Below are 56,247 nucleotides of genomic sequence, written 5' to 3' on the forward strand. Positions count from 1 at the left end.
CGCGGTCTGCCAGCGGTCGGTCGGGATGAACGGGTCGATGACCGTCCCGATGCCGAGCCGCGAGGCGGCGTCGAACGCGACGGCCGGGTCGGCGGCGTCGATCACGGGTGCGTGGCCGGACGGTGCCGTCACTCCGGCGGCTGCGAACGCCGTCTCGAACTCGGCGGCGCGCTCGACGAACGCGTAGGGCTCGACCTTGGTGAAGCCGATCTCGGCGATGCGGGCGACGGCGCCCTGCAGGTCCTCGGCGATGGCGTCGCGGACGGTGTACAGCTGCACGGACGGTGCGCTCATGGGTACTCCTTCGTAGCTTCGGGCGGGCACCGAGGGGCGGCCCACCGCGTCACCGACGCCGGTCGGACCGCTTCTGTCGACAGATCGACAAAAGTACCCGCGCCGAGTCTATCGACCCAGGCTGGGCGCGAGCGAGCCGATGCCGCCCCGCCGCTACTTCTCGGAGCGCTTCAGGGTCTTCTTGACCGCGCGCTCGGCGAGGACGGTCACATAGTCCTGCACCGGTCGTTCGGCGAGCGCGCTGACCTCTTCGCGCACGAGCGCGCCGATCCGGGCGGAATCGACCCCCGAGTACTTGTCGCTCAGCTTCTCGGTGAGCTGACGGATGATCTCTTCGTGGTCGATGTCGGTTGCCATGCCTCCAGTATCGGCCCACAGGTGTTGTCCGGGCTGTGAACCTCGGCTTCCGTCCGCCGCTGTTCGCACGCCGGACACCTCCCGGCAGTGCCCCGTTCACCCTCCCCGTCGGACGCCCGTCGGAGCTATCCTGACCGCGATGTCGATTTCCCCATCCGCCGTTCGACGTCGTAGTGAGGCGGGCGATCGCGCCCCGGAAACCAGGAGAAGACGATGTCGAAATACATGCTCATCATGCGCAACAGCGGATCCGTCGAGAAGCTCGAGGACATGGACTTCGAAGCGGTGATCAACGCGATGGGCGCCTACAACGAGTCGATGATCGCCGCCGGCGTCATGGTCGGCGGTGACGGCCTCACCGACGCGGCGCAGGGTGCCGTCGTCGAGTTCACGACGGAGGCCCCGATCGTGACCGACGGCCCCTACGGCGAACTGCACGAACTCTTCAACGGGTTCTGGACCATCGAGGTCGCGACCCGCGAGGAGGCGATCGAGTGGGCCAGCCGCGCGCCGCTCGCCCCCGGCAACAAGATCGAGGTGCGCCGCATCACCGACATGTCGGACTTCGCCGACCACGCCGACAACGAGTACCTCCAGAAGGAGGAGGAGTGGCGCGCTCAGGAGGGCACCCCGAAGCCCGCTGCCGACCCGGCCTGAGCCCGGCACGACCATGACCGACGACGCCGTCCGCCGCAGTGTCGAGGGCGTCTGGCGGATCGAGAGCGCCCAGATCGTCGCGACGCTGACCAAGCTGACCGGCGATCTCGGGCTCGCCGAGGACCTGGCCCAGGAGGCGTTGCTCGAGGCCCTCGAACACTGGCCACGCGACGGGGTGCCGCGCGTCCCGGGTGCCTGGCTGACCATGGTCGCCAAACGGCGGGCGATCGACGGCTGGCGGCGGCGCGCGGCTCTCGACGAGCGGTACCGGGCGATCGCCCGTGACCTCGAGCAGGTCGGTGACGACGACTGGGAACCGATCGGAGACGACGTGCTCCGGCTCGTCTTCACCGCCTGCCACCCCGTGCTGTCGCGGGAGTCGCAGGTGGCGCTCACCCTCCGGGTGGTCAGCGGCCTGACCACCCGCGAGATCGCCCGGATGCTCCTCGTCCCGGTGCCGACCGTGCAGGCGAGGATCACCCGGGCGAAGCAGACCCTCGCGGCAGCAGGCTCCCCGTTCGAGGCGCCGGACCCCGCCGAGTGGCGCCAACGGTTGTCGGCCGTGCTCGGCGTCGTGTACCTCCTGTTCACCGAGGGGTACGCGGCGACGAGCGGGTCGTCGTGGATCCGCTCCGAGCTCGCGAACGAGGCACTGCGACTCGGTCGTCGACTCGTCGCGCTCGTGCCCCGCGAACCGGAGGCGCACGCCCTCGTCGCCCTCATGGAGTTCCAGGCCTCGCGCTTCGCCGCCCGCGTGGCGCCCGACGGCTCGGCGATCCTCCTGGCGGACCAGCACCGCGACCGCTGGGATCGCGCACAGATCGTCCGCGGCTCGGCGGCACTCGACCGGGCCGACGCACTCGGACGAGGCCGGGGCGCCTACGGACTCCAGGCGGCGATCGCGCAGTGCCACTCGGTCGCCCCGAGCGTCGCGGCGACGGACTGGGAGCGGATCGTGATCCTCTACGAGGCGCTCGGCAGGATCGCCCCGAACCCGGTGGTCGAGCTCAACCGTGCCATCGCGGTGTCGATGGCGACCGGCCCGGCGACCGCCCTCCGCATCGTCGACGCCCTCGCCGACGACCCGATGCTCCGTGGCTCACACCTCCTCCCGAGCGTGCGCGGGGAACTGCTCGCGCAGCTCGGTCGCACCGAGGAGGCACGGTCGGAGCTCACGACCGCCGCCCACCTCGCGACGAACGAGCGCGAGCGCGACGTCCTCCTCCGGAAGGTCGCCGCCCTGCCCGCGTGAGGTTCGGTTCAGCCCTTGGCCGGCACCTGAGCAGGCGCCTGGGCCGGTACGTCGAACCGCTGGCCCTCCGGCTTCGACGGCAACAGCACCATGACGAGCACGATCACGCTGCCCACCGACGGCACGAGGGTGAAGAAGTAGTACGTGCCGGGGAAGCCTGCGTCGTGGAGGCGACGCCAGGTGAGCGCGAGGCTCGGCACGAAGAGCGCCACCCACGCGATGAGCAACAGGACCACCCCGACGATCAGGACGATCACGCTGACACCGATGCCCGTGGCACCCAGGTCGACCCCGTCGAACTCCCCGGTGTACCCGTTGTCGTACCGGGACTGCTGCTGCACGGCCGTCGTCGTGGCGGTGACCGCGACGAGGGCCGCACCGATGGTCACCAACAGCGTCGGGATGAGCATGACGAGGGTGGTGAACAAGCTGGCCCACCAGTACTCGCTGAGCGATGCACGACCCGAGAAGTCCGCGTACTGCTTGAAGAAGCGTCGCCTCGCCTGGCTGAACGTCGCGCCGTAGAGCGGCAGGGACAGGTCGTCCGGCGAGGTGGCCCCGCGAGGCGCGGGTGCCTGGTACTGCGGCTGGCCGTAGGGGGCCTGGCCGTACTGGGGCTGGCCGTAGGGCTGCTGGCCGGAGGGGGCTTGGCCGTACGGCTGCTGGCCGTACGGGGCCTGACCAGAAGGCGACTGAGGGTTCGGAGGATACGTCATGGCTGCTTCCGGATCGCGGGTCGAGGTGACACCAGTATGGCGTCACCCGACAGCTGAGGCCGAGTGGATGCCGCCCTTCGACAGGCTCAGGGACCGGAGGGGGAGCTCAGGGACCGGAGAGGGAGCTCGGGGACCGGAGAGGGCGACAGGCCCGGGGAGCGGAACGCTCCCCGGGCCTGTCCCACGGATCAGCCGAGCGGTCCCGCCGGTCCGCGCTCGAGCGGCGTGCGTCCAGCCCGCTGGCGGGCGATCAGCACGGCGGCGGCTCCGAGGAGCACCGCGAGGGCGGCGAGGCGGCCGAAGGTACCGGCCTCCTCGGGCACACCGGTCGACGCGATGGCGTCCGGCGTGCTGGCACCCGGCGTGATGACGGTCACCTGCGCCGTCACCTCACCACCCGGCAGGACCAGGGCGAGCGTGTGGACGCCGGCCGTGATCGTGTACGGGACGGTGAACACCGCGTTCGCCGTGCCGTCGGCACCCACCGTGAGCGTGCCGAGCGTCACCGGCGTCGACCGCAGCTCGACGCGGAACACCGCGCCCGGCTGGGCTCCCGTCAGCGACACCGGCAGTGCTCCGCCGGGGGCCACGCTCGTGACACCGAGTCGCAGCACCTCGTCACCGGTCAGCGAGCCGCTCGGCTCGCTGGGACCGGGTGTCGGCTCCGGGTCGACCGGGGTCGGCGTCGGTTCCGGCGTGACGGGCTTCGCCGGGACGTCGACGGAGACGGACTCCGAGACGTTGCCGGCGACGTCGGTGGCACGGACGGCCACCGTGGTCGCCGCATCGCCGACCGCGACCGGCGCGGTGGACGTGGTCCACGCCCCGTCGCCGACCCGGACCTCCGTGAACGCGACACCGGAGTGTGCGTCCTCGGCGGTCACCGTGACGGTGCGGGCGGTCTGGTCGACCGTCGCTGCGGCCGTCGGGACGGTCGCATCGCGCCGTACCTCGACCACCGACGGCTCCGACACGTTGCCGGCGGCGTCCGTGCCACGGAAGGACACCGAGGTGACCCCGTCCGTGCTCACGACGACCGGGCCGGTGTACGCCGCCCACTCGCCGGTCCCGACCCGGACCTCGAGGGTCGCGATGAGGTCGCGATCGTCGACGGCGGTCGCCGAGACGCTCACGTCCTCACGGAACCAGCCGGAGGCGGGTCGCTCGGGGGTGACCGTGGTGGTCACGACCGGGGCGGTGACGTCCGGGACCGGCTGGTCGGCCGCCTCGAACACCTGCCACTCCTTGATCCCCAGGCTGCCCTTGCCGCTCTCGGTGCCACTGGCCTCGAGGAGCAGACGCAGCTTCGTCGTCGTCACCGGGGTGAAGGCGACCGTGTTGAACGCGTCGACCTCGGTCCCGTAGGCGCCGAGCGCCTCGACGTCGACCCACGCGCCGGTGCCGTCTCCGGCCTCGGCGTCCCAGTACTGCGCCTTCCAGGATTCCGGCACCTCGATACCGAGGCCTGCGTCGTCGAGGTTCGAGACGAAGTACGCCCCGGTCTCGCCGACGGTGACCGCCTCGGCCCAGTCGTACTGGACCCACTGCTGACCGATCTGCGGCCACGCGCCCCAGACGCTCGCGTTGTCGTTCGGCGTGACGTCACCCGACGAGGTCGGAGCGACGTCGTCGTTCAGGCCGTCGACCGTGTTCCAGGCGGCCGTGAACGAGGCCGTGGGGACGGCTCCGATCGCGACGTTCCGGCGCAGCTGACCGTCGCTCTTCGGCACGACGACGCTCGTCTCCGCGGAGACGTTGCCGGCGGTGTCGGTGGCACGGAGGTGGACCGTGGTCTCCTCCAGGCCCACGAGGACCGCCTTGGTGTAGGGCGTCCACTCCGGCGCATCACCGATGCGGACCTCGATGGAGGCGAGGCCTGAACCGGCGTCCGTCGCGGTCGCCTTGACCGTGCGGGCCGCAGCGTCGGCGACCGGGGTCACCTGCGGTGCGGTCGCATCGATCCGGACGGCGACGTCGGCAGCGGCGGAGCGGTTGCCGGTGGCGTCGGTCGCGCGGGCGGCGACGGTGTGGACACCGTTCCCACTCACGGCGATCGGGCCGGTGTACGGGACCCAGGCGGCGGCATCGATCGACACCTCGACGACGGGCGCCGAGTCGCGGTCGTCGGTCGCGGTGACCGAGACGGTCGCCGGTCCCGTGTGCCAACCCGAAGCCGGGGCTGCCGGGTCGACGGTGAGCGCGACCACCGGAGCGGTGTCGTCCTCCTCGCCGCCGCCGGCACCGACGGTCACCGTGGCGGTGGCCGACTTCACCCCCGGGATGGCCGAGTCGACCGTTCCCGTGACCTCGAAGACGCCCTCGGCCGCGTACGCCGCCGGGTCGACGGTCGCCCACGTCACCGACAGGTCCTCGCGGGACCCGTCGTTGTAGAGGACGCCGAGTGAGGCCGGTAGGGCTGGGGCGACCCCGGCCGCGGTGGTGACCGCGACGGGATCGACGGCGTTGATCTGGCCGGGCGCGGTCGTCCGCACCCAGACGGTCGCCTTCGCGGGCACCGCTGAACCGGTCACGAGACCGACGACGGCGAAGCTGCCCTCGCCCGCGACCTGCTCGGGTGGGATGGACGCCCACGAGACCGGGAGGTCGGCGTGGCTGCCGTCCGCGAAGGTCGCGTCGACCGTCGCGGGCAGCGTCGGCACGACACCGGTGGTGGTGCGCACGTCGATGGGTTCGATCGCCGTCGGGGCGACCGCGAACACCTCCCACTCGCTGACCGCGACACCGGCGTACGGGTCGGCTCCGGTGCCGGGACCGGCCGCGCTCAGCACGAGGCGGAGCTTGGTCGTGGTCACGGCGTCGAACTCGACGGCGTTCGGAGCGTCGCGGTCGACGCCGTACGCGGACGCGCCCGTGACGTCGGCCCAGGCGTCGCCCGTCCAGTACTGCGCCTTCCAGGCCTTCGGCACGTTCACACCGGAGCCCGAGGAGGGGTTCGTCTGGTCGGCCCAGAACGACACCGTCGCGGAATCGACCCGGACCGGGTTCGCCCAGTCGTACTGCAGCCACCTCGTGGCCGGACGACTGCCCGACCAGGTGCCCCAGACATCGGCCTGTGATCCACCGCTGTGGAGCACGGTGCCGTCGTTGACGGCGTTCACGTTGTTCCATCCCGCCGTGAACTCACCGGTCGGCGTGGCCTCACGGGCGACGTTCTGGCCACCCGCGGACACCGCGCCCTGGACCACGAGGTCCTTCGTGCTGGTGAGTTCGCCGTCACTCGCGGTGAGGCGCAGCGTGTACGAACCCTCCGCGGTGAAGCTCGCGGTCGTGGACGCCGAGGTGGCGTCGCCGAAGATGACGAGACCGTCCTGCGGCGCGTCGACCACGCTCCACGCGGAGGTCACGTCGCCGAGCGGCAGGCCGTCGTCCTTGACCTCGCCGACGAGCGCGAGCGTGCCACCGGCCGAATTCGCCTGGTCGACCCAGGCGTTCACCGAGGGAGCCTGGTTGGTGGACGCCGGTGCCTCGACGCCGGTCGCGAAGAGTTGGAGCTCCTTGACCCCCGTCTTGAACCCGGCGGCGTGGTTGACCGTCAGTCGCACGGCGTCGCCGCTGACCTCGGGGAACTGGACGTGGTTGTAGTTGGCTCGCGGGTAGACGGGGCCACGGGCCTGGGCCGGGATCGCCGTCCAGGTGTCGCCGTTCCGGACCTCGAGCGAATAGGTCGCCGGCTCCGAGTATCCCTGCACGGTGGCGGTGGAGGAGGAGTTGTAGAAGTACACCCGGGCGTCGTCGAAGGTCTTGGTGCCTCCGAGCTCGACCACGAGCGAGTCCTTCGCGTTCGGCGACCCCGCGGTGCCCCAGAAAGGCTCATTGGCGGTCGTGCCGTCCACCGCCGCGGTGGCGGGGCGGCTCGGCGCGGAGAAGCTCGCGCTGACCTCGGCACCCTCGGCGGCGTTCGCGGATCCGGCGCTGGCCGGGTCCACGTCGGCGCCGGCCTTGGCGAACAGGTCGACGACCCGGTCACCGGCGGCGAAGGAGACGTCCTGCGGCGCCTGCAGCGAGGCCGTCGTCGAGGACAGGACGGTGACGTCGTCCGCCACCTCGACCGCGCCCGTCGCGGGGTCGTAGACGACCTTGCTCAGGGAGTCGATGGTGAAGGCGAGCTTGCCGTCGAGGAACACCGAGTAGCCCTCCGGGACGCTGTCGCCGTAGTGGCGCTCACCGCCCGGCGCATCCCAGGTGATCGTGAGGTCCTGGTCGCGGAAGGCGATGTTGTTCGCCGTGAAGTGGTCCCAGTCGATGTCGATCGGATCGAGCTCGATCTTCGCGTCGCTCCGCGGACGGAGGCCCATGGTGTCCTCGATCATCGTGAAGTTCGTCGCGCCGAGGATCGTGTGGTGGATCCAGGAGCGGTAGCCGATGTTCTGCGGGTCGGCGTCGCCGTCGGACCAGAACTCGTTCTGGTCGGGCAGGCGGTTGTCACCACCGTTCTGGTAGTGCGACCAGGCGTTCCAGTACAGGAGCTTCTTGTACCACTCGGCGTCGATCGCCTTCGTGGGGTAGTCGCGCAGCACCTTCGCCAGCATGCGGAACGTCACGGTGGAGTTGATCACCGAGAAGTTGTTGCTGCCCGGCCCGCCGTAGTCCGCCTGGTCGGCCTGGTTCGCCGTGTAGAAGGGGAAGATCGGGTACTGTGCGTCGTCCGCGAAGAGGTCGAGCGCCTTGACGTAGTCGTCGGCGTAGTCCGCGTCACCCGGCTTCGGCATGAGGCCGACGGTGAAGGGGTAGAAGTTGTTGATCTCCTTCCACTTCGCCAGCTTGCCGTCGGACGTGAACCGGTGCTTGAGGACCTTCGCGTCGGCGTCCCAGAGGAGTTCGACGACCTTGTCCTTGATGCCCTGGGCGAACTCGTCCATCTCGACGGCCTTCGCCTCGTTGCCGGCCGTCCGGTAGGCGGCGGCTGAGGCGAGCGCGTTGGAGTACAGGTACGCGTTCTCGGTGCGGTCCATGGAGGCGTTCGGGCGTTCGTGGAACGACACCGCGTCGGCGTCGTTACCCGTCATCGCACCCCAGTTGTAGTCGATGAGGCCGCTGTCGTCGGTGTCGTAGGCGTCGAGCAGGCCCTTCACGTCGTCCTCGGCGTACTCCGCCAGGTTCTCGGCGATCGCCGTCGGTCCGCCGTGCAGCTGGTACGAGCGCCACGCGGCCTCGGAGATGTACTGCGTGTAGCTGTTCGACCAGTTGGCCGGGTCGCCCGGGTTGTCGACGAACTTGTAGCTCTTCGAGGTCTCTCCCGCCGACACCCACGGGCCGTAGGAGTAGATCGGGTTGCGGAAGTACTTGAGGTCGTCGATGAACATGCCCGTGGTGAGCACGATGGCGTTGTTGTACCCGAGCACGCCCTCCATCGAGGTGGGGAACTGGTAGTCGTTGCCGGGGATGTCCGCGTCGAGGAAGTTGAAGCGCATGAGCCACCAGCGGTAGTACAGCGTCTTGTCGATGTTGTCCTCGGGCGTGTCCAGGAAGGGCACGTTGTCGGCCCACCACTGGTTGTACGCGGTGACCTGCGCCGTGTACGAGGCGTCGGGCGCGAGGCCGCGGACGGCGTCGTACTGCGTGCGCGACTCGGCGATCTCGTCGGTGACGAAGCCGAGCTGCACCTTGGTGGAGACGGTGCCGCCGGCCGGGACGGCGAGGCTGGTCGTGATGCCGCCGCCGTCCGGGGTGAAGCCGTCGCCGGAGAGCCGCGGGAAGATCGTCGTGAGCTTGTTGGCCGCCGTGACGACGCCCGTCAGCTCTTCGCCCTCGACGGTCGTCGTGTAGGCGGAGGTCGCGGTCAGCTGCACGGTGTGTGCGCCGTTCGTGCTGCGGACCTCGAGGCCGGTGACGGCCACGTTCGCGTCGGTGATGTACTTCGTCTGGACGACCTCGATCCCGGTGGCGGCGTGACGGTGCACACTGCGCCAGTAGCTCGGCGTCTGCACGCGGCTCGCGGTGTCCTCGGTGAGGGTGACGTCGGTGCCGTCGACCTTGGCGGTGATCGTGTACGCCGCCTTGCCGTCGATGGCCTCCCAGTAGGCGACCTGACCGCCGAAGCCGAGCTTCGAGGGGTCGTGCTCCTTCATGAAGACCGCGCGCCCACGGCTGAACAGCCACTGATTGTCGTCGCCGAAGCTGCCGGTGGTGCCGGTGCGCTGGAGCATCCGGTCCATCCAGAAGTCGGGTCCGCCGAGGGCTCCGGCTCCGGCTGCGACGTCCGCGTCGAAGATGGCCTGCAGTTGGTTGCCGGCCGTGTACCCCGTGCCGGTCGCCGGGATGGGGGTGTCGCTGCCCGAGAACGTCGGGTAGCCGATGTCGGCGTTCGCGGCTTGTGCCGGCGCCGTGAGGAAGGTCGTTCCGATGACAGCGAGGACGGCTGTCGCCGCGATCCCGCCGCGCCATCTGCGCGACCCCCGCTCGGGGGTGGTGTGCTGTGTTCTGACCACGCTGTCTGATTCCCTCTCGTCGGTGAGTAGGACACTCCCGGGGAGAGTATCGGGACACTCATAGCCGCCGCAAGGCTTTTCGGGAGTTTCGGAAAGCGCCGCGGAAAACGGACGATCAGGCACGCGGAATCGCCCGACACCGCCCCGAAATCCTTGCGATCCGGGGTGGTGTCGGGCGATCCGATTGGCCTGTCGAGCGTCGGTCAGCTCCGCGTCGTGGGGATCCAGACGCGCATGGTGGACGGACCGCGCTCGGCCCACGAGTGATACGGCGCGATGGTCGCGGTGAACGACTCGACGTCCCGTGGTGCGTCGAAGCGCTCGGCGTAGGGCCAGGCCGCGTCGACGACCGGGCGGGCACGGAGCGCGACCGTCAGGCGCCCGTCGGCCGCCTCCTCGACACCCACGTCCGAGTCGATCTCGATGCGGGCGAGCGACTCGTCGCCTCCCGGCAGATCGACCGACTCGACGCAGTAGACCTCCGGGCCGCGCTCGATCGCGACTGCGCCGCGGATGGCGTCGACGCGCGGGTCGGGGTGCGTGACCCGCGGCCGCATGCCGAAGGACAGCTCGACGACGTCGCCCGCGGCGAACACGCGGGCGACGTCGGCGTACCCGGGGGCGACGTCCTGCGTCTCCTCCGCGCCGCTTGCCGGCGTGACCGACAGGCGTGCGTCGTCGGCCCAGGACGGCACCCGGATCGAGACGGTCACCGCGTCACGCGGCGCCTCCAGGATCCGCAACGAGACGACTCCGGAGCGCGGGTAGTCGGTCACCAGCTCGGCACGGAACCGCCCGCCGTGCGCCCCACCGATGCTCGTGTCGATCGTCGCCGACGCGAACTGGTGGATCTGCACGCCGTGGTCGTCGCTCGTCGCGACGAAGGCGCCCAGGCTCGCGAGGGTCCTGGCCACGTTCGGCGGGCAGCAGGAGACGTCGAACCAGGGCGCGCGCTCGGAGGACGAGGCGCGTGGCGACACCTCGTCGTCGGGGCTCGACTCCCCCGGCGTGCGCTGGTGCAGCGTGTTGGCGTAGAAGAACGCGGTGCCGGCTGCCGACGGCGACGTGGCGACGACGTTGTAGAGGACGCGTTCGATGTGGTCGGCGTACCGGACGTCGCGGTCCTCGAGGAGGAGCCGCCAGCTGAACATGATCGACGCGATACCGGCGCAGGTCTCGGAGTAGGCCCGGTCGGACGGCAGTTCGAAGTCCTCGCCGAACGCCTCATCCTGGTGGTGCGAGCCCTGACCACCGGTCAGGTAGGTGCGGCGCGCGATCGTGCGGTCCCACTGGCCGCGGAGGGCCTCGAGCAGACCGGTGTCGCCCTGCTCGACGGCGATGTCCGTCGCCCCTGCGGCGAGGTAGTTGGCGCGGACCGCGTGACCCCGCAGCGCCTCGGCCTCGCGGATCGGGACGTCGTCCTGGAAGTACGCCCGGCCGTATTCGATGTCCGCGAGGACCCCGGTGCCGCGCCGTTCGACGAAGAGCGAGGCGAGGTCGAGGTACCGCGACTCCCCCGTCACCCGGGCGAGCTCCGCGAGACCGACCTCCACCTCGGCGTGCCCGCACACCGACTGGATGCCGTCGGTGCCGAAGACCTCGCAGATGAGGTCGGCGGCACGCGTCGCGATGCCGAGCAGGCCGTCGTCGGCGCCCGGGCTCGTCCGCTCCCGGGCGACCGCCGCCTGGAAGAGGTGACCGAGGCAGTACAGCTCGTGACCCCACTCGAGGTCGGACCAGCGCTCACCCTGCCCAGGGCGCCCGAAGCGGGTGTTGACGTAGCCGTCCGCCTCCTGGGCGCCGGCCACCCGGTCGACGACGCTGCGGAACCGCGACTCCAAGGCATCGTCGCCGCCGAGCCGTCCGAGCTCCCACGCGACGGCCTCGAGGTACTTGTAGACCTCGGAGTCGGCGAACTCCCGCCCGCGGCGACCCTCGGGAAGGGTGCCCGCGGCGGCGAGGTCGAAGTTGCGGAGCCATCCCTCGCGCTCGAGCCAGTGCTCGACGTGCGGCAGGGTCGCGGCGCCGTTCACGCGCTGGCGGTCGGCCCAGAACCCGTCCGTGATCCGGACCTCGTCCAGCCCGAGTGGGGAGAGCGCACCGGTGGTGGGGACGACCGGAGCCATGCTCAGGGCGGTGTGCGTCGACGTGTTGCTGATGGTGGTGCTCATGGTTACCCCTTGAAGGCGCCGGACATGAAGCCGCGCACGTAGTGACGTTGGAGGATGAGGAAGAGGAGGATGCACGGCAACGCGAGGACGACGACACCGGCTTCGGTCGCGCCGTAGTCGACGACGCCCTGCACCTGACCGCGCAGGTTCGAGACCGCGAGCGGCAGCGTCATCTTCGCCGAGTCGTTGATGAGGATGAGGGGCGCCATGAAGTCGTTCCACGCCGCGAGGAACGCGAACAGTCCGACCGTGATGAGGCCGGGCTTCACCGCCGGCACGAGCACCTTCCACAGCACGGTCCACGAGGTGCAGCCGTCGACCATCGCCGCCTCGTCGAGCTCCTTCGGGATCGACTCGAACGCGATGCGCATCATGAAGGTCGAGAACGGCAGCTGGAACATGGTGAGGACGAGCGCCACCCCGACGAGCGAGTTGGAGAGCCCGACCAGGTTGAGCAGCACGTACAGCGGGATGAGCAGCGTGGCGTACGGGACCATGAGGATCGCGATGGTCGCGAGGAACAGGGCGTTCTTCCCGCGGAACTGGAACCGGGCGAACGCGTACCCGCCGAAGAGTGAGATGACGAGCGTCAGGATGACGGTGAGCAAGGAGACGAACACCGAGTTGCCGACGTACTGCAGGATGCCGTCCTGGTAGCCCGCGAGCGTGATGTAGTTGCCGAACCCCCAGCCCTCGGTCTGGTTCGTGCCGGCGAGCGGGGAGACCGAACGCACGGCGGTCCAGACGAGCGGGTAGAGGAAGATCACGGCGAGCGCCGCGGTGAAGATCCAGAACGGCATCCTGATGGCGATGCCGAAGAAGTTCGTGGGCTTGGCCTCGCGTCCGCGGCCGCGAGCGCGTCCGTGTCCGCGGACGTCGGGCATCGTCGAGGTGACGGTGGCCGGTTCCTTCCGGGTGATGGTCATGCTCAGTCCTCGACCTTCTTGCTGAACGCGCGGATCTGCACGATGTTGATGACGATGAGCGCGGCGAGCACGAGGACCGAGAGGGCGCCGGCGACGCCGAGGTTGTTCGGGCCCTGGAACGCCACGTTGTAGATGAGCTGGACGACGGTGATCGTGCTGTTGTCCGGGCCGCCCTTGGTGAGGATGTAGAACTGCTCGAACGCGAGCAGGGAACCGGTGACGCACATCACCGTGGTGAGCGCGAGGGTGGGCTTCAGGAGCGGGACGGTGATGTCGCGGAAGGTCTGCCAACGGGATGCGCCGTCGATGCGGGCCGCCTCGTACACCTCCTCGGGGATCCCCTGGAGGCCGACGAGCATGAGCAGCATGTAGAAGCCGGCGAAGCGCCAGACGATGAGGAACACCGTGGACCAGAGCGCCGCGTCGGGGGTGCCGAGGAACGTGAAGCCCATGGCCTTCGTGAGGTCGGCGAACGGGCCGGCGATCGGCGAGTAGAGCACGTAGAAGAGGAGCGACGCCGAGGCGAGGCCGAGGGCGCTCGGGATGAGGAAGGCGGTGCGGAGGAACCCCTTCCACCGGCTGGACTCCTGCACGAGGAGCGCGAGGCCGAGACCGAGGCCGATGAGGAGGACGGTCGCGATGACCGTGTACTTCAGCGTGAAGACGACCGAGTCGAGGAAGAAGCGGTTGTCGATCGCCTTCGGGAAGTTCTCGGGGAAGTTCACACCCTGGTTCCCGCCGAGGAGGGGCCAGTCGGACGCTGCCATCTGGAACACGAGTCCGAGCGGGACGAGGAACAGCAGGATGACGAAGACGGCCGTCGGGAGCGCGAAGAGCCAGCCGGTGCGGGCGTGCACGGCTCGACGTCTCCTGGCTCCGACCGAGTCCGTCGGGCCTCGTCTGGCGAGGGTGGTACTCATGGGTGGACCTTTCGAAGCGGGTGGGTGCGGGTGCGCCGTCACAGCGGGGGATGCGACGACGCACCCGCGGGTCGGACTACTGCGAGAGCACGTCCGTGATCGCGTCGCTGTCGGCGTCGACCGTGTCGGTGCCTTCGAGGACCGCGTTCCGCACGAGCGTCAGCCACGGGCTGGTCGGCGAGTTGAAGGCCTCCTGGAAGTTCAGCGAGTACGGGGTGTCACCCTTGGAGGCGACCTCGTTGATCGTGACCAGTCGCGGGTCCTTGCTCGAGTACTCGTTGTTCGCGAGGTCGGAGCGGGAGACGACGTCGTTGTCCTTCGCGAGGACTCCGACCTGGGCGTCCTCGGACATCAGCCAGCTGAGGAAGTTCCACGATTGCGCGGCCTTCTTGGAGTCCTTGGAGACGCCGATGCCGTCGCCGCCGACGAAGGTCGAGTCGCCGCCCTTCGGGCCGGGGATGCCGGACACGCCGACGTCGAACGGGGTGGAGGACAGCAGGGTCGCCGGGTACGGCATGACGCCGACCTTGCCCTCGGTGAAGCCGGCGGTCCAGGTGGGCCCGGCCTCGTCCTTCGAGGAGGGGAGCACCGCGCCGGACTTCCACAGGTCCGCCCACGTGCTGTAGACCTCCTTGGCGCCGTCCTCGGCGAGGAGCGACTCGGTGCCGTCCTCGTTCATGACCTGCTCGCCGTCGGCCCAGACGCTCGGGAACCAGGTGAAGACGAGGCAGCCGCCGCAGTTGAGCCCGGTGGCGGTGCCGTAGGTGTCGGGCTTGTTGAGGGCCTGCACGGCCTTGGCGTCCTCGGCGAACTCGGCGAGGGTGGTCGGACCCTGCTCGGGGTCGAGGCCGGCCTCCTTGTACAGCTCCTTGTTCCAGAAGAGCATCGAGAGGTCGAGCACGAACGGGAGCACGTGCTCCTTGTCGTCGGAGGTACCGGCGGCCAGGTGGCCCTTGTTGATCTCGTCCTTGAAGTCGAGTCCGTCGATGTTGGCGGTGAGGTCCTGAAACAGGCCCTGCTCGACCCAGTTGGGGACGTAGACGATGTCGGCGGCGAACAGGTCGGGGAGGCTGTCGGAACCGGCTGCCGCGCCGACCTTCGCCACGTAGTCGTCGTTCGGGACGACGGTGAGCTTGACCTGGTTCTCGTGCGAGGCGTTGTAGGCCTCGACGAGGAGCTTGGCCTGCTTCTCCAGTGGGGCGCGGGTCCAGAGCGTGAGCTCGGAACCGTCGTCCACGCCCTCGGGGCCGGCACTGGCGAGCGGCGAGCTCCCACCGCCGCCGGAGGAACAGGCGGCGAGGCCGACGAGGAGGGCGCCGGCGGCGACCACTCCTCCGACCCGCTGCATCCGTCTGGTGTGCGTGCTGCGCATGGTGACTCCTCTGACTCATCGTTGAGCGGACCGGTCGGGTCCGGCGGTGCGGGGAGAAGTTTCGAAACTGTCGAAACGCCTTTCGGTAAAGCTAGCCTGGGATCACGGTAGCGTCAAGAGCGGAATCCGGTAACGTTTCCGGAACGAGAAGGGGGGCGTCATGACCGATGCAGACGCCATGGCCGCAGGCGGGGCCACGAGCGGCAGGGCGGCGACGCTCGGAGACGTCGCCCGCATCGCCGGTGTCTCGATCGCGACGGCCTCGAAGGCCATCAACGGACGCAGCGAGGTCGCACCCAAGACCCGCCAGCGCGTGCTCGACGCCGCCAAGACCGTGTCCTTCACGCCCAACGAACTCGCCCGCAGCCTCATCAACGGCCGCACCGGCACCGTCGGCCTCCTCACGAGCGACCTCGAGGGTCGCTTCGTGATCCCGATCCTCATGGGCGCCGAGGACGCGTTCGGCGCCGGACAGGTGAACGTGTTCCTCTGCGACGCGCGTGGGGACGCCATCCGCGAGCAGCACCACTTGAACGCCCTCCTCACCCGGCGCGTCGACGGCATCATCGTCGTGGGCCGCAGCACCGACCCCCGCCCGTCCCTCGGCCACAAGCTGCCCGTGCCGGTCGTGTACGCCTACGCACCGTCCGACGACCCGACCGACGTCTCGATCACGCCCGACAACCGCGACGGCGGTCGGCTCGCCGTCGAGCACCTGATCGCCTGCGGGCGGTCGCGCATCGCGATGATCACGGGCGAGCCGCAGTACGCCGCAGCCCGAGACCGCGTGACGGGCGTGCAGCACGCGCTCGCAGCGGCGGGCCTGGAGCTCGTCGGCACCCCGATGTTCTCGGAGTGGACCGAGCACTGGGGCCGCGATGCCGCGGCCATGCTCCTCGCCCAGCACCCCGAGATCGACGGCATCGTGGCCGGTTCCGACCAGATCGCGCGCGGCGTCCTCGACACCGTCCGCGACCTCGGGCGCGACGTCCCGAGCGACGTCGCGGTCGTCAGCTTCGACAACTGGGAGATCCTGGCCACCAACTCGCGCCCGGAACTGTCGTCGATCGATGCCAACCTGCAACAGCTCGGCCGGCTCGCCGCCACCCGCATCTTCGAGGCGATCGAGGGCACGGAGGTCGCACAGGGTGTCGAGTACCTGCCGGGCCGACTCGTCCTCCGCGGCTCCACGATCCCGAGGCGCTGAGCCATGGACGGTTCGATGATCGGCGCGTTCGTCGCCGTCGCGATCATCGTGGTCGCACTGATCACGATCATCACCCGATCCCGGAGCGGACGCCCGCCGGGCTCGAACCGCGACGGCGGCTCATCCGACTCCGGTATGCCCTTCACCTCGGACGGCGGCCATCACCACTCCGGTGGCGACGGCGGGGACTCCGGCGGCGGAGACTCTGGCGGCGGAGACGGCGGAGGTGGCGGGGGCGACTGATCGGTCGACTCCGCGATCAGTTTCAGCCCCTCAGGGGCGTCGCTGCTGCTTCGGGCGGCGCTTCGGCTTCTGCTTCGGGCGCGGCTTGCGCTTGGCCGGTGGGACGACCGCGTTCCCCTCGCCCGAGCGCTTCCGGCGCGAGACGTCGACGCCGCCCGCCGGCCCGCCGATCCACATCGGGACCTTGCTCAGCCAGCCGGCGACGAAGAACAGTGCTCCGCCGACGACCAGACCGGCGACGCCGATGATCTGCCAGATCGCGTTGTCGAAGACCACCGGCCCCACGGCCTCGCCGTCGGTGAACAGTCCGAACCCGTTGTCGAAGACGACGACGAGGATCGTCAGCCAACCCAAGCCGAACACGGTGCCGGCCACCCATCCCCACCGGGAGATCGCCAGGCCACCGAGGACCGCACCAACGGCCAGCGGTAGGCCGAACGCCACGTACAACACGATGGCGACCCAGGACTCGACGTCGTCACCGCCGATCGCGGCCCCGATGAGCGCGACGCCGACGAGCAGCACCAGGGATCCGATGAGCGCACCACTCAGCGTCGAGATGCGCCGACGACTCATGCGGTAGGGGTTGGTGCTGGACGACTCCCGGTTCGGCATGGATCCATCCTCGACCATGGAAGCCCCCGCCGTCCGCCGGACGACGAGCACGGCGTCACGATAGCCTCCCTGCATGGGGGAATCACGAGGCGCACTCGCGCGCCGGAACGCACTTAGGGCGATCGCGATCGGACTCGGCGCGGTCACAGCCGCCGTCCTGCTCACCGGATGCGGTTCGAGCGCCGGCGCTGACGCGGCGCGGGCGTCGATCGTCGAGGCCGTCGAGGGCCTGCCCGATGTCGAGGACGTCAGTGGAACGGTCGAGGCGTCGAACGGCGGCGGGCTCGAGACGTACTACAACGCCAGGATCACCGTCGAGATGGCCGACGGCGCTCCGCCCGAGTCCTACGCCGACGTCGCGACGGCTGCTGCTCAGGCGACCGACGGCAAGGAATCCGGCGAGGTGATCATCGAGGACGCCGCAGGGGGTTCGGTCCGGTTCGGCACCGGTGCACCGGCGAAGACGATCGATGCGACCGTGACGGCCTGGCGCGAGTGGGCGGCCGACACGGATCCGGTCGCGGTCGATTCGATCCGGGTCGAGCTCGTCGCGACATCCGCCGACGGGGATCGACCCGCATCCTCCGACCTCCAGGTCATGTTCGTCTTCGCCGAACCGCTCGCGCCAGCCACCATCGCCGGCTTCGTCGGGGAGTTCCAGGCCGAGCTCCCGGACCCGCTGGCAGCTGCGGAGACCACGCTCGTCCTGAACAACCCCGAGTCGTCCTCCGGAGCCCCTCGGTTCAGTGCGACCGGCCTCCCCGTCCCGCCCGCCGTACTGGAGACCATCGCGGCGATCGAGGGGACGACCGCCGTCCTCGGGCCGCTCGGAGGCTCGGTGGCCGGCATCGACTGGTACGGGGAGCAGCATGGTGGGGGCCTCGACCGGCCCGACGAGCTCCTCCTCGCGGTGGCGTTCCCCGGGGACACGCGACTCGGAGGAGTGCCCCTCGCGGAGCTGCAGGCGAGTCCGCAGTGGGCGGCGTACCAGCAGGTGACGACGCTCGCGAACACCTCGGAGACGGCGATCTCGTTCTCGATGAGCGCCGACAATCCGCGGGTCGCCGGCTTCACGGCCCAGCCGTGCGGGAGCGCAGACGACGAGCTGGATCCACCACGCGACCCCAGCGAGGCCGACCAGGCGATCGCCGCCTGGTGGCTGGCCCAGGCACCCGCCTGCCCCGGCGTCGGCCGACACGAGTGAGCAGCAGCGCGATGACCAGCACCTCGGCACGCTCCGCGGTCCCTGTCCTCGTCCGAATCCTCGTCGACACGATCGGACGCCGATTGAGAGACTGATCCCGTGTACTCCGAGCATCTGTTCACCCACGGCGAGGCTCTGTGGCGCTCGATCGGGAGCGCCGGGGGCGCCACGGTTCCGGCTGACGGCTGTGTCGACGTGATCCTCCGCGACGGCCGGGTCGAGGTGGCCGGACCGTCCACACGGTGGCTCGCCACCGGTCGCGACGGGGCCACCGGGTCGTTCGGATTCAGGATGCAGCCCGGTCGGGCCAGGCTCCTGCTCGGTATCGATCTCGCAGCGATCGCGGATCAGCTCGTGCCGCTCGACGACGTCACCGATCGTCGGACCGCGGCACGGTTCCGCGAGGCGATGATCCCGCTCGAAGCCGGGCCCGCCCCGGTCGGCACACTCGAGGCGTTCGCCGTCCAGCTTGCGGCGTCGAGTCGCTGGTCGGACGCCATCCGCCGAGCGGCGTCCGAGGCGGCTAAGGCGCGAGACATCGCCAGCACGATGAGCGGATCTGAACGCTCCTTCCGGCGTCAGATGCTCGTCACGTTCGGGTACGGCTACGCCACCCTCGTGCGCCTGGAACGGTCTCGACGAGCTCGGACGCTGCTCCGCTCGGGTATGCCCATCGCCGATGTCGCCGCCGAGGCAGGATATGCGGATCAACCCCACCTCTCCCGCGAGTTCCGTCGGCTCGTCGGCTCGAGCCCCGCTCAGTTCGTGTCGAGCGCGGCGTAGAGGTCGACGGAGTTCCCGTCCGGATCGAGCAACGTCGCATACCGCTGTCCCCACACGGCATCCCAGGGCTCGACGTGCCCGGCGTATCCGGCATCGACGAGTGCGGCGAAGGTGGCGTCGACGGTCGCTGGACTCCCTTGGTCGAAGGCGAGCGCGATCCGGTGTCCACCAGTTGCCGGGGTGAAGGAGGGGTCGAAGCCGCGGATCGTCGCGACCGTGTCCCAGGCGAGCGTCACGCCGCCGTCGAGGACGGCGTCTACATGGGGAGCGTCGTCCTGGTCCGGCCCGACGGGCACACCCAGGGTGCGGTAGAAGGCGAGGGAGGCCGCCATGTCGTTGGTCACGATGCCGATGAAGCCGAGTTTCAGTGTCATGGTTCCACCGTACGAGCGGGCGACGGCGGGGTCATGAACAGAACGGCCACGCTGCGCTCGCCACTGGCCCAAATCTCCTCGGTCAGCGCCCGGCGAGATCTCCGAGGCGCCGGCGCATTCCGCGGAGGACGTCGATGAGGAGCACGTCGTCCGGGCCGGCCAACCACTGCTCGAGGGCGGCGTCGAAGAGGGCGGACCCGATGGATGCGGCGAGCGCCGCGTCGGCCGACGTCACACCACTCGACACCAGGGCGTCGCGCATGGTGTCGGAGAGCACGGCGGACTTCAACCGTTCCCGCTCGCGGAGTTGCGGTTCCGATCGGATGATCGTCCGACGGGCGGCGATGTCGTCCCGCCAGCGCTGCAGCTCGCCCGCCGCGACCGTCTCGAGGCCCGACATCACGAGCGCGAGCGGGTCGAGCCCGGGCGGCGCCATCGCGACCAGCCGACCGACGACCGACGGCAGCTCCCGTTCGCGGAGGAAGAGGACGTCGCGCTTGTCGGCGAAATGGCGGAAGAAGGTGCGCGTCGTGAGGCCGGCGGCTTCGGCGATGTCCGGGACCGTCGTCGCTGAGAAGCCGCGCTCGGCGAAGAGCTCCATCGCAGCGCTCTCGAGTCGGAGAGCCGCATCGGGTGCCCAGCGTGCCATGCGATCAGGCTAGCGGATGACACGACGTGTCGTCAGGTGTACAGTGATGGCACGACATGTCATCGACTGGATGCCTGTCGTCCCGATCCCCTTGGAGTCCGCATGTCGACGAACACCGCAGCCTGGCTGCCAGCACACCGCGCAGACCTCGTCGTGGGTCCCGCCGCGATGCACGAGCCGGGCCCGGGAGAGCTCCTCGTCCGGAACCGCGCGGTCGCCGTGAACCCGCTCGACGACGTGAAGCAGTGGACCGGGAACCTCATGTACCGCTGGCTCCCCAGCCCCGCCGTGCTCGGCGAGGACGTCGCGGGCGAAGTCGTCGCCATCGGGCAGGGTGTCCATCGCTTCGCGGTCGGCGACCGCGTCGTCGCCTACGCCGTCGGCATGGAACGAGGCCGACGCCACGAGGCCGAGGGCGGGTTCCAGCAGTACACGGTCGTCCGGGCCGACCTCGCAGCCCCCATCCCGGCGGACCTCCGCGACGAGGACGCCGTCGTCCTCCCACTCGCGATCTCCACCGCCGCGACCGCCCTCTTCCAAGCGGACCACCTGGCGCTCCCCCACCCCTCCGAGCACCCCGTCCCGACGGGGACGACCGTCGTCGTGTGGGGAGGCGCCACGAGCGTCGGGAGCAACGCCATCCAGCTCGCCGTCGCGTCCGGCCACCGCGTCGCCACGACCGCGTCGCCCCACAACCACGACCGCATGCGCGCCCTCGGGGCCGAGATCGTCCTCGATTACCGCAGCCCGTCGGTCGTGGCCGACCTCATCGGCGCACTGGTCGGCTCGGACGTCGTCGGCGTCCTGGCCGTCGGCACCGGCTCAGCGGAACCGTCGGTCGCCGTCGCCGCAGCGACCGGCGCCCGACGCGTCGCGCTCGCCAGCCCCTCGGTGTCCTTCGGCTCCCTGCCGCGTCGCGGCGGCCCGAGCCTGGCGTTCGTGCGCACCATGAGCCGGCTGGTGGCGGCGAACGTCGCCCTCCAGCTCCGCGCACGCCGGGCCGGTGTCACGGCCCGCTACGTCTGGGGAAGCTCGCTCATGACCAACGAGGTCGGCCCCATGCTGTGGGAGGACTACCTGCCCGGCGCCCTCGCCGCGGGCCGGCACGTCTGCGCACCCGCACCGGAGGTGGTCGGTGAGGGCCTCGAGGCGATCCAGCCAGCCCTCGACCGCGTCCGCGCCGGTGTCTCGGCGCGAAAGCTCGTCGTCCGCGTCTGAGACGTCCGGCTCCGAGGCGCGGGCTCACACCTCCCAGACGGAGCGGTACGTCCGCGCGGCGAGGAGGCCCGAGAGCTCCGCGTGCACGGTCATCGTCTTGGCGAGCCGCTCGGCGCGGTCCACCCGCAGCACCTCGGGTCGTTCCCAGTCCCGCTCGGACAGGTAGGCGGTGTACGGGTTGATGACGCACTTGAAGTCGAGCATGAGCGACTGCCCGAGCGTGCCGGTCGCCATGAAGCTGTGCGGCAGGCCCGCGGCGCAGACGAAGGTCACGACCTTGTCGAACCAGGCGGCGACCCTGCCGTCCTCGCCGGTCGCGCCCGTCGCCTCGATGAGCGACTTCACCGTGGCCGCCGGAGCCCAGTTGTAGATCGGGAAGGCGAGGACGACACCGTCCGCGGCGGAGATGACGTCGTGCAGCCGACGGAAGACGGGGCTGTCGAAGACCCGGTCGTTGTCGAAGGCGGGCAGCTCCAGCTCGGCCAGATCGATGACGGACGACTCATGGCCCTGTTCGCGGAGCAGCCCGCTGCTCATCGAAGCGAGCGTCCTGCTCCGACTCGCCGGATCGAGGCTGCAGGAGATCACGGGCAGGTTCAGGGCGGCCATCCGTCTACGCTAACCCGACACCCGGCGGGAATCCGCGGCGGCGTGCGAAGGTGGAGCATGCTCTCGCCGCAGTCACTCCCCGAAGCCGACCGCCGTCTCGTTGCCGCCTGGGCCGCCGATTGCGCCGAACGGGTCCTGCCGCTCTTCGAGGCGGAGGCGCCCGACGACGACCGTCCGCGTGACGCCATCGCGCGGGCACGGGCCTTCTCGGCCGGCGAGCTGGATGCGGCCGGAGAGATCCGCCGACGCTTCGTCGCGAACCGCGCCTCACAGGTGGTCACCGCACCCGCAGCGAAGGCCGCCGCCTGGTCTGCCGGGCAGGCGGCCGGTGTCGCGCACATGGGTGCGCATGCGCTGGGCGCCGCCGCCTACGCCGCGAAGGCCGCCGAGCTGGACCATCCCGGCGCCGGTGCGACCGAGATCGCCTGGCAGCTCGAGCACGCGAGCGGCCCGGTCCGGTCCGCCCTCCGTCTCCTCCCCGCGCTCGGCACCGACCCGTCGGGCCCGCTCGGTTCCGGGTTGTTGGCCTCCGGTGTCCTCGGCGCGAACATCCGCGCTCTCCAGGACGGCCTGCACCGACGCCCCCGACGCCCCGACGTCACGGCGGTCGAGCTCGTCGAAGGCGCAGAGCCGGTCCGGGTCGAGTTGCACGACGCCGACCCGCACTGGCCCGAGCGGTACCGCGAGCACCGGCAGCGCATCCTCGACGCCCTCGGGGCCGACGCGGTGGCGATCGAACACATCGGCTCGACCTCGGTGCCCGGACTCGCCGCGAAGCCGATCGTCGACCTCGTGGTCGCCGTGGAGGACATCACGGCGGAGGAGGACTACCTCGACCCGCTGCTGGCCGCAGGCTACGTGCTGCGCGTCCGCGAGCCACGTCATCGGATGGTCCGGACGCCGGAGCGCGACGTCCACGTGCACCTCTACGAACAGGGCGCGCCGGAGATCGGCGAGTACCTGCTCCTCCGCGACCATCTGCGCTCCGACGCCGCCGACCGCGCGTTGTACGAGCACACCAAGCAGGAGCTGCTCAGCCGGTCGTGGGACGACATGAACGACTACGCCGACGCGAAGACCGAGGTCATCCTCGCGATCAAGGCGCGGGCGCGGCGGACCGGGGACGCACCGGCGGGATGACGACCCCGGTCACGACCGCCGCCGTCTTGACGCCGACGCAGAGGCTGATGAAGACCGTGAGCGCCGCCGTGACCGCCGAGCCCTCGAGCGTCGCGAGGGAGACCAGCCCCACGGTTCCGGGCACGAGCATGAGCAGCGCCGGCTGGAACGTGACGTTGGACGGCACCGCCGCCGAGTAGCGCTCGACGATGCGAGCGACGACGAACACGAGCCCGGCGGTGAGCCCCGTCGCGACCGCGTTCCCCACGAGAGGCGCGAACAGGACGATGCCCGCATAGGTCAACGCCATCACGCAGATCGTCAGCAGCGTCAGGGAGCGCCCGGAACCGAACGCGATCCCGATGCCGGCCGCGAGCATCACCACTCCGATCCAGGTGAACCAGAGCGGCGGGATCGCCTCCCAACCGACGAGGTCCGTGGTGCCGCGGCCGAGTTGGCCGACGAGCGCCGTGGAATCGGGGTCGATCGACAGGCCGGTGAGCAGCGCCCCGGCCGAGATGCCGGCCGCCATGAAGGCGAGGACGATCAACCCGTACATCAGGCGTGCCGAACCTGTCACGATGTCGGTCGCGGTCAGCTCCAGCAGGGCGTTCGTGATGAGCGCCCCGGGCACGAGGATCGCGATGGGCGCGCAGACGGCGAACAGCGGCACGGGCCCGAGGTCCATCGCTGAGGCGAGCGTCCCGACGAGCGTCGTCGACACGAACGCCGTCACGAACGGGGCGATCGCGACCGCTCCCCGCCACCGCGCCAGCAGGGTGATGACGAGGCCGACGAACGCGCCGACGAGCATCGAGGCGACGATCGCCCACCACGGGCAGCGGAACAGCAGGGCGAGTCCCCCGGCGAGCAGTAGGTTCCCGACCACCCAGTGCATCGAGGCGTGGGGTCGGGGCGTCTCCCGGATCGACTGGACCCGCGCCGGCAGGTCGCCCACCGGCCAGTGCCCGAGCTCGAGTTCGCGCATGAGCCGGTTCGCCCGGGCCGCGCCGCGGAACGACAGCTCGCCGTGCGTGTTGCCGACCGCGAGCACCGCGCCGGTGTGCACGTCGTTGACGATGATGAGCTGCGGCAGCACCGAGAAGGCGAGGCCCTCGTCACCCGATGCGGCCGTCGCCCGCTCGAGGGAGTCGCGGACGTCCGTGACGGAGGTGCCCGCGTCGAGGAGCAGGCAGCCGAGCGCACTGTAGGCGTGCGCAGCGGTCCTGCGGTGTCCCTCGGTAGCGGCGTCGTCACTCATCCCGCCAACGCTACGCGAGATGGGGAGGTGTCCCCATCGCGGTGGCGCCACCGCCCCCACTACCGTTGATCAGGCGGTCCGGGGGTCGGGCCGTGATGAGACGGTGGGGGCGGCAATGCGCAGGTTCGGGACGGTGGCGATCGCAGGGGCCGCCATGATGATGGCGTTGACGGGATGCGCAGGGGGCGCCGATGACGCAGGCGACTCGGGCGACAACGCCGCGTTCGCGAAGGAGGCCTGCACGGGCTGGAGCGAGATGCTCGCCGCGGACGACGCCGACAACGACGTCCTCAGCTCGCTCATGGACGTCCGCAGCGCGGACCGCACGGCGGAGGACGGCCCGGTCCAGAAGCAGGCGATCCTCGACGCCGCGAACGCGCACGTGGCCACCATCCAGGCCGCACGGGACGCCGTCGCCGACAACCCGCCCGCGGGCGAGGACGCGAAGGCGATCGTCACGGCCTTCACCGACCACTACGACGCCCGCATCGAGATCGCCGAAGCGCGCATCGCCGAGTTCGAGGAGTTCCCCACCGTCCTGGAACGCAACTACGACCAGGTCATCACGGAATCGCAGGAGGTCCTGAAGGACATCGGCGAGTACGGCGACGGCCAGCCCGACGGCTTCCCCTTCGGCGACATCGAGGACCAGAAGGTCATCACCGCCCTCGACGAGGAGAGCAGCTGCGAGGACGTCATCAACGTCTTCTAGGACTCGCCCTCGGAGTGGACGGGGCGCAAGCCCTTGTCGGCGCGTGACCGGTCCTGGCATCGTCATCGGCACGTCGCACCTGCGGCGCCCGGCGACGAGGAGGCAGCATGGCGGACGTACGAGTGGGTGACCGGGTGTCGTGGGGCACCTCGCAGGGTCGGACGCAGGGGAAGGTCGTGGAGCGGAAGACCGCCGACTTCCAGTTCGACGGCCAGCACTTCACAGCGTCGACCGACGAGCCCGCGTTCATCGTGGAGTCGGAGAAGACGGGCGCGAAGGCCGCTCACAAGGGCTCGTCGCTGCGCGTCCTGACGTCCTAGGCGTCCCTCGCGCACACGGCGGCCCGGCTGGGCGTAGCGTTGCCCCATGACCGTCGTGATCGCCTTCCTGGCCAACGTCATCGTCGCCATCGCGAAGTCCATCGTCGCCGCACTGACCGGTTCGGCCTCGATGCTCGCGGAGGCGGCACACTCGTGGGCCGACGCGGGGAACGAGATCTTCCTGCTCATCGCCGACAAACGCGCCGACAAGCAGCGGGACGCCGCCCATCCGCTCGGGTACGGCCGAGACGCGTACATCTTCTCGCTGTTCGCGGCCTTCGGGATCTTCACCGTCGGTGCGGTCGTCTCGATCCAGCACGGCATCCAGAGCCTCACCGCTCCGGAGGCAATGGAGAACTACGCCCTCAGTTACCTCGTGCTCGGCGTCGCCTTCCTCCTGGAGGGCTTCTCGTTCACGCAGTCGATCCTGGAGGGCCGCTGCACGGCGAAGAAGTACGGCCGCGGGTTCTTCGACTACATCGTGAACGGCTCCAACACGACGCTCCGCTCGGTCTTCTTCGAGGACTCCGCGGCACTGCTCGGCCTCATCATCGCCGGTGCCGGCATCGGCCTCCACCAGGTGACCGGCGACCCGGTCTGGGACGCGATCGGCTCGATCGCGATCGGTGTGCTGCTCGGCGGGGTCGCGCTCCTGCTCATCAACCGCAACCGGCGCTACCTCCTCGGGGCCTCGCCGAGCCCCGCCTACCGGGCGCAGACGATCACCGCGCTCCTGGCGCACCCCGAGATCGAGCGGGTCACCGCCCTGTACCTCGAGTTCAGTGGCCCGGAACGGCTCTTCCTCGTCGCGTCCGTCGACCTCGTCGGCGACGACCGGGAGAACGACGTCGCGCGGCAGCTCCGCCGACTCGAGGGCGACCTCGAGCAGGACGACCTCATCGGCAAGGCCGTGCTCACGCTCTCCGTGAGCGACGAGGCGTCGATCACCGCCTGAGCGCCCGGCCCGCACGGGCCGGGTCGGCGACGGGTCAGGCGCCGAACAACCGCTTCGAGGCGATCGCAGCGCCCTCAACCAGCGCGCCGAGCTTCGCCCAGGCCACGTCCGTCGCGACGAACTCGTAGCTCGCGAACGTCGAGAGACCGCAGTCGGTGCCGGCGATCACGCGGGTCGGATCACCGACCGCCTCCGCGACCTCGACGATGCGGTTCGCGACGACCTGCGGGTGCTCCAGGTAGTTGGTGGTGACGTCGATGACACCGGGGATGAGCAGCGCCCCCTCGGGGAGTGGGTGCTCGCGGAACGCCGGAGCCTCGTGCTGGTGCCGGGGGTTGCCGAGCGGGATGCTGAACGCGCCGACGTTCGCCCGGTACAGGTGTGGGAGGAGCACGTCGACGGGGACGTCGTCCTGGTGCGGCCCCTGCCAGTTGCCCCAACAGACGTGCAGCCGGACCTGCTCGCGAGGGATGTTCCGGATGGCGTGGTTGAGGGCGTCGATGTGGAGGTCCACCGCCGCGAGGAACTCCTCGAGCGTCGCATCGCCGAACTGGATGACCCGCTCCATGGCGAGGTCCGGGGCGTCGAGCTGCAGGACGTGGCCCCGGGCGACGATCGCCTCGTACTCGACCCGCAGTTCCTCGGCGAGCGCGAAGACGTAGGCGCGGTCGTCGCCGTAGTGCGGGTTCGCCGCGTCGAGGAGCAGGGTCGTCGCCACGATCCCCGGCGTCGCCGCGGAGAAGAAGGTGCCGGCGGGCACCCGCCCCTGGGCCGCCTGCACGGCGAGCTCCCGGTCGAAGCCGTCGAGGTCGGAGGTGATGCCCGACAGCGTCGGGTCGTACGTGAGGAGGCCCTGCGCCATCGGCGGGTCCCAGACGCGCGCGACGTCGGCGCCCTCGACGATCTGCTTGGCCTGGAAGGCGGCGTAGTCCGGGAACGCCAGGGAGTCGAGCGTCGGCTTCCGGTGCCCTGCGCCGCCGAAGCCCTCGATGCGTTCGAGCACGTAGGTCGAGAACCCGACGCGCGGGACCTCACCGTCGTTGACGAGGTCGAGGCCCGTCGCGAGCTGGGCGGCGACCGTCGCGGCGACCGCCTGGGCTGCGACCTCCTCCAGCTCCGCGACGTCGAACGCCCGCCGCTGATCGCGGGCGACGAGCAAGCGGGTCAACTCGGGCGTGCGCGGCAGGCTCCCGGCGTGGGTGGTCAGGATGCGATCGGTCATGCGTGAGCTCCTCGGTGCGTGGCACGGGTGGGCGTGGACGGAACCGTCGGGCGCCGGTCCCACGATGCCGCATCGCCCAGCGGGCCGCCAGCCTCATCGCCCCCGGTCACGCCGACCGGGGGCCGGCGCGTCCCGCAATGGCACTCAGGCCATGCAGGGAGCCCACTCCTGGTTGGAGAGTTCGCGCTGCTCGTCGTCCGTCTGGAGGAGCCACCCGGTCTTCGTCGCGCCGCGGTACTGGCCGCTCACGAGGTCGGCGCACCACGCGCGTCCGTCGAAGGCCCACCGCACGAAGCTCGCCTCGCTGCCCTTGCGCAGGAGCGGACGTTCGCGTTCTACCTGACTCATGTGTTCCATCTCGACGGTGGCTGACATATCTCCCCACCGTATCGAGGAATGCCGTCGGTGAACAGACTCGGGGAAGCTCCTTGCGTTTCGCGGCCGGGTACCCGAAAATACCCGGTCGCGCCCGGAAGCAGCGGACCGCTCGGGGCTCCCGAAGCGACCATCCGGCCACCGGGCCTGTCGCCTCAGCGCTCAGTTCAGGAACACCCGCAGCGCCTCGTCGGTGAGCGGGCGGTCCGCGAACACGAGCCGCACGGCATCGGGATCAGGGTTGCCCGCGTCGGGGCCGCGCCAGACGACCTCCAGACCGGCACGCTCTGCAGCCCGCCGGGACCCCTCGTTGTGCTCCAGGAGGAATGCGACGACCGGCAGATCCGGTGCCGACGCCGATGCCGCGGCCCGCGCTGCCGAGATGAGCTCCTGGGCGTATCCGCGCCCCCAAGCAGCGGGCGCCAGGCGGTAATACAGGTTCCAAGCGACCCCACCGCGAAGACTCGGGCCCCCGATGCCGACCAGCGAACCCGTCGCGGTGTCGCGCGCCACCCACACGTCGAGCCCGTTGGTGTCCCATCCGTTCTGATAGCGGCCGATCAGTTCTCGGGTCTCCTCGAGCGAGGTGTGGCGAGCGGAGGGCAGATGCGTCCACACCGCGGGGTCGGCGTGGAGGTCGTGGAGCTCCGGCAGGTCGTGCTCGGAGGGGCGCGCGAGCGTCAATCGTTCCGTCAGGGTCGGCGAAGTCGCGTCGGTCATGCCGTCCATTCTGCTCTGGTCGCTGTCCACCCCGACTCGATACCCTGTCCGCATGGCCGCGAAGAACGAACCGATCTCCGCACGTGCCTGTGCGATCCTCAGTGTCACCATCGCCGCCTTCTCCATCTTCCTCGTCGCCTCGACGGCGAGGGACGGCGGATCGTGGACGTTCTCGGTGCTCGCCTGCTTCGTGCCCCTGCTGTTCGCAGCCCAGGGCATCAGGATGAGCCGCCAACCCGGCGCACGGTGGCCCACCTTCAGTCTGATCGGGTCGATCGTCGGGGCCATCCTGGGGCTCGTGTCCTTCGGCGCGTTCGCCTGGCTGCTCGTGCGCTCCTGAGCGCAGCGACGCCGCGTAGAGTCGTCCCACCGTCACCACCACCATCGAAAGAGGACCATGCGTCTGCACGTCGAGGAACGCGGGCACGGACCCGTCCGCATCGCCCTCATCCACGGGTTCCTGGCCGACGGCGCCGCCTGGACCGACGTCGTCGCCGCCTCCGATCCGGAGCGGTACACGTTCCTGCTCGTCGATCTGCGCGGCCACGGCGCCAGCCCTCGCGCCGATCGGGCACGCGGCGAGCGCTACGACCTCGCCTCGCTCGCTGCCGACCTGGTCGAGACGCTGCCGACCGGCCTCGACGCGATCGTGGGTCATTCGCTCGGTGGTCGGGTCCTCGCCGACATCGTGGAACCGCTCCGCCCGGCGCGCGCGGTCTACCTCGACCCGGGATTCGGGCTGAAACTGCCCGGCCGCGGCCTCGGAGCCCGACTGTTCTGGAACATCCCCGGCCTGCCCTGGCTCCTGGCCTGGCTCTACGACCGCACAGATCCCGCGACGGGTCCCGCGAACGTCGCGCTCGCGGAGGCCGCCCACGCCGCGTGGGACCGGTCGATGGTCGCAGAGGTCTTGCGGGACGTCGCCGCGAACCCCGTGGCGCCGGCTGCGCCGGTCGTCCCCTCGACGCTGGTGCTGTCCGACGACGCCAAGCTCGTCGTCCCGAGCAGGGACGTCCCCCGCTACGCACAGCTGGGGTGGACGGTGACCCGGTTCCCGGCGATCCGCCACGACATGATGGGGCTCGACGGAGCACGGACCTTCGAAGTCATCGCCCGCGCTCTGAGGTGACGGGCCTCCCATCACCGCCCCCCGGTCGCTGAGCCTGTCGAAGTGCGCACGGAGAACGTCGCCCTTCGACAAGCTCAGGGACCGGGTGGGGAGAACTCAGAGACCGGGTGTCGAGGACTCATGGACCGGGTGGGGACAGCTCCGCGTCCGGATTGTGCAGAGTGCTGATTTCGGGAGCTCATTCCTGCACGATGCACATCGTGCTGCGCGGAGGACGTCAGTACCGTTGCGGCAACCCGCACCGCTCCTTCCCCCACCTTCTGGAGACCTCCATGGCTCGCATGGCACACGCAGACGACTTCGCCCTGTCCCGCGTCCGACCCGACGCACAGAAACCCTGGTTCGGCATCGCCGTCCAGCGGTTCGGCCAGGTGTCGGCCCTGTCCCAGTTCCTCCTCGGCGCGACCCTCGGCTACAGCATGACCTTCGGCGAGGCCTTCCTCGCGCTCCTCCTCGGCTCGATCATCCTCGAGGTGATCATGTGCATCGTCGGCATCATCGGACAGAAGGAGGGCCTCAACACGGCGCTCCTCGCCCGGTGGACCGGCTTCGGCGAGGTGGGCGCCTCGCTCGTCGGCCTCGCGATCGGCATCAGCCTCATCGGCTGGTTCGGCATCCAGAGCGCCATCTCCGCCGAGTCGCTCGACGCCCTCCTGCCGGGCTTCATGCCGGTGTGGGCCTGGAGCCTCATCTTCGGCCTCGCCGTCACGGCCATCGTCGCCTACGGGTTCAAGGGCATGCAGTGGCTCGCGAACATCACCGTGCCGCTCTTCCTCATCCTCGTCGGCTGGTCGATCATCAGCGAACTCACCAAGCACGACTTCATGGAGCTCGTCACCGGCCCGGCCCCCGGCCCGACCATGAGCGTGTGGGCGGGCACCGGGATCGTCGCCGGCGGCCTCATCGTCGGCGCGATCATCACCGCCGACATGACCCGCTTCAACCGCTCCCGCGCCGACGTCATCAAGCAGACCGTCGTGGGCGTCTCGCTCGGCGAGTTCGTCATCGGCCTCTCGGGCGTCCTGCTCGCCCACGCCGCCGCCTCGGGCAACGTCGTTGCGATCGTCACGTCGTCGGTCGGCCTCATCGGTCTCATCATCGTCATCACCGGCACCCTGAAGATCAACGACTGGAACCTGTACTCCTCGACCCTCGGCCTGGTCAACTTCATCTCCACGGCCTTCGGCAAGAACCTCAACCGGGTGACCACGACGATCGTCCTCGGCGTCGTCGGCTCGATCCTCGCCGCCGTCGGCATCCTCGGCCAGTTCTCCGGCTTCCTCATCATCCTCGGCGTCGCGTTCCCGCCCATCGCGGGCATCATGGTCGCCGAGTACTTCATCGTGAAGCGTTGGCGCGGTGAGCTCGACGAGACCCGCGCGTCCGGTCGCCTGCCCACGACGGCGCCGCGCATCGTCCCCGCGACGATCATCATCTGGGCCGTGTCCGCGATCACCGGCTACTTCGTCACCTGGGGCATCCCCGCCGTCCTCTCCCTCATCCTCTCGATGGTGCTGTACATCGCCGCCGGGAAGCTCGGCTGGGTCCGCGGGGTCGGCGTCGCCCACACCTCGCAGATCGCAGCCGACGTGCCGACGGACAGCCCGGCCACCGCCTCCAACTGATCCACCGCGCACCCGTTCCGATCCACCGCGCACGTTCCACCGCACTGACAGAAAGCGAACCCCTCATATGCACATCGGTATCGATGTCGGCGGCACCAACACCGACGCCGTGCTCATGGACGGCACCACCGCTCTGGCTGCCGTGAAGCACGCGACCACTCCGGACGTGACCGACGGGATCGTCCAGGCGATCGGCGAACTGCGGGGCGGACACCACTTCGACGGTGAGCAGATCACCGCGGTGATGATCGGGACGACGCACTTCATCAACGCCCTCGTGCAGGCCAAGCGCCTGGCACCGACCGCGGCGCTCCGGCTCGGCCTACCGGCGACGCGGGCCCTGCCGCCGCTCGTCGACTGGCCGGCGGAGCTCGTCGAGGCGATCAGCGCTCGCAGCTACCTCGCGCACGGCGGCTACGAGTTCGACGGCCGCCCCATCTCCCCGATCGACCCCGACGAGCTGCGGGCGCACGCCGAGGACATGCGGGCGAACGGCATCCGCTCCGTCGCGATCTCCTCCGTCTTCAGCCCGGTCAACCACGACCTCGAGGTCGAGGCGGCACGGATCGTCGGCGAGGTCCTCGGACCCGACGTCGCCATCTCGCTCTCGCACGAGATCGGGCGGATCGGCCTCCTGGAGCGGGAGAACGCGACCATCATCAACGCGGCGCTGCGCGAACTCGCCTCGGAGATCGTCGACGGCCTCACCGCCGCCGTCCGGAAGCAGGGCATCGAGGCGCCCATCTTCCTCAGCCAGAACGACGGCACGCTCATGGACGAGGACTACGTGCGCCTCTACCCGGTCGCGACGTTCGCCTCCGGCCCGACCAACTCGATGCGCGGTGCCGCCCTGACGAGCGGCCTCGCGACGTGCGCGGTCGTCGACATCGGCGGCACCACGGCCGACATCGGCCTCCTCATCAACGGCTTCCCCCGCGAGACGGCGAACGAGGTCAAGGTCGCGGGCATCCGCACGAACTTCCGGATGCCCGACGTGCTCTCGATCGGCATCGGCGGCGGCAGCATCGTCGACGAGGAGACGGCCGAGGTCGGGCCGGCGTCCGTGGGCTACAAGCTCATGACGGAGGCTCTCGTCTTCGGCGGTGACACCCTCACGGCGACCGACATCGCGGTGGCCGCCGGTCGCGCCTCCATCGGCGACGCCTCGAAGGTCGCGCACCTCGACCCGGCCTTCGTGGAGCGCGTGCTCGCCCGTATCGGCGAGCGCATCGCCGAGGCCGTCGACCGCATGCGGACCTCCCCCGAGCCCATCCCCGTGGTGGCGGTCGGCGGCGGGTCGATCCTGCTGTCCGACGAACTCCCCATCTTCGGCGCCGTCCACCGGCCCGACAACTACGCCGTGGCCAATGCCATCGGTGCTTCCATCGCGCAGGTCGGCGGCGAGATCGACAAGGTCTACGCCATCGAGCCCGGTCGGCGCGAGGAGGCGATCGCCGAGGTCCGTACCGAGGCGATCGACAAGGCGATCGCGGCCGGCGCCTCCCCCGCGTCGGTCGCGATCGTCGATTTCGACGAGGTCCCCATCCCGTACCTGCCGGGCAACGCGACCCGGATCCGCGTGAAGGCCGTCGGCGACCTCGACATGGGAGGCCTCCGATGAGCTGGACGATCACCGCCGAGCTCATCCCCGGCCTCGCCCGTGGGGCCGCCGTCCTCGGGACCGGCGGCGGCGGCGACCCGTACATCGGCGCCCTGCTCGCCGCGCAAGCCCTCCGCGAGCACGGCGACGTCACCGTCGTGACCCTCGACGAGGTCCCCGACGACGCACTCGTCCTCACCGTCGCAATGATGGGGGCACCGACCGTCATGGTCGAGAAGCTGCCGAGCCTCACCGAGGTGGTCGCGCCCGTCCACGCCCTGAGCGCCTCGCTCGGACGCCCCGTCACCCACGTCGCCTGCGCAGAGGTCGGCGGCGTCAACTCGACCATCCCGATCGCCGCAGCGGCCGCCCTCGGCCTCCCGCTCATCGACGCCGACGGCATGGGCCGGGCCTTCCCCGAACTGCAGATGGTCCTCCCCACCCTGTACGGGATCGACGCCTCGCCCCTGGCGTTCAGCGACGAGAAGGGCAACACCGGCGTCCTCACCACCGTCGACAACAGCTGGACGGAGCGGATCGCCCGCGTCGCCTGCGTGGAGATGGGGTGCTCGGTGATGATCTCGGGCTTCCCCATGTCCGGCGCCCAGGCCCGCGAGGCGCTCGTCGCCGACTCGTTGTCGCTGTGCCGGGAGATCGGCGACGGCATCACAGCTGCGCGCGAGGAGAAGGCCGACGCCGTCACGCGCACCGTCGAGCTGCTCGGCGGACGCGAACTGTTCGCCGGCAAGGTCGTCGACGTCGAACGCGCGACCACGACGGGGTTCGCCCGCGGTCGCGCGCGGATCGACGGCACCGGTGCCAGCCTGGAGCTCTCCTTCCAGAACGAGCACCTGATCGCCGCCCTGGACGGCGTCACGCTCGTGACGACCCCCGACCTCATCATGGTGCTCGAGCACGACTCGGGTGAGCCGATCACGACGGAGGGCCTGCGCTACGGCCAGCGCGTCCGGGTGATCGCCGCCCCGAGCGACGAACGCTGGCACAGTCCAGCGGCCCTCGCGATGGTCGGTCCGGGCTACTTCGGCTACGACGTGGCCTCGCACCGCTTCGACGGCACGACGGAGACCCCGGTCGACGAGACTCCGGAGGTCGCCGCATGAGCTGGACCCTGACCGCCGCAGACCTCCCCGACCTCGCCCGCGGCGCCACGCTCCTCGGCACGGGCGGCGGCGGCGACCCCTACATCGGCATGATGCTCGTGAAGCAGGTGCTCGGCGATCGCAGCATCACGATCCTCGACCCCGACGAGCTCGACGACGACCTGTTCGTCATCCCCACCGCGCAGATGGGCGCACCGACCGTCATGGTCGAGAAGATCCCCGCGGGGTTCGAGCCGACGCTCGCACTCCGGACGCTCGAGGAGCACCTCGGCCGCACCGCCGACGCGACCATGCCGATCGAGTGCGGTGGCATCAACTCGATGATCCCGCTGATCGTCGCCGCCGAGACCGGGCTGCCGGTCGTCGACGCCGACGGCATGGGTCGGGCGTTCCCGGAGCTCTCGATGGAGACCTTCGCGGTCTACGGGGTGCACGGATCGCCGCTGGCCATCGCAGGCGAACGCGGCGAGCGCGTGATCATCGACACCGGCGACGACGACCGCCAGATGGAGTGGTTGGCCCGGGGCATCGCCATCCGGCTCGGCGGCGTCGCCCACATCGCCGAGTACGCGATGAGCGGGGCGGATGTCCGGCGCACCGCGGTGCCGAGGACGATCTCGATGGCGCTCGCCCTCGGCCGCGCGATCCGGGTCGCGCGCGAGGAGCACCGGTCGCCGTTCACCGCCATCGCCGACACCCTGTCCACGACGCTCTACTCCCACATGCGGGAGCTGTTCGTGGGGAAGGTCGCCGATGTGGAGCGCCGCACCACGGAGGGCTTCGCGAAGGGCACGGCCGTCATCTGGTCGACGGACCCGGCGAGCTCCGAACGTCTCGAGATCTCCTTCCAGAACGAGAACCTCATCGCCCGGTGGAACGGTGAGGTCGTGGCGATCGTGCCGGACCTCATCTGCATCGTCGACCATGAGACCGCGGAGCCGATCACCACGGAGGGCCTGCGCTACGGCCAACGGGTGCGGGTGCTCGGAATCTCGACGCCGGCGCTCATGCGCACCCCCGACGCCCTCCGCGCGTTCGGCCCGAGTGCCTTCGGGCTGTCGGAGCCGTTCGTCCCCGTGGAGGGCGAGGCGGCTGCCGCAGAAGCGGCTGAGGCGTTCGGCGGCGGGCAGGCGGTCCGAGCCTAGGCTGGTGCCATGCCGACCACCCTCGAGCACGATCGACTCCGCGCGCTGGCGACGGGGTTCGCGATCCTGGGCTCCGGCGGCGGCGGCGCGACCACGATGCTCGAACTGGTGCTGTCCGACCCCGGCGTCTGGCCGTTCGAGCTGCACGCGGTCGACGACCTCGACCCGGCGACGCCGTGCCTCGCCCTCGGCTTCGTCGGATCCACGTTGCTCCTCGGTGAACGGCTGCCGGGCACCGACCCGTTCGGGCGCCTGATCGGTGCCGCCGAACGCTGGCTCGGCCACCGGATCCCGGCGATCTGCTCCCTCGAGGGTGGCGGGGTCAACGGGCTCACCCCGTTCGCGTTCGCCGCCGACCGCCTGATCGTCGACGCCGACCTCACCGGCCGCGCCGTGCCGTCGCTCGACCAGATGTCGTTGCTCGTCGACGAGGTCCCGGGCATCGTCGTGACCTGCGACACGGGCGGCGGGGGTGTCGCCCTCGTCGAGACGGAGCGCGCCCTCGACATCGAACGGGTCGTCCGCGCCGCCATCGTGCAGGCGGGTGGGAGCGGCGGGATGGTCTACGCCGGGTTCACCGTCGGCGACCTCCGGGAGCATGCGATCGTCGGGAACGCCACCCGTGCCGTGCAGCTCGGCGCGGCGTTCCTCGGTGCCGCGTCCGGCTCCCTCGACGAGCTGGCCGGCTCCATGGGTGGTCGTCTCCTCGCCGAGGGTCGCGTCAGCGCGATCGAGGCCGACCGGAACGACCCGCACGTGCTCGCGTTCGCCATCGACGGCAGTGGCGGGCAGGTGCACCGGCTCGTCGCGAGGTCGGAGACGCTCGCTCTCATGACCGACGGCCGCGTCGAGGCCGCCGCGCCGGACCTCATCGTCGTCCTCGACACCGTCTCCCGGGACATCCTCGAGGTCTCCGCGATCTCGATGGCCAGGCAGGTCGCCGTCATCCGCATCGACGGCCCCGACTGGTGGTCGCGGACGCCGGAGCGGCTCCGTCGGGTGCTCCCCTCGGCCTACGGCCTGGACGAACTCGACGAGGTCCACATCGACGGGGTCCCGGTATGAGCGATCGCCTGCAGTCGGGCGCCCTCCTCGCGCACCCCGACAACGGCGGCGTGCGGCTCGTCGCCGGCCCGGCCGACGCCAACTGGGCCGGTGTGGTCGTCGAGACGGAGGAGGCTGCTCTCCCCGAGGACGACGCCGGCCGACTCGCCGTGCTGACCGGCGTCCCACCCACGCGCCCCTGGCAGCAGGACGCGCTCATCCGGCGGATCAGGGACCGCGGGTTCCGGGCACTCGCGATGCAGCAGGCCGACGGCTTCGGTGCGGGCACACGCGCCCTCGCCGACCGCCTCGGGTTCACGCTCCTCCACGTCGACCGGCCGATGCTGCTCGCGAAGGCCTGCTGGCAGCTGGTCGAGGCACGCGACTCGTTGACGCTCGGCTACGTGCGGAAGGTGGCGCAGTCCATCGAGTACCACGCCGAAGGCCTCCCGGACCTGCTGCGGCACCTCTCGTCCAGCGTCGGCCACGGCATCGCGCTCATCGACAGCGAGGGCGTGCTGCTCGAGGCTGGCGGGCGGCTGACGCCGGAGGTCCACGCCGCGATCGACTTCTCCCCGTGGACGGACCTGACCCGCGCCGGGACGGGCACCGCGGCGTCCGTCCGGGTCGACAGCCCCAGCCGCGAGGGGCTCCGGCTCGCGTTCTTCGGCGACGGGCTCGACGAACGGCAGGTGAGCGCACTCGCGGTCGCGGCCGAGGTCGCCATGCCCGCCGTCGCCGCCAGGATCCTCATCGACGAGGTCGCGGAGGTCAGCGACGCCTCGGTGTCCTCCGGTGTCCTCCGCGACTTCGTCGACCTGCGCGGCCGGCCCGATCCGGACGTCGAGCGGCGCATGCTCGAACGCGGCTGGCGGACCACCGGGTACCACCTCGCCTTCCGCACCGTCGGTCGGAGCCGGGTCGACGCCCTCCAGCTCCTCCGGTTCGTGACGAGCGCGCTCGGTCGGATCGCCGCCGACTCCCACGCGACGACCAGCGGCCGAGGGGTGAGCGGATGGCTCACCTTCACGGAGCCGCCGCCGCCGTCCCAGGTGGAGCGCTACGTCGGCGCCCTGCGCGAGCTGCACGTCGAGGCGCGTCGATCGTTCAACGTGGCGACCGCCGTCGGTTCCCTGGCGAGCGGTTCGGCCGGACTCACCTCGTCACTCAGTGAGGCGGCGGACGCGGTCCGGATCGCGGTGAACCGGTCGACGACGGGGTGGTTCGTGCGGGTCGACGGCCTCGGTCTCGAGCAACTCCTCCTCGCCTGGACCGGCAACGACATCTTCGTGCCGGCCGCGCGGTCCTTGCTCGCGCCCCTGCAGGCCGGGCAGGGTGAACTGTTGACGACGCTGTCCGCCTACCTCGACCACGAGTCGGCGGTCGGGCCGACGGCAGCCGCGCTCGGGCTGCACCGCAACACCGTCGCGACGCGGATCACCCGGGCGCAGGAGCTCCTCGGCGTCGACATGGCCGATCCGGAGGTGCGCCTCGCGTTGCACCTCGCCTGCCGCGCGGTCCGCTGAGCGGGCCTGCTGGCCGAGGGCGCCGAAGCCCTCCTCAGACCGCCGTCGCGGTGAACTGCATCCGCGGGTTCGCGTAGAACTCCTGCGCCTCGACGAGCTGCAGCTCGCGCTGACCCGACCGGTACGTCAGCTCGACCAGGTCGAACACGCTCGAGGCCGTCCGCTCCAGCGCCAGCTTCGCGTCGCGCGTCTCGCCGTAGTGCGCGGCGAACAGCGCCGCCGTGACGTCGCCCGAACCGTTCGCCTTGAACGGCAGCAGCGGCGTCTGCACGATCCACCGGCCGGCGTCGTCGACGACGAGCATCTCGATGGTCTCCGGGTCGCGGTCGGGGCGCTCGACACTCGTCACGAGGACCACCGACGGGCCCATCGCGCGCGCCAGCTCGACCGACGCCAACGTCGACTCCAGCGAGCCGGGCTCGGTGCCCGTGAGGAAACCGAGCTCGAACTGGTTCGGCGTGATGATGTCGGCGTTCGGGACGACGCGGTCGCGCAGGAGGTCCGGGATCTCAGGGGCGACGAAGCAGCCGGACTTCGCGTTGCCCATGACGGGGTCGCACGCGTACAGGGCCGAGGGGTTCGCCGCCTTGACCCGCTGGACCGCGTCGACGATGACGTCACCGATGCCGACGCCGCCCTGGTAGCCCGAGAGCACCACGTCGATCTGCGGGAACGCGCCGCGCTCCTCGACACCCGTGATGACCTCGCCCACCTGCTCCGGCGAGATGAGCGGGCCGCGCCAGGCGCCGTAGCCGGTGTGGTTCGAGAAGTTCACGGTGTTCACCGGGATCACCTCGACGCCGATGCGCTGGAGGGGGAACACGGCTGCGGAGTTGCCGACGTGCCCGTAGGCCACGGCGGACTGGATGCTGAGGATCTTCACGGTGTCGCAATCACGATGGGGAGGCCGCCGCGGACACTGCGTTCGTGGCGGGCATGGACGGTGCCTGCAAGGTCTCAACGATACTCTTCCGCCGCCTGCAGAACCCACGTGCCGCGTCAACCCGCGAGCGGGATCTCCCTCCCTCGCGTCTCCGCTTCTATGCTGATCGGATGACGACTCCTGAGAGCACGACCACGCCGAGCGACACCACGGCGACCAAGACCGCCGCCGTCATCTACAACCCCGTGAAGGTCGACCTCGATGCGCTCCGCGAGTCGGTTGACCGCTCCGCCGCCGACGCGGGCTGGGGCGAGTCGCTCTGGTTCGAGACGAGCGTCGACGACGTCGGCCAGGGCGTCACCGCCGAGGCGATCGCCGCGAAGGTCGACCTCGTCATCGCGGCCGGCGGCGACGGCACGGTCCGCGCGGTCTCCGAGGCGTTGCGGGGCAGCGGGATCCCTCTCGCGCTCCTCCCCTCGGGCACCGGCAACCTGCTCGCCCGCAACCTCGACCTCACGCTCAACGACCTGCCCGGATCCGTCATCACCGCGTTCACGGGCGACGACAAGCCGATCGACCTCGGTGTGATCGACATCGAACGCGCCGACCACTCGCGCGACCGCCACGTGTTCGTCGTCATGGCCGGTATGGGCATCGACGCGAAGATGATCAAGAACACCGACGACGACCTCAAGGCCAAGGCCGGCTGGGCCGCCTACGTCGACGCGATCGTGAAGTCGCTGCGCGACCCGGACGAACTGCACCTGCGCTTCCGCATCGACGACGAGCCGCAGATCCGCGCCACCGTGCACACGGTCATCATCGGCAACTGCGGTTCGCTGCCGGCCAACATCCTGCTCCTGCCGGACGCGGTCGTCGACGACGGCCTGTTCGACCTCATGTTCATGCGTCCCGGCGGGGTCTTCGGCTGGATCCGCATCTGGGCGAAGGTCGCCTGGGTGAACGGGGTGCTGCGCCGGACCAAGACCGGCCGGGCCCTCGCCGGCAAGCAGAAGGACGACGGCGAGCTCCGCTACGGCACGGCGAAGCGCTTCGTCGCCCGCATGTCGAAGCCGGAGGAGATCGAGCTCGACGGCGACGGCTTCGGCAAGGCCGTCGCGATCAACACCTGGATCGAGCCGGGTGCCCTCACCGTCCGCGTGCCGGCTGCAGCCGAGTAGCGACGAGCGGACTCGCCAGCGGGCTCACCCCCGAGGGGTGACCCGCCGGGCCCAGAGCAGCACGGGGATGAGCAGGAGCGCGAGCACCCCGCCCGCGATCGACAGCGCCTCGTAGCCGACGCCCGCCATCACCACACCCGACATGACGCCCGCACCTGCGCCGGCGAGGGCGATGAGGACGTCGAGGGTGCCCTGCGTGCGTGCACGGTTGGCGGGCACGGTGTGGTCGACGACGAGGGTGGTACCGGCGATGAGGCCGAAGTTCCAGCCGAGTCCGAGGAGGGCGAGCGCCAGGATGAGCAGGCCGAGCGAGTCCGCCGGTGCGAGGGCTCCCGTCACACCGGCGAGGAGGAGCGTGACCCCCGCGGCAATCGCCATCGGCGTGCGGCCAATGCGGTCGACGAGGACGCCGGTCACGAGCGAGGGGAGGTACATCGCGGCGATGTGGATGCCGATCACGAGCCCGACCTCCCCCAGTCCGTGGTGGTGGGCTCGCATGTGCACGGGCGTCATCGTCATGACCGCGACCATCGCGATCTGCGTGACCACCATCACCGCGGCACCGACATAGGCGCCGACGCCGGGACACGGGCGCGGACCCGCGGTCGACTGGTCCTGGCCGGTCGTCGACTCCTCCGAGACCGCGTCCAGCTTGGCGAGCTCGGCGTCGAGCCGGCGGGCGAGGAGGAACGGGTCCGGACGCAGGAGCAGGAGGAACGCCGTGCCCGCGGCCAGGTAGGCGACGGCCGCGAGGAGGAAGGGGCCCGCGAGCGCCGGCAACCCCCATCCGGTCGCGAGCCGGCCCAGGGGCTCGACGAGGTTGGGCCCGGCCACGGCGCCGAGCGTCGTCGACACCATCGCGACGCTGATCGCGGTACCGCGGCGTGCCGGGGTCGCGAGGTCGGTGCCGGCGTAGCGGGCCTGCAGGTTCGTGGCGGTCCCGGCACCGTAGACGAACAGCGACAGGAACAGCAGCGGCACCTGGGCCGTCGTCGCAGCCAGGACGACACCGAGCGCGCCGACCCCGCCCGCGACGAACCCGATGCCGAGCCCGATCCGCCTGCCGAGGCGTTGCGTGACGCGGCCGACGAGGAACGCCGTGAGCGCGGACCCCAGGGTGAGGAGGGCGGCCGCGACGCCCGCGAGGCTCGTGCTCCCGAGGACGTCCTGCACGAGCAGCGCACCGACCGTCACGCCGGCGGCGAGGCCGGCTCCGCCGAGCACCTGGCTGATGACGACGACGGTGAGCGTCCGCCGCTGCACCCGCGCGCGTTCAGCGGTGATGCCCGCGCTGGTCGCGGTGCTGCTCGTGTCGGGCTCAGCGCTGTCGGTCATGCTCCGGCCGTCAGCGGCGCGTGGAGATGCGGCCGTAGGCGTCGACGGTGACGATCAGCGACTCGACCTTCCGGTTCACGACGCGGATGATCACGACGATGAGCCAGAGCCCACCGGTGATGAGCGTGAGGACGAGGTTCCAGAACCAGCCGATGCGCTTCTGCCGCTGCAGGACCGCCTGCTGCCCCTGGACCGACGACACCGACCAGCCTCGGGCCGCGTAGCGGGCGACCTCGGCGTTGAGCACGGCGGTGAGCTGCTCCATCGGGAGCGGAGTGGAGGAGGACATGCATCGAATGTACTCTCCGCGGGCCGCCGGGTCCTCGGTCCCTGAGCTTGTCGCAGGGCCCACGCCCCCGGTCCCTGAGCCTGTCGAAGGGCCCACGCCCCCGGTCCCTGAGCCTGTCGAAGGGCCGTCTACGATCGATGTATGCGCATCCGTCCCGCCGAACCAGCCGACCTGCCTGGCGTCCTCGCCATCCACACCGACGCCGTCGCGAACGGTGTCGCGATCTGGACCGAGGTCACACCCGACCTCGCCGAGCGCGAGGCCTGGCTCGCCCGCCATCAGGAGGCCGGTCGGGTCGCACTCGTCGCCATCGCCGACGGCCCCGACGACGCGCTCCCCGAGGGAACCGTCCTCGCCTACGCGAGCTACGGCCCGTACGCGACGAAGGAGGGGTACCGACACACCGTCGAGAACTCCGTCTACGTGCACCCCGAAGCGCAGGGACGCGGGCTCGGCAAGGCGCTCCTCGTCGAACTGCTCGACCGCGCGACCGCCGACGGGCACCACGTCATGCTCGCCCTCATCGAGGCCGAGAACACGGCGTCGATCGCCCTGCACACGAAGCTCGGCTTCGAGCAGGTCGGCCTCCTGCCGGAGGTCGGGACGAAGTTCGGTCGCTGGCTGGACCTCGCCATCCTCCGGCGCCCGCTCGCCTGAGCAGGAGCTACGAACCCGAACCAGCCAACACGACCCGGACCACCGCACCCGCACCGAGGTCCACCGTGTGCGGGTCGGACGCGCCGGCCAGGACGACCCGGACCGGTGTCTCGCCGAGGTTGCCGAGGATCACGACCGTCTCGCCCGCGGCATCGACGGCGGCGATCGCGGTCACACCTTCCGTCGACACGGGCGAGCCGACGTCGAGACGACGACCTCCGATCACGACCGCCGAGCGTGGACGTCCGCTGAGTTCCGCGATCCACCCGAGCGCCCGACCGGCGGCCGTGACCGTGCCGTCGGCGGCGACGAGACCTCGCGGCCCGGTCGCCTCGAAGTAGGACAGCGACTCGACGCCGGGGACGGCCAGCGCGGCGACACTCGCGACCACCCACGCACCGAGGGCCTCCGCCGACTGCCGGTCGTCGGTGGCGCCCGGCACCAGCTCCGCGCCGAACCCCGCGCGGAGGTCCGGGTCGGCCGTGGCTCCCGCGCCCGCCCTCGTGGTGGCGACCGCGTTGTAGCGTGCGCCCAGCGTCACGGGGCCGACGTGCAGCGGTCGGCCGTCGGCGATCCGGACGGCGTCAGCCACGACGACGGCCTGCATGTCGAGCGACTCGACCAACTGGTGACCCGCGCGGTCGTGCATGAACGGCGTGACGCTGAAGGCGACCGGGCCGGTCCACCGGTCGAGGCGCGCGTGGTTGCGGTTGAGCTCGGTGAAGTGCGCCCGCGTGCCGCCGACGAGCACGGGCGACGGTGCCTCGACGTCCGTCCACAGGCGCCGCAGGAGGTCGCCGAGCGCGATCAGCAGGGCGCTCTCCGAGAGATGGGTCCGGCGGTGGAACACCCCGACGCGCCCGACGGGGACGCCCGCGTCGCGGAGCCGCCGCAGGACCGGCTCGGCCTCGTCACCGGTGCCGAGCACGAGTCGCAGGTCGAGGGCTCGGGTGCCGGCTTGACGCACAGCGCGGTCGAGGATGGCCGGCCAGTCCACGACCGCCGGGTCGATCTCGACGAGGAGCTCGGTGATCGCGTCGGGGACCGTCGCGCCCGACCGTCCGCCGTCGGGGTCGCTCGACACCGAGGTCGAGATCGTGGGGACGAGGCTGTCGAGCAGCGCACCGACCCGTGCTTCGACCGGCTCGGAGGCCGGACGCTCGAGGTCCGTCTCGGACAGGACGGTCACGGCGAGCGGCGTGGCCAGCGGGGCGGCGGGTTCGACACCGTCGGCGCGCGCACAGGAGAGCTCGACGGACTGCTCCACGACGTCGCCGACCGCCAGCGCGACCGGGAACGGCAGCGAGAGCGGCGTCGAATAGGTCTTGAACGAGGCGTCGGTCCAGTTCCGCTGGTCCTCCATCTCGAAGACGTCACCGGCGAAGCGGGCGGTGGTCGTGATGCGGTCGCCGGTCCAGGTGAGGGACTCGATGCGGATCGCCGGCTGGTGCGGCGCGATGTGCTCCGGCAGGCGGGTCGTCGTCGTGGATCCCTCGGGGTGGCCGACGACGAGCTCGGTACCGGCGAGCGCCGGGGCCTGCAGCACGATGAGCCCGATGCGCGCACGTCGGAACGCCGCCGTCACCTCGGCCCGGACGGCCACCCGGAGGGTCGACGAGCCGAGGTCGACCGACAGCGACCAAGCGACCGTCTCGCCGTCGTCGCCGACCCTGCCGCGCAGCTGCAGGCCGCTGGTCGTCTGGTCGACGGCGTCCACGACGACGGGCAACGTCTTCCAGTCCTGGTCGCGGACGACGAAGCGGATGCTGCGCAGCACCGTCTCGCCGTCGAAGGCGATGTCGTCGAGGTCCGAGCCGCGGAGCGACAGCGACCAGGGCCCGCGCGACACGGCACTGGCGGCGCGTTCCTGCTCGAGGAGCAGGTCCGGTGCGACGCGGAAGGTGGTTCCGAAGCGCGAGGTCATCGTCGGCTCAGAGGCTCGTCATGCCGCCGTCGACCCGGAAGGTCGCTCCGGTGGCGAAACTCGACTCGTCGCTCGCGAGGTAGACCATGATGCCCTCGACGTCTTCGGCCCGGCCGGGTCGACCGAGCGGGATGCGTCCGACGATCGCGGCGCGCGACTCCGGGTCGTCCGAGATCGCGGTGACGAGCGGGGTCTCCGTGTAGCCGGGGACGACGGTGTTCACGCGGATGCCCTGGTCGGCGTAGGCCGCGGCGACGGTCCGCCCGAGGCCGTGGATGCCGGCCTTCGTGGAGCTGTAGGCGGTGAAGTCGGCGCCCTCGCCGTTGAGCCCGGTCGGGCTGCCGGTGAGGATGATCGAGCCGCCCTTGCCGAGCATCGCCCGGACGGCGTGCTTGGTGGTGAGGAAGGTGCCCGTGAGGTTGATGTCGACGGTGCGCCGCCACACCTCGAGGTCGAGGTCGGCGATCTTCGCGTCCTGACCGAAGAGCTGCACGCCGGCGTTGGCGACGACGACGTCCGGTGTCTTGCCCGTCGCGTCCATCACGGCGAAGGCGGCTTCGACACTCGCCTCGTCGGCGATGTCGAGCCGCACGGCCATGGCCGACGGGAAGGGTGCGGCGGCCTCCCGCGCGGCCTGGATGTCGCGGTCTGAGAAGATCACGACGGCGTCCTCGCGCGCGAAGCGTTCGGCGACCGAACGGCCGATCCCCGATCCGGCGCCCGTCACGAGCGCGGTCTTTCCTGCAAGTCGTCCAGTCATCGTCGCCTGTCTCTCGTGCGGTGCTGCGGGGGTGGAGTCTCGGGTGTCGCAGTGGGTGTCAGAGGTGGTGTGTCGGGTCGTCTGCAGCCTATCCGGCACAACCGGTTGACCGCATGTGACGTTCGCAATTCAGGAGCGCCGCGGCGCGCCGACCCGGATCGGGGGTGGAGCGGGCCGACGCGCCGGGCACGTCCTGAATTGCGAACAGCTGGAGCCGCGGCCTAGCGCTCGATCTTGTCGAGGTGCAGCATGGCGGCGAGGTTCTTGTCGAGCTCGTCGTCCTGGAAGACCTTCTTCCAGTCGTCCTTGATGATGGCGCTGCGACCGTAGTCCATCGCGATGAGGCACGCGTCGGAGAACGGGTTGTCGCCCTTGAGCGAGTTCGCGAGCGCGACCTGCGTGTGGCCGAGGAGGATCGCACGAGCGGCCGGCTCCGGCACGCCCATGGTGTTGACGGCCTCGTCGAGCGACTCCTTGAGCAGCGCGCCGATCATGCAGGCGATGGTCTCGACGAGGGTCGGCTCGAGCTGCGCGAGCTGCTTGACCGTGACCCAGTGGACCTCGCCGACGGGGGCGAAGATCGCCCGGACGACGGCCTCGACCTGCGCCTGCTTGGCGGCGTCGTCGGACTCGATCGCCGCGATGGCGTCCTGCAGGGCCGCGATGCCACCGAAGGTGTCCGCGTATTCTTCGGGCGTGTGGCGCTCGACGAAGACCGAGGGGTGGCAGGGGTGCGTGACGGCCTGGATGACGTCGTCACGACGGGTGAGCAGCCCCGCGTAGGCGGCGGCCGGGTCGAGCGTGAGGAGCACGGCGCCCGACTTCATGAGTGGGACGACGCCGGCGGACACGGCCTTGAGGGCCAGGTCGGGGACGGCGAGGATGACGACGTCGGCGTCGGTGACGGCCGCATCGGTCTCGGTGAGCTCGCGACCGGCTTCGGTCACGCGCTCCTGGCCGGCGGGCGAGACCTCGCTGTAGAAGACGGTGTGGCTGGTCTTCACGAGGTTGTTGGAGACGCGCATGCCCATCTTGCCGCCGGCGCCGATGACGGCGATGGTGAGCTGGTCCGCGACGGTGGTGGTGTCGGTCATGATCTTCCTTCTCTCAGGTACTGCAGGTTGTGTGCGGTCCACGTGCGCTCGAGCTCGATGGTCTCCGTGATGGAGTCGCCGAGCGGGAGCCAGTGTTCGATGATCTGGTTGACACCGCGTTCGTCCGGACGGACGGCGGCGGTGAGGGCGGGGTAGTCGAGCAGGCCGGTCCCGAGCGGCGCACCCTCGAGGGTGAACCCGACCCAGCCGCCCCGACGGGTGAACGCGAAGTCCTTCACGTGGATGTTGCGCACGTGCGGGGCGGTGCGGGCGATGACGTCGCTCGGGTGTTCGAGTCGTGCGACGGTGTTGGCCGGGTCGAGGCAGATCCCGAGGTTCGGGTGGTCGACGGCGGTCACGAGGTCGACGAGCTCCTGCGACGACAACTGCTCGTAGGTCTCGAGCGCGATGGTCACGCCGGCGGCATCGAACGCCGGGAGCACCTGGCGGAGGCGCTCGACGGCTTCGGCATGGGTCGGACGGTCGTCCCCCGAGGTGACCATGCTGCGCAGAAGCGTCGCACCGAGCAGCCGGGCGATCTCGAGGAACCGTTCGAGGTGCGCGACCGCGATCCCCTTGGTGCCGAGTTCGAGCACCACCCCGAGCGAGCGGGCGACCTCGGCGACCTGACGGAGTTCGTCGTCGGACATGGTCTCGATGCGGGCGTCGTCGCAGATCTGGAAGAGCCCCACGCCGGCCTCGGCCGTGCGCTCGATCATGCCGATGACGCTCAGGCGCTCGGGGGCGAGTTCCGAGCCCTCCCAGAAGAAGGTGTACGTGCCGAAGCCGATCATGCTGTCCCCGGTCCCTGAGCTTGTCGAAGGGTGCCATCCTGAGCCTGTCGAAGGGCCTCGTCGAGCACGGCTTCGAGCGCCGCGACGTCGTGGGCGAAGCGTCCGAGGAACACGCCGTCGACGTCGTCGCCGAGTGCGGTGAGCAGGCCCGGTCCGGCGCTGCCGCCGTAGATCACCGAACTGCCCGCGCGGTCACCGCGACCGGCCATCGCCGTCCGGAGGATCGCACCCACGGCTCGGACGTACGCGGGCTCCGCCGGTTCCGCCGCGCCGATCGCCCACACGGGCTCGTACGCCACGATGACCGGGCCGGCGACGGCGTCCGCGAGCGCGGAGTCGAGCTGACGCAGGCACTCCGCCGCGGCGTCCTCGGGCGCCATCCGCTCCCGCTCACCGATGCAGAGCACGGGCGAGATGCCGTTGCGGAGGGCGGCTGCGGTCTTCTCGGCGACGACCTCGTCGGTCTCGCCGAAGAGCGACCGGCGCTCCGCGTGGCCGACCTCGACCACGGTCACACCGACCTCGGCGAGCTCCGGCCCGCCGACCTCACCCGTGAAGGCGCCGCGGTCGGCGCTTGCGAGGTCCTGTGCGCCGACGAGGACACCCGTCCCCGCCAGCGCCGCCACCGAGGCCGCGATCGAGACGTAGCCGGGGATGACGAACAACCGCACCCGACCGTCGACGACGGCCTCGTGCCGACGGGCGAGAGCGCCCACCTGCTCGATCCAGTCGAGGGTCTGCGCGTGGCCGAAGTACATCTTCAGGCTCACACCGACCACGCGGGGCGCGGTCGACGTGCTCGCGGTCGACGGGGAGGCGGTCATCAGCAGGAGCCCGTCGCCTCGTACTCGCCGATGACGGCGACCTTCTCGGCGCTCGCGCTGGACTCGTCGAAGCGGTAGGTCAGCCACTCGCGCACGAGGCGGCGGGCGAGCTCGATGCCGATGACGCGCTGGCCCATGGTGAGCACCTGGGCGTTGTTGCTCAGCACGCCGCGCTCGACGGAGAAGCTGTCGTGGGCGGTGACGGCACGGATGCCGGGCACCTTGTTGGCGGCGATGGCGACGCCGAGGCCGGTGCCGCAGAAGAGCAGCGCACGGTCGGCCTGCCCGGAAGCGACGAGCTCGGCGGCGGCGATGGCCACGCGCGGGTAGGCGGTGTGGCCGTCGGCGTCGACCCCCACGTCGACGAGCGAGGCGACGCCGTCGTGCTGTTCGAGGTCGCGCTTGACGATCTCCTTGTAGTCGAACCCGGCGTCATCCGAGCCGATGACGATGCGCAACTGGTCGGTCATGCGGGTACTCCTTCTGCGGTGGTGCTGGTGGATGCGGCGGACCCCAGGACGGGGACGATCGCCTGGACGATGAGGCCGAACGAGTATGCACCCGCATCGACGGTGCCGAGGCTCTTCTCGGCGTGCGGACGGGCGCGGCCCATCTTCGGCAGGAGGTCGGCGGTCTCCGCGGCGGCCGTGGAGGCGGCTGCGGCAGCGGTCGTCCACGCGGTGAGGAGGTCGGCCCCGTCGGCGATCGAGGCGCTGAGCGTCGTCGTGAAGGGGACGAGGGCGTCGACCATCGTCTTCTGCCCGACCTCGGCCTTGCCGAACGACATGATGCCGTCGACGGCGGCCTGCACGCCGGCCGCGACGTCGCTGCGGGAGGGAGCGGTCTCGTCGCCGAGCGAGGTGCCGACCGAGCGGAGCGCGAGGCCCCAGAGGGCTCCCGAGGTGCCGCCGGCGCGGTCCGCCCAGGCGTCGCCAGCGAGGTGGAGGACGGTGCGGGCACCGGCTCCGGCGTCGGCGGCCGCGTGGGCCGCGGCGACGGCTGCGCGGGCTCCCCGCTGCATGCCGATGCCGTGGTCGCCGTCACCGGCCACCGCGTCGATCCGGCCGAGTTCCTCGACGTTCGTGTCGATCACCTCGACGAGGGCGTCGAGGGCGGCGACGACGGTCGTGGCGGCTTCGCGTGAGGCCGGGGTCGACGCCGGGATCGCTGCGGCGACCTCGGCGACGAGCTCGGAGGGGTCGAGCTGCTCGGCCGCTGCGACGACGCCCTTGCGGTAGGCGGGGGTGTCCGCGCCGGCCGCCCAGAAGCCCTCGAGCTCCTCGTCCAACCAGAACAGGGTGAGGGAGACGCCCGCCATGTCGAAGCTCGTCACGAGTTCGCCGACCTCGGGGTCGACGATCTCGATGCCCGCGGCCTCCAGCTGCGTGGCGACCGCACGGTAGACGACGAACAGCTCCTCGTACTTCACGGAACCGAGTCCGTTGAGGATGACGCCGACGCGCGCGCCTGCGGCCTCGGTCACACCCTCGGGCAGTTCCGCGAGGAGGGAGGACACGAGCAGCGTCGCAAGGCCGTCGGCCGTCGGCACATCGGTCTCGTCGATGCCGGGCTCGCCGTGGATGCCCATCCCGACCGCCATGCGGCCCTCGGGCACGGAGAAGAGCGGCTCGGTCGCGCCCGGCAAGGTGCAGCCGCTGAAGGCGACGCCGAAGGACCGGGTGCGCTCGTTCGCGTGGGTGGCGACGCGGACGACCTCGTCGAGGTCGTAGCCGGCCTCGGCCGCGGCGGCAGCCGACTTGAACACGGTGAGGTCGCCGGCGATCCCGCGACGCTTGTGCTGCTCGGTGAGCGGCGCGCTCGAGATGTCGTCGGTGACGGCGACGCTGCGGGTGGGGATCCCCGCCGCGTTCAGGGCGTCCTGCGCCTGGGTGAAGTGGAGGACGTCGCCGGCGTAGTTGCCGTAGCTGAGCAGCACGCCGCCGCCGCGTTCGGCGGCCTTCGCCACCGACTCCACCTGGTGCGCGGACGGCGAGGCGAACAGGTTGCCCATCGCCGCACCGTGCGCGAGCCCCTGGCCGACGATGCCACCGAAGGCCGGGTAGTGCCCGGAGCCGCCGCCGATGACGACCGCGACGGTGCCCTCGGGGGTGCGGGTGCTCCGCACGACCCCGCCGGTCACGCGCCGGACCTGGTGACGGTTCGCCGCGACGAAGCCGTCGATCATCTCGTCGGCGAAGTCTGCCGGGTCGTTGAAGAGGCGGGTCATCGGGTCTGACCGGTCAGGTCGTCGTGCGAGACCCGCAGCTCCTTCGAGCTGCGCTGCTTCGACAGGATCACCATGAGGGTCGCGGAGATCATCATGAAGCCGCCGACGATGAACATCGGGACGACGTACTGCGGGGTGTCGCCGACCTTCGTGAGGTCCGCGACGGCACCGGTGATGTACGGCGCGGAGAAGCCGGCGAGGTTGCCGACGGTGTTGATGAGCGCGATACCGGCGGCGGCTGCGGCACCCGTCAGGAACTGCGTGGGCAGCGTCCAGAAGTTGGGCAGCGCGGCGAAGATCGCCATGGCGGTGACCGCGATGATCGCGATCGTGAGGGCGGGCGAGTTCGCGAAGAGGGCGAGCGGGATGCTCACGGCACCGACGATCGCGGGGATCACGATGTGCCAGGTCTTCAGTCCGCGTCGCGTCGCGTCACGCGACCAGAAGTACAGGGCGATGGCGGCCGGCACGTACGGGATCGCCGTGATGAGGCCCTTCTGCATGACATTGAACTCGACGCCGAAGCTCGCCTGGAAGCCCTCGATGATCGTGGGGAGGAAGAAGCCGAGCGCGTAGAGGCCGTAGATGAAGCCGAAATAGATGAAGGCGAGCATCCAGACGCGGCCGCTCGTGAAGGCGTGCTTGAGGCTGACGTGGCCCTGCTTCTGCTCCGTGGTCGCCTTCTCGTGGGCGAGGGCCGCCGTGAGCCAGACCTGCTCCTCGGTGGTCAGCCACTTGGCGTCCGCGGGGCGGTCCTTCAGGTAGAACCAGGCGATGACACCGATCAGGATGGCGGGGAGACCGACGCCGAGGAACATGAACCGCCAGCCCTCGAGGCCGAAGAACACCCCGTGCTGGCCGATGAGCCACCCGGCGAGCGGTGCGCCGATGACGGTGGTGAGCGGCTGCGCCAGGTAGAAGAGCGCGAGGATCTTGCTGCGGTGCTTGGCCGGGACCCAGAGGCTCAGGAAGAGGATGGCACCCGGGAAGAAGCCTGCCTCGGCGACACCGAGCACGAAGCGCAGGATGGCGAGCTGCTCGAAGTTGGCGACCCAGGTGAACAGGACCGCGACGATGCCCCAGGTGACCATGATGCGCGCGAGCCAGCGGCGGGCACCGAACTTGTTGAGCGCGAGGTTGCTCGGCACCTCCAAGAGGATGTAGCCGATGAAGAACACGCCGGATGCGAAGCCGAACTGGGCGGCGGAGAGCGCGAGGTCGTCGTTCATGCCGTTGGGGGCGGCGAAGCCGATCGCGGTGCGGTCCAGGTAGTTGATGAAGAACATCAGCGCCACGAACGGCACGAGGCGGATCGAGACCTTCCGGATCGCTGATCGCTCGACAGCCGGATTGGCCGCGGGGGCGGTGGTGTCCACTATGACTCCTCGTCTGGGCGGCATCGATGCCGCGGGCAGGGCGTGGTCCGGTCCGGACCGGAATGAACGATACATCAACCGGTTGACCAATTCAACAGCTGGTCGATAACGCGGGACCCACGGAACGCCCTTCGACAGGCTCAGCGACCGAGGTGGTCCCGGCACCCTCCCGGTCCCTGAGCTTGTCGAAGGGCCGCGATACAGTGAACCCATGCCTGCGTTCCCGGATCGGCCGACCGACGACATCTCGTCCAGCCTCGGTCCCGTCGCCGTCGGATCCGCGGTCTCGGCCGTCGCGAAACGGCTCCTCGACCACTTCACGAGCGGCGACATCGCGCCGGGAACCCGCCTTCCTCCGGAGCGTCAGCTCGCCGCGTCGCTGGGCATCGGACGTTCAGCCGTGCGGGAGGCGCTCGCGGCCCTCGAGATCCTCGGCGTCGTCGACGTCCGCCCCGGGAGCGGCACCTACCTGCGCGGCAGCGTGTCCGAGCTCCTCCCCGAGACCCTCAGCTGGGGCCTCATGCTCGGTGAGCCACGCACCCGCGAACTCATCGAGGTGCGTGGGCAGCTCGAGGTGTTCGCCGCTGGGCTCGCCGCGACCCGCATGGACGACATGGCCCGCAACCGGCTGCGCAACCACCTCACCGCCATGCGCGAGGCCGGCGCGAACCGCACGAGGTTCATCGAGGCCGACCTCAAGTTCCACCTCGAACTCGCCGCCGCCACCGGGAACCGCGTGCTGTCGGACCTCCTGCAGAGCATCCGCTCGCTCCTCCGCATCTGGGTGGAGCGCGGCATCCACGAGGACGTCGACGCGCAGCTCGCCTTCGAGGAGCACGAGGCCGTCTACGAGGCGATCATGTCGGGCGACCCGGCCGCCGCGACGGCCGCGATGCAACACCACATGGACACTGCGACCGAGCGCCTGAACCGCACCCTCACGGCGTAGCGCTTCGACCGGCCTGGTGACCGGAGCCCTGCCCGAGGCCGCCCTTCGACAAGCTCAGGGACCGGACTGGGCGGTCAGGCGCGGATCGCCTCCACGACCGCGGTGACGGCGGCGTCCACCGCGGCCGCACGCCCCGCCGCGTCCTCACGCTCGGAGTCGTGCACGAAGGCAGTCACGCCGCGGCGGGCACCGCAGAAGTCGACGATGCCGTGCTCGAGCTGCGTCCGCATCGCCTGCTCGTAGCCGTGGCGGTCGTAGACGCCCGCGTCGTCGCCGGCGACGGGCAGGAGGTGGATCCGCAGCCGGTCGAGCTTGCGGACGATCCCGCCCTCGGCATCGAGCCCGAACGCCCAACCGTTGACGAACACGCGATCGAACCACCCTTTGAGGAGGGCGGGCGTCGACCACCAGTACACCGGGAAGACGAGCACGAGGTCGGTGGCGCGGTCGAGCCGCTCCTGCTCGGCGGCCACGTCGGGGGTGTAGTCCCCGCCCACCCGGTACGTGTGCCGGTCGGCGAGCGTGTACCGCGGGTCGAAGCCCTCCGCAGCCAGATCCGCGAGCTCGACGTCGGCCGGGGCGGAGGTCGATCGCAGCACGGTCGCGAGCCGCTGGGCGAGGTGGTGGGTGAGCGAGTCGGGGTCTGGGTGGGTGGTCACGATGAGGGTGGGCACCCTCCATCTTCGCGTGCACGGGGAGCGTGCACTGCCGAAGCCACCATCCTGCGGATGACGGCCGTCCATCCGACGACTGATGCCGTGGGCCGTCCGCTCGCCCTACTGTTGTCGGAATGAGCGGATGGACCTGGCAGGCGTGGATCGGACTCGTCGGCGGCACGGCGATCTTCTTCGCCGTGCTCGGACCCATCCTGCTCGTGCAGGTCCGCCGATACGGTCAGATGTCCCTCCCGCGCGTGCTCGGCGCCGCCGGTGTGAGCATCTACGCAGCATCTACGCCGTCGCCCTCGTCGCCTACACGCTGCTCCCGCTGCCCGACGAACGTGCGAACTGCGCCACCGCCCACGGGGCACTCGAGCTCGTCCCCGGGCATTCGATCGGCGACATCGCGCGGGAGACCGCCGGCTTCTCCGTCCTCAGCACGCTCACCAGCCACGCGTTCCTCCAGGTCGTCCTGAACGTCGTCCTGTTCATCCCGTTCGGCGCCATCGCCCGTCGGTACTGGAACCGCGGCCTCGGCGTCTCGATCCTCCTCGGCGCGCTCGCCTCCCTGCTCATCGAGTCCACGCAGTACACCGGCATCTGGGGGCTGTACGAGTGCGCCTACCGGGTGGCCGACGTCGACGACGTCATCACGAACACCATGGGCGCGGCGATCGGTGCCCTCATCGCCCCGATGGTGCTGGGCTGGATGCCGAGCGCCCGGGCACTGCGGGCGACCCGCGACCGTGCGCGCCCGGTGACCGTCTGGCGCCGGTGGTTCGGCATGGTCCTCGACGCGGTCGCCGTGAACCTGTCGATCACGGTGCTGTCGCTGGTGTTCGTCGTCCCGCGCGTGCTGCTCACGGGCGCGACCGGGACCGCGAACGACCCGACGCTCGCGGAGGTACTCAGCATCGGTGCGGGCACGGTCGTCCTCGTGATCGTCCTCCCGGCGCTCATCGGTGGCGGCGCCTCGATCGGCCAGCGACTCGTCTGGCTGACGCCCGAGTGGCCCGACGGCCGCGGGTCGGCCCTCCGCCGCCTCTACCGCGGGTCCATCGTCGCCCTGCCGTACATCGCCATCACGACCGCGGCGCAGACACCCGATGCCACCAGCGGCCTCGCGCAGACGATCGTCGGCGTCGTCGGCCTCCTGAGCGCGATCATCGTGACGGTCGCCGTCGTCTCGGTGCCGTTCACCCGGACCCGACGAGGGGTCTCCTACGCGTCGGTCGGCGCGGAACTGCGCGACGCGCGGGCACCCCGGCCGTAGTCCGGCGGCAGGAGATCGGCGCCGGAGCAGGACCCGCGCGCCCGAACCCTCCTGCCCCCGGGCAGATCTCCTGCTGCCTACAGCTCGGAGCCGAGGAGCCCCGAGAGGAACGCGTGCAGTTCGTCCGCCATGTCGACCGACTCCGGCGCGAGCAGCCACTGCACCTGGAGACCGTCCATGAGGGCGAGCGTCATGAAGGCGGCACTCGTCACGGGGAACCCCGCACGGACCCGACCGGCGGAGACGAGCAGGCCGAAGGTCCGCTCTAGTCGCCCGCGGGTGCTCTCATAGCGGTCGACGAAGTAGTCGTGGGCCGGGTGGTCGGGCGAGGTGGCCTCGGCCGAGAGGGTGCAGTAGAGCGCGACCACGCCGGGCACGGAGGCGTTGTACCGGGCGAGTGCGACCAACCCCCGGAGCGTCTCGATCGGGTCGTCGCCGTCCATCGGCACGAGGGTGGCCGAGAGGTCGTCGCGGTGCGAGAGCACGGCGGCGAGCAGCGCGCTCTTGTTCGGGAAGTGGTGCAGCAGCCCGGCCTCGCTCATGCCCACCTGCGCGGCCACTTCGCGCAGTGAACCCGCGCGGTAACCCCCGTTGGCGAACACCGCGAGCGCGGCGTCGAGGATCGCGACGCGCTTCATCCCCGTTTTGGCATATGCACCGCGTGGCTTCCCCTGCGGCTTGTTCCCGGTCTTGGCCGATGTCATCGGACGACCTCCCCCTTCGGACGGCTTCACGATAGCGCGTTCGTCGTCGAACACCCGCGGCCTGGTCGTGATCCAACTGTGACATGGGCGAAAACAAAAAGCTAGTGACCACTTGGGTTTCGTGCTACCGTCCTCAATCACCAGCGATCCGATGAGGGATTGCTCACAGCGATAGGACAAAGATGTTCCGATGGAAGACGACCGCAGCCGTCGCGGTCACCGCCGCTGCACTCGTGCTCACCGGATGCTCCGGTAGCCCCTCCGGCTCCGACGGCGGCTCCGGTGGCACCCTGATCATTGGTGCGATCACTCCCCCCACCACCTTCGACCCCGCCGGCTCAGAGTGGGGCAACCGCTCGCCCTTCTACCAGGCCGTCTTCGACACGCTGCTCGTCGCCACCGCCGACGGCGAGATCGCCCCCTCCCTCGCGACTTCCTACGAGTACAACGAGGACAACACCGTCCTGACGCTCAAGATCCGCGACGACGTCACCTTCACCGACGACTCGAAGCTCACCGCCGACGTCGTCAAGCAGAACCTCGAACGCTTCAAGACCGGCACCTCCCCCGACGCCGGCTACTTCGCGGGCGTCGCCTCCGTCGAGGCCCCCGACGAGACCACCGTCGTCATCACGCTGAGCGCACCCGACCCGGCCATGCTCAACTACCTCACCCGTGACCCGGGCCTCGTCGCCAGCGCCGAGTCGTTCGACAGCCCGGACCTCGCGACCAACCCGGTCGGCTCCGGCCCGTACGTCCTCGACACCGCGGCCACCGTCACCGGAACGAGCTACTCGTACACCGCGAACCCCGACTACTGGAACAAGGACTGGCAGCACTACGACAAGCTGACCATCAACGTCCTCCAGGACGCGACCGCCGGCCTCAACGCCGTCAAGTCCGGCGAGGTCAACGGCATCAAGCTCGCCAACAACGACAACCTCGCCGAGGTGGAGGGCGCCGGCTGGACCGTCAACGCCAACGAGCTCGACTTCCAGGGCATGCTCCTCCTCGACCGCGCCGGCACCATGAACCCGGCCATCGCCGACGTCCGCGTCCGCCAGGCCATCAACTACGCGTTCGACCGCCCGGCACTGCTCAAGGCGCTGCAGAACGACAACGGCACCGTCACCGGGCAGGTCTTCCCTGAGAACTCCCCCGCCTACGACAAGGCGCTCGACGACCGCTACGGCTACGACCCCGAGAAGGCCAAGGAGCTCCTCGCCGAAGCCGGCTACGCCGACGGCCTGACGCTCTCCATGCCGTCCTCCGCCGTGCTGGGTGCCACCACCTACACGCTCATCTCGCAGCAGCTCGCCGACGTCGGCATCACCGCCGAGTACACGGACCCGGGCAACAACTTCATCGCCGACCTCCTGGCGCCGAAGTTCCCCGTGTCGTTCATGGCACTCGAGCAGAACCCCGACT

At 70.5% G+C, this 56,247-nt stretch carries 53 protein-coding genes (2 of these 53 running past the window's edge); 24 read left to right on the forward strand and 29 right to left on the reverse strand.

The window, feature by feature from the left end; genetic code table 11:
• Positions 1–294 carry the 5' end (the start) of a sugar phosphate isomerase/epimerase gene (locus ASF68_RS09885; protein WP_056009774.1) on the reverse strand. The gene continues 507 nt to the left of window position 1, outside the view, so 294 of the gene's 801 nt are visible here — the first part of the coding sequence; it begins with the start codon at positions 292–294; its stop codon lies off the left edge, out of view.
• A gap of 153 nt (positions 295–447) precedes the next feature.
• The gene (locus ASF68_RS09890; protein ID WP_056009776.1) at positions 448–651 is read right to left on the reverse strand and encodes a three-helix bundle dimerization domain-containing protein; all 204 of its coding nucleotides are present in this window, start codon (positions 649–651) and stop codon (positions 448–450) included.
• A 213-nt stretch (positions 652–864) separates the two neighbouring features.
• Between ASF68_RS09890 and ASF68_RS09895 the strand changes: the two genes are divergently transcribed.
• Together ASF68_RS09895 and ASF68_RS09900 are read left to right on the forward strand one after the other, a co-directional pair.
• A complete protein-coding gene (locus ASF68_RS09895) occupies positions 865–1,308 on the forward strand; it encodes a YciI family protein (protein WP_056009778.1) in 444 nt (147 codons plus the stop codon).
• 13 nt (positions 1,309–1,321) lie between these two features.
• Positions 1,322–2,560: an RNA polymerase sigma factor gene (locus ASF68_RS09900; RefSeq protein WP_056009780.1), complete on the forward strand. Its 1,239-nt coding sequence runs from the start codon at positions 1,322–1,324 to the stop codon at positions 2,558–2,560.
• A gap of 8 nt (positions 2,561–2,568) precedes the next feature.
• Here the strand turns inward: ASF68_RS09900 and ASF68_RS09905 are convergent, their stop codons facing one another.
• The 6 genes from ASF68_RS09905 to ASF68_RS09930 form a co-directional block, all read right to left on the reverse strand.
• Complete coding sequence (locus tag ASF68_RS09905; RefSeq protein ID WP_056009782.1) at positions 2,569–3,276, reverse strand: DUF805 domain-containing protein; 708 nt, start codon at positions 3,274–3,276, stop codon at positions 2,569–2,571.
• Between the two features lie 188 nt (positions 3,277–3,464).
• The gene (locus ASF68_RS09910; protein WP_235526779.1) at positions 3,465–9,725 is read right to left on the reverse strand and encodes an OmpL47-type beta-barrel domain-containing protein; all 6,261 of its coding nucleotides are present in this window, start codon (positions 9,723–9,725) and stop codon (positions 3,465–3,467) included.
• A gap of 203 nt (positions 9,726–9,928) precedes the next feature.
• Positions 9,929–11,896, reverse strand: a complete 1,968-nt coding sequence (locus ASF68_RS09915) for a glycoside hydrolase family 127 protein (RefSeq protein ID WP_056009784.1) — start codon at positions 11,894–11,896, stop codon at positions 9,929–9,931.
• Between the two features lie 2 nt (positions 11,897–11,898).
• The gene (locus ASF68_RS09920) at positions 11,899–12,822 is read right to left on the reverse strand and encodes a carbohydrate ABC transporter permease (RefSeq protein ID WP_327078816.1); all 924 of its coding nucleotides are present in this window, start codon (positions 12,820–12,822) and stop codon (positions 11,899–11,901) included.
• Positions 12,823–12,824: 2 nt separating this feature from the next.
• Complete coding sequence (locus tag ASF68_RS09925) at positions 12,825–13,742, reverse strand: carbohydrate ABC transporter permease (protein WP_056009786.1); 918 nt, start codon at positions 13,740–13,742, stop codon at positions 12,825–12,827.
• Between the two features lie 76 nt (positions 13,743–13,818).
• Positions 13,819–15,114 (reverse strand): sugar ABC transporter substrate-binding protein, encoded by a 1,296-nt coding sequence (locus ASF68_RS09930; RefSeq protein WP_056009788.1) that lies wholly within the window; start codon positions 15,112–15,114, stop codon positions 13,819–13,821.
• A 160-nt stretch (positions 15,115–15,274) separates the two neighbouring features.
• Here ASF68_RS09930 and ASF68_RS09935 point away from each other — a divergent pair, with 160 nt between their 5' ends.
• Positions 15,275–16,321, forward strand: a complete 1,047-nt coding sequence (locus tag ASF68_RS09935; RefSeq protein WP_235526780.1) for a LacI family DNA-binding transcriptional regulator — start codon at positions 15,275–15,277, stop codon at positions 16,319–16,321.
• A gap of 3 nt (positions 16,322–16,324) precedes the next feature.
• The gene (locus ASF68_RS18960) at positions 16,325–16,564 is read left to right on the forward strand and encodes a hypothetical protein (RefSeq protein ID WP_056009790.1); all 240 of its coding nucleotides are present in this window, start codon (positions 16,325–16,327) and stop codon (positions 16,562–16,564) included.
• A 30-nt stretch (positions 16,565–16,594) separates the two neighbouring features.
• On the opposite strand, the gene ASF68_RS09945 is transcribed toward ASF68_RS18960, so the two are convergent.
• Positions 16,595–17,179: a hypothetical protein gene (locus tag ASF68_RS09945; RefSeq protein WP_157580295.1), complete on the reverse strand. Its 585-nt coding sequence runs from the start codon at positions 17,177–17,179 to the stop codon at positions 16,595–16,597.
• Between the two features lie 73 nt (positions 17,180–17,252).
• Between ASF68_RS09945 and ASF68_RS09950 the strand changes: the two genes are divergently transcribed.
• Both ASF68_RS09950 and ASF68_RS09955 read left to right on the forward strand, forming a co-directional pair.
• Entirely contained in the window at positions 17,253–18,383 is a 1,131-nt protein-coding gene (locus ASF68_RS09950; RefSeq protein ID WP_056009794.1) for a hypothetical protein, read from the forward strand.
• 99 nt (positions 18,384–18,482) lie between these two features.
• Complete coding sequence (locus ASF68_RS09955; protein WP_056009796.1) at positions 18,483–19,166, forward strand: helix-turn-helix transcriptional regulator; 684 nt, start codon at positions 18,483–18,485, stop codon at positions 19,164–19,166.
• On the opposite strand, the gene ASF68_RS09960 is transcribed toward ASF68_RS09955, so the two are convergent.
• The gene (locus ASF68_RS09960) at positions 19,142–19,540 is read right to left on the reverse strand and encodes a VOC family protein (RefSeq protein WP_056009798.1); all 399 of its coding nucleotides are present in this window, start codon (positions 19,538–19,540) and stop codon (positions 19,142–19,144) included. The genes ASF68_RS09955 and ASF68_RS09960 overlap by 25 nt on opposite strands.
• An 82-nt stretch (positions 19,541–19,622) precedes the next feature.
• Positions 19,623–20,189, reverse strand: coding sequence for a TetR family transcriptional regulator (locus ASF68_RS09965; RefSeq protein ID WP_082498564.1), 567 nt, complete (start codon positions 20,187–20,189; stop codon positions 19,623–19,625).
• A gap of 102 nt (positions 20,190–20,291) precedes the next feature.
• Between ASF68_RS09965 and ASF68_RS09970 the strand changes: the two genes are divergently transcribed.
• Positions 20,292–21,407, forward strand: a complete 1,116-nt coding sequence (locus tag ASF68_RS09970; RefSeq protein WP_056009801.1) for a zinc-binding alcohol dehydrogenase family protein — start codon at positions 20,292–20,294, stop codon at positions 21,405–21,407.
• Positions 21,408–21,431: 24 nt separating this feature from the next.
• On the opposite strand, the gene ASF68_RS09975 is transcribed toward ASF68_RS09970, so the two are convergent.
• Complete coding sequence (locus ASF68_RS09975; RefSeq protein WP_056009803.1) at positions 21,432–22,016, reverse strand: NADPH-dependent FMN reductase; 585 nt, start codon at positions 22,014–22,016, stop codon at positions 21,432–21,434.
• Between the two features lie 57 nt (positions 22,017–22,073).
• Here ASF68_RS09975 and ASF68_RS19400 point away from each other — a divergent pair, with 57 nt between their 5' ends.
• Positions 22,074–23,156 (forward strand): GrpB family protein, encoded by a 1,083-nt coding sequence (locus ASF68_RS19400; protein ID WP_082498565.1) that lies wholly within the window; start codon positions 22,074–22,076, stop codon positions 23,154–23,156.
• Here ASF68_RS19400 and ASF68_RS09990 read toward each other — a convergent pair.
• Positions 23,113–24,396 carry a threonine/serine exporter family protein gene (locus ASF68_RS09990; RefSeq protein ID WP_056009805.1) on the reverse strand — a complete coding sequence of 428 codons (1,284 nt, stop codon included), beginning with the start codon at positions 24,394–24,396 and terminating at the stop codon, positions 23,113–23,115. The genes ASF68_RS19400 and ASF68_RS09990 overlap by 44 nt on opposite strands.
• A gap of 133 nt (positions 24,397–24,529) precedes the next feature.
• Between ASF68_RS09990 and ASF68_RS09995 the strand changes: the two genes are divergently transcribed.
• From ASF68_RS09995 to ASF68_RS10005, 3 genes are all read left to right on the forward strand, one after another.
• On the forward strand, positions 24,530–25,108 hold the full coding sequence (locus ASF68_RS09995) for a hypothetical protein (RefSeq protein WP_157579925.1): 579 nt from the start codon (positions 24,530–24,532) through the stop codon (positions 25,106–25,108).
• Between the two features lie 107 nt (positions 25,109–25,215).
• Positions 25,216–25,428 carry a DUF2945 domain-containing protein gene (locus tag ASF68_RS10000; RefSeq protein ID WP_056009808.1) on the forward strand — a complete coding sequence of 71 codons (213 nt, stop codon included), beginning with the start codon at positions 25,216–25,218 and terminating at the stop codon, positions 25,426–25,428.
• Positions 25,429–25,474: 46 nt separating this feature from the next.
• On the forward strand, positions 25,475–26,383 hold the full coding sequence (locus tag ASF68_RS10005; protein ID WP_056009810.1) for a cation diffusion facilitator family transporter: 909 nt from the start codon (positions 25,475–25,477) through the stop codon (positions 26,381–26,383).
• Positions 26,384–26,417: 34 nt separating this feature from the next.
• Here ASF68_RS10005 and ASF68_RS10010 read toward each other — a convergent pair whose 3' ends face one another.
• The 3 genes from ASF68_RS10010 to ASF68_RS10020 form a co-directional block, all read right to left on the reverse strand.
• Positions 26,418–27,605, reverse strand: coding sequence for a methionine synthase (locus ASF68_RS10010; RefSeq protein WP_056009812.1), 1,188 nt, complete (start codon positions 27,603–27,605; stop codon positions 26,418–26,420).
• Positions 27,606–27,749: 144 nt separating this feature from the next.
• A complete protein-coding gene (locus tag ASF68_RS10015; protein ID WP_157580297.1) occupies positions 27,750–27,953 on the reverse strand; it encodes a hypothetical protein in 204 nt (67 codons plus the stop codon).
• A gap of 189 nt (positions 27,954–28,142) precedes the next feature.
• Entirely contained in the window at positions 28,143–28,700 is a 558-nt protein-coding gene (locus ASF68_RS10020) for a GNAT family N-acetyltransferase (RefSeq protein ID WP_056011739.1), read from the reverse strand.
• Positions 28,701–28,752: 52 nt separating this feature from the next.
• Here ASF68_RS10020 and ASF68_RS10025 point away from each other — a divergent pair, with 52 nt between their 5' ends.
• From ASF68_RS10025 to ASF68_RS10060, 8 genes are all read left to right on the forward strand, one after another.
• On the forward strand, positions 28,753–29,040 hold the full coding sequence (locus tag ASF68_RS10025; RefSeq protein ID WP_056009816.1) for a hypothetical protein: 288 nt from the start codon (positions 28,753–28,755) through the stop codon (positions 29,038–29,040).
• A gap of 57 nt (positions 29,041–29,097) precedes the next feature.
• On the forward strand, positions 29,098–29,829 hold the full coding sequence (locus ASF68_RS10030) for an alpha/beta hydrolase (protein WP_056009818.1): 732 nt from the start codon (positions 29,098–29,100) through the stop codon (positions 29,827–29,829).
• A gap of 272 nt (positions 29,830–30,101) precedes the next feature.
• On the forward strand, positions 30,102–31,454 hold the full coding sequence (locus ASF68_RS10035; protein ID WP_056009820.1) for a cytosine permease: 1,353 nt from the start codon (positions 30,102–30,104) through the stop codon (positions 31,452–31,454).
• Between the two features lie 67 nt (positions 31,455–31,521).
• Positions 31,522–33,075, forward strand: coding sequence for a hydantoinase/oxoprolinase N-terminal domain-containing protein (locus ASF68_RS10040; RefSeq protein ID WP_056009822.1), 1,554 nt, complete (start codon positions 31,522–31,524; stop codon positions 33,073–33,075).
• Positions 33,072–34,175: a DUF917 domain-containing protein gene (locus ASF68_RS10045; protein WP_056009824.1), complete on the forward strand. Its 1,104-nt coding sequence runs from the start codon at positions 33,072–33,074 to the stop codon at positions 34,173–34,175. The genes ASF68_RS10040 and ASF68_RS10045 overlap by 4 nt, the downstream gene beginning before the upstream one ends.
• Positions 34,172–35,320 (forward strand): DUF917 domain-containing protein, encoded by a 1,149-nt coding sequence (locus tag ASF68_RS10050; protein WP_056009826.1) that lies wholly within the window; start codon positions 34,172–34,174, stop codon positions 35,318–35,320. The genes ASF68_RS10045 and ASF68_RS10050 overlap by 4 nt, the downstream gene beginning before the upstream one ends.
• A gap of 9 nt (positions 35,321–35,329) precedes the next feature.
• A complete protein-coding gene (locus tag ASF68_RS10055) occupies positions 35,330–36,385 on the forward strand; it encodes a DUF917 domain-containing protein (protein ID WP_056009828.1) in 1,056 nt (351 codons plus the stop codon).
• Positions 36,382–37,890, forward strand: a complete 1,509-nt coding sequence (locus ASF68_RS10060) for a CdaR family transcriptional regulator (protein ID WP_056009830.1) — start codon at positions 36,382–36,384, stop codon at positions 37,888–37,890. Before ASF68_RS10055 ends, ASF68_RS10060 begins: the two co-directional genes overlap by 4 nt.
• Positions 37,891–37,924: 34 nt before the next feature.
• On the opposite strand, the gene pdxY is transcribed toward ASF68_RS10060, so the two are convergent.
• Positions 37,925–38,773 (reverse strand): pyridoxal kinase PdxY, encoded by an 849-nt coding sequence (gene pdxY / locus ASF68_RS10065; RefSeq protein WP_056009832.1) that lies wholly within the window; start codon positions 38,771–38,773, stop codon positions 37,925–37,927.
• A 170-nt stretch (positions 38,774–38,943) separates the two neighbouring features.
• Here pdxY and ASF68_RS10070 point away from each other — a divergent pair, with 170 nt between their 5' ends.
• Positions 38,944–39,954: a diacylglycerol kinase family protein gene (locus ASF68_RS10070; RefSeq protein WP_056009834.1), complete on the forward strand. Its 1,011-nt coding sequence runs from the start codon at positions 38,944–38,946 to the stop codon at positions 39,952–39,954.
• 24 nt (positions 39,955–39,978) lie between these two features.
• Here ASF68_RS10070 and ASF68_RS10075 read toward each other — a convergent pair whose 3' ends face one another.
• Entirely contained in the window at positions 39,979–41,289 is a 1,311-nt protein-coding gene (locus ASF68_RS10075; protein ID WP_056009835.1) for an MFS transporter, read from the reverse strand.
• Between the two features lie 10 nt (positions 41,290–41,299).
• A complete protein-coding gene (locus ASF68_RS10080) occupies positions 41,300–41,578 on the reverse strand; it encodes a hypothetical protein (protein ID WP_157580299.1) in 279 nt (92 codons plus the stop codon).
• A 141-nt stretch (positions 41,579–41,719) separates the two neighbouring features.
• Here ASF68_RS10080 and ASF68_RS10085 point away from each other — a divergent pair, with 141 nt between their 5' ends.
• Positions 41,720–42,235, forward strand: a complete 516-nt coding sequence (locus ASF68_RS10085; RefSeq protein WP_056009838.1) for a GNAT family N-acetyltransferase — start codon at positions 41,720–41,722, stop codon at positions 42,233–42,235.
• A gap of 7 nt (positions 42,236–42,242) precedes the next feature.
• Here the strand turns inward: ASF68_RS10085 and ASF68_RS10090 are convergent, their stop codons facing one another.
• The 8 genes from ASF68_RS10090 to ASF68_RS10125 all read right to left on the reverse strand — a co-directional run bounded on the left by ASF68_RS10090 (position 42,243) and on the right by ASF68_RS10125 (position 51,234).
• Entirely contained in the window at positions 42,243–44,159 is a 1,917-nt protein-coding gene (locus ASF68_RS10090; protein WP_056009840.1) for a hypothetical protein, read from the reverse strand.
• A 7-nt stretch (positions 44,160–44,166) separates the two neighbouring features.
• On the reverse strand, positions 44,167–44,919 hold the full coding sequence (locus ASF68_RS10095) for an SDR family NAD(P)-dependent oxidoreductase (RefSeq protein ID WP_056009842.1): 753 nt from the start codon (positions 44,917–44,919) through the stop codon (positions 44,167–44,169).
• A gap of 221 nt (positions 44,920–45,140) precedes the next feature.
• Positions 45,141–46,013 (reverse strand): phosphogluconate dehydrogenase C-terminal domain-containing protein, encoded by an 873-nt coding sequence (locus ASF68_RS10100; protein ID WP_082455984.1) that lies wholly within the window; start codon positions 46,011–46,013, stop codon positions 45,141–45,143.
• Positions 46,010–46,807, reverse strand: a complete 798-nt coding sequence (locus ASF68_RS10105) for a sugar phosphate isomerase/epimerase (RefSeq protein ID WP_056009844.1) — start codon at positions 46,805–46,807, stop codon at positions 46,010–46,012. Before ASF68_RS10105 ends, ASF68_RS10100 begins: the two co-directional genes overlap by 4 nt.
• Positions 46,804–47,631, reverse strand: coding sequence for a triose-phosphate isomerase family protein (locus tag ASF68_RS10110; RefSeq protein WP_056009846.1), 828 nt, complete (start codon positions 47,629–47,631; stop codon positions 46,804–46,806). Before ASF68_RS10110 ends, ASF68_RS10105 begins: the two co-directional genes overlap by 4 nt.
• Positions 47,631–48,101, reverse strand: coding sequence for a ribose-5-phosphate isomerase (locus ASF68_RS10115; protein ID WP_056009848.1), 471 nt, complete (start codon positions 48,099–48,101; stop codon positions 47,631–47,633). Before ASF68_RS10115 ends, ASF68_RS10110 begins: the two co-directional genes overlap by 1 nt.
• Positions 48,098–49,858 (reverse strand): dihydroxyacetone kinase family protein, encoded by a 1,761-nt coding sequence (locus ASF68_RS10120; RefSeq protein WP_056009850.1) that lies wholly within the window; start codon positions 49,856–49,858, stop codon positions 48,098–48,100. Before ASF68_RS10120 ends, ASF68_RS10115 begins: the two co-directional genes overlap by 4 nt.
• Positions 49,855–51,234: an MFS transporter gene (locus tag ASF68_RS10125; protein WP_235526781.1), complete on the reverse strand. Its 1,380-nt coding sequence runs from the start codon at positions 51,232–51,234 to the stop codon at positions 49,855–49,857. The genes ASF68_RS10120 and ASF68_RS10125 overlap by 4 nt, the downstream gene beginning before the upstream one ends.
• Positions 51,235–51,445: 211 nt before the next feature.
• Between ASF68_RS10125 and ASF68_RS10130 the strand changes: the two genes are divergently transcribed.
• Complete coding sequence (locus ASF68_RS10130) at positions 51,446–52,183, forward strand: FadR/GntR family transcriptional regulator (RefSeq protein ID WP_056009852.1); 738 nt, start codon at positions 51,446–51,448, stop codon at positions 52,181–52,183.
• Positions 52,184–52,257: 74 nt separating this feature from the next.
• Here ASF68_RS10130 and ASF68_RS10135 read toward each other — a convergent pair whose 3' ends face one another.
• Positions 52,258–52,857 carry an NAD(P)H-dependent oxidoreductase gene (locus ASF68_RS10135; RefSeq protein ID WP_056009854.1) on the reverse strand — a complete coding sequence of 200 codons (600 nt, stop codon included), beginning with the start codon at positions 52,855–52,857 and terminating at the stop codon, positions 52,258–52,260.
• A 139-nt stretch (positions 52,858–52,996) separates the two neighbouring features.
• Between ASF68_RS10135 and ASF68_RS10140 the strand changes: the two genes are divergently transcribed.
• Positions 52,997–54,115, forward strand: a complete 1,119-nt coding sequence (locus tag ASF68_RS10140) for a VanZ family protein (RefSeq protein ID WP_162239353.1) — start codon at positions 52,997–52,999, stop codon at positions 54,113–54,115.
• Positions 54,116–54,192: 77 nt separating this feature from the next.
• Here ASF68_RS10140 and ASF68_RS10145 read toward each other — a convergent pair whose 3' ends face one another.
• Positions 54,193–54,753 carry a TetR/AcrR family transcriptional regulator gene (locus ASF68_RS10145; RefSeq protein ID WP_235522595.1) on the reverse strand — a complete coding sequence of 187 codons (561 nt, stop codon included), beginning with the start codon at positions 54,751–54,753 and terminating at the stop codon, positions 54,193–54,195.
• A 248-nt stretch (positions 54,754–55,001) separates the two neighbouring features.
• Here ASF68_RS10145 and ASF68_RS10150 point away from each other — a divergent pair, with 248 nt between their 5' ends.
• On the forward strand, positions 55,002–56,247 hold the 5' portion of the coding sequence (locus ASF68_RS10150) for an ABC transporter substrate-binding protein (RefSeq protein WP_056009858.1). 275 nt of this gene lie beyond the right edge of the window; only the first 1,246 of its 1,521 coding nucleotides appear in the window; its start codon is at positions 55,002–55,004; its stop codon lies beyond the right edge, outside the window.

Source organism: Plantibacter sp. Leaf314 (assembly GCF_001423185.1).
Taxonomy (GTDB): Bacteria; Actinomycetota; Actinomycetes; order Actinomycetales; family Microbacteriaceae; genus Plantibacter.

Bases quoted from the DNA above. Each gene is read 5' to 3' on its own strand.
- ASF68_RS09990 (WP_056009805.1), bottom strand. From the start codon at position 24,396: ATGAGTGACGACGCCGCTACCGAGGGACACCGCAGGACCGCTGCGCAC.
- ASF68_RS09905 (WP_056009782.1), bottom strand. From the start codon at position 3,276: ATGACGTATCCTCCGAACCCTCAGTCGCCTTCTGGTCAGGCCCCGTAC.
- ASF68_RS10110 (WP_056009846.1), bottom strand. From the start codon at position 47,631: ATGACCGCCTCCCCGTCGACCGCGAGCACGTCGACCGCGCCCCGCGTG.
- ASF68_RS09945 (WP_157580295.1), bottom strand. From the start codon at position 17,179: ATGCCGAACCGGGAGTCGTCCAGCACCAACCCCTACCGCATGAGTCGT.
- ASF68_RS10145 (WP_235522595.1), bottom strand. From the start codon at position 54,753: ATGAAGCGCGTCGCGATCCTCGACGCCGCGCTCGCGGTGTTCGCCAAC.
- ASF68_RS10030 (WP_056009818.1), top strand. From the start codon at position 29,098: ATGCGTCTGCACGTCGAGGAACGCGGGCACGGACCCGTCCGCATCGCC.
- ASF68_RS10040 (WP_056009822.1), top strand. From the start codon at position 31,522: ATGCACATCGGTATCGATGTCGGCGGCACCAACACCGACGCCGTGCTC.
- ASF68_RS09965 (WP_082498564.1), bottom strand. From the start codon at position 20,189: ATGGCACGCTGGGCACCCGATGCGGCTCTCCGACTCGAGAGCGCTGCG.
- ASF68_RS09975 (WP_056009803.1), bottom strand. From the start codon at position 22,016: ATGGCCGCCCTGAACCTGCCCGTGATCTCCTGCAGCCTCGATCCGGCG.
- ASF68_RS18960 (WP_056009790.1), top strand. From the start codon at position 16,325: ATGGACGGTTCGATGATCGGCGCGTTCGTCGCCGTCGCGATCATCGTG.
- ASF68_RS10080 (WP_157580299.1), bottom strand. From the start codon at position 41,578: ATGTCCTCCTCCACTCCGCTCCCGATGGAGCAGCTCACCGCCGTGCTC.
- ASF68_RS09900 (WP_056009780.1), top strand. From the start codon at position 1,322: ATGACCGACGACGCCGTCCGCCGCAGTGTCGAGGGCGTCTGGCGGATC.
- ASF68_RS09925 (WP_056009786.1), bottom strand. From the start codon at position 13,742: ATGAGTACCACCCTCGCCAGACGAGGCCCGACGGACTCGGTCGGAGCC.
- ASF68_RS09970 (WP_056009801.1), top strand. From the start codon at position 20,292: ATGTCGACGAACACCGCAGCCTGGCTGCCAGCACACCGCGCAGACCTC.
- ASF68_RS10020 (WP_056011739.1), bottom strand. From the start codon at position 28,700: ATGACCGACGCGACTTCGCCGACCCTGACGGAACGATTGACGCTCGCG.
- ASF68_RS09915 (WP_056009784.1), bottom strand. From the start codon at position 11,896: ATGAGCACCACCATCAGCAACACGTCGACGCACACCGCCCTGAGCATG.
- ASF68_RS09930 (WP_056009788.1), bottom strand. From the start codon at position 15,114: ATGCGCAGCACGCACACCAGACGGATGCAGCGGGTCGGAGGAGTGGTC.
- ASF68_RS10005 (WP_056009810.1), top strand. From the start codon at position 25,475: ATGACCGTCGTGATCGCCTTCCTGGCCAACGTCATCGTCGCCATCGCG.
- ASF68_RS10055 (WP_056009828.1), top strand. From the start codon at position 35,330: ATGCCGACCACCCTCGAGCACGATCGACTCCGCGCGCTGGCGACGGGG.
- ASF68_RS10115 (WP_056009848.1), bottom strand. From the start codon at position 48,101: ATGACCGACCAGTTGCGCATCGTCATCGGCTCGGATGACGCCGGGTTC.
- ASF68_RS10010 (WP_056009812.1), bottom strand. From the start codon at position 27,605: ATGACCGATCGCATCCTGACCACCCACGCCGGGAGCCTGCCGCGCACG.
- ASF68_RS10130 (WP_056009852.1), top strand. From the start codon at position 51,446: ATGCCTGCGTTCCCGGATCGGCCGACCGACGACATCTCGTCCAGCCTC.
- ASF68_RS10100 (WP_082455984.1), bottom strand. From the start codon at position 46,013: ATGACCGACACCACCACCGTCGCGGACCAGCTCACCATCGCCGTCATC.
- ASF68_RS10050 (WP_056009826.1), top strand. From the start codon at position 34,172: ATGAGCTGGACCCTGACCGCCGCAGACCTCCCCGACCTCGCCCGCGGC.
- ASF68_RS10075 (WP_056009835.1), bottom strand. From the start codon at position 41,289: ATGACCGACAGCGCTGAGCCCGACACGAGCAGCACCGCGACCAGCGCG.
- ASF68_RS09920 (WP_327078816.1), bottom strand. From the start codon at position 12,822: ATGACCATCACCCGGAAGGAACCGGCCACCGTCACCTCGACGATGCCC.
- ASF68_RS10095 (WP_056009842.1), bottom strand. From the start codon at position 44,919: ATGACTGGACGACTTGCAGGAAAGACCGCGCTCGTGACGGGCGCCGGA.
- ASF68_RS09950 (WP_056009794.1), top strand. From the start codon at position 17,253: ATGGGGGAATCACGAGGCGCACTCGCGCGCCGGAACGCACTTAGGGCG.
- ASF68_RS10025 (WP_056009816.1), top strand. From the start codon at position 28,753: ATGGCCGCGAAGAACGAACCGATCTCCGCACGTGCCTGTGCGATCCTC.
- ASF68_RS10060 (WP_056009830.1), top strand. From the start codon at position 36,382: ATGAGCGATCGCCTGCAGTCGGGCGCCCTCCTCGCGCACCCCGACAAC.
- ASF68_RS09960 (WP_056009798.1), bottom strand. From the start codon at position 19,540: ATGACACTGAAACTCGGCTTCATCGGCATCGTGACCAACGACATGGCG.
- ASF68_RS19400 (WP_082498565.1), top strand. From the start codon at position 22,074: ATGCTCTCGCCGCAGTCACTCCCCGAAGCCGACCGCCGTCTCGTTGCC.
- ASF68_RS10070 (WP_056009834.1), top strand. From the start codon at position 38,944: ATGACGACTCCTGAGAGCACGACCACGCCGAGCGACACCACGGCGACC.
- ASF68_RS10015 (WP_157580297.1), bottom strand. From the start codon at position 27,953: ATGAGTCAGGTAGAACGCGAACGTCCGCTCCTGCGCAAGGGCAGCGAG.
- ASF68_RS10105 (WP_056009844.1), bottom strand. From the start codon at position 46,807: ATGATCGGCTTCGGCACGTACACCTTCTTCTGGGAGGGCTCGGAACTC.
- ASF68_RS10085 (WP_056009838.1), top strand. From the start codon at position 41,720: ATGCGCATCCGTCCCGCCGAACCAGCCGACCTGCCTGGCGTCCTCGCC.
- ASF68_RS09895 (WP_056009778.1), top strand. From the start codon at position 865: ATGTCGAAATACATGCTCATCATGCGCAACAGCGGATCCGTCGAGAAG.
- ASF68_RS10090 (WP_056009840.1), bottom strand. From the start codon at position 44,159: ATGACCTCGCGCTTCGGAACCACCTTCCGCGTCGCACCGGACCTGCTC.
- ASF68_RS10120 (WP_056009850.1), bottom strand. From the start codon at position 49,858: ATGACCCGCCTCTTCAACGACCCGGCAGACTTCGCCGACGAGATGATC.
- ASF68_RS10035 (WP_056009820.1), top strand. From the start codon at position 30,102: ATGGCTCGCATGGCACACGCAGACGACTTCGCCCTGTCCCGCGTCCGA.
- ASF68_RS09935 (WP_235526780.1), top strand. From the start codon at position 15,275: ATGACCGATGCAGACGCCATGGCCGCAGGCGGGGCCACGAGCGGCAGG.
- ASF68_RS09890 (WP_056009776.1), bottom strand. From the start codon at position 651: ATGGCAACCGACATCGACCACGAAGAGATCATCCGTCAGCTCACCGAG.
- ASF68_RS10045 (WP_056009824.1), top strand. From the start codon at position 33,072: ATGAGCTGGACGATCACCGCCGAGCTCATCCCCGGCCTCGCCCGTGGG.
- ASF68_RS10000 (WP_056009808.1), top strand. From the start codon at position 25,216: ATGGCGGACGTACGAGTGGGTGACCGGGTGTCGTGGGGCACCTCGCAG.